Below are 50,768 nucleotides of genomic sequence, written 5' to 3'. Positions count from 1 at the left end.
ATCTGGTGTGGGGGGAAGTGGGGGAGGCGGGGGGTGTTAACTACCAAAGTAACGCTGGTTTGCGCTTGGCGGTCCTGCAACTGGTGTCGGCGGTGTGCCGCCCCTTCGGCGTTTCCGAGGCGGTGGTCGGAGTGCCGTTCACAGCGTGGCCAGGAACTCTCCGACTGCCTTCTCGAAGCCCCGCGGGTCCTTCAGCTGCACGAAGTGGTCGGTGTCGAGCTCGACCAGGGTGGTGCGGGGGCGGCTGGTCGTCATCTCGTGGGCGTGGGCGGCGGTGAGGACCTGGCTGGCGGTGCCGTGGATGACGAGGGCGGGGCAGGCGGAGGCGAGCCAGGCGGGGCGGTGGTCGCCGTGGACGAGGGTCTCGGAGTCGACGGTGTCCTGGGGGTGGAAGGGGAGCCGCCAGCCGTCCGGGTGGGGGCGCAGCGCCGGGGCGATCATCGGGCCGACGGGGCCGCAGGCGGCGGTGAGTTCGTCGCGGGTGGGGGCGGTGTAGGGGAAGCCGAGGACGAAGGCGAGCGGGCTGGTGCCGGTCTCGGGGAGATGGGCCGCGGTGTCGACGGAGACGAGGCCGGTGAACCGCTCGGGCTGTGCGGCGGCCAGGTGGTACGCGTTGACCGCGCCGAGCGAGTGGCCGACGAGGGCGACCCGGTCCAGGTCCAGGTGGTCGAGGAGGGCCAGCGCATCGGAGACGTAGCCCTCGCGGCGGTAGTCGGGGGCGCGGTCGGAGTCGCCGTGGCCGCGCTGGTCGAGGGCGACGACCCGCCACGCGGGGCCGAGGGCCTCGGCGAGGTGCGCGAAGGAGGCGCCTTCGGAGAGGTGGCCGTGCAGGGCGAGCAGGGGGCGGCCGGCGCTGTCGGGGGTGAAGTCCAGGTAGGAGAGCGTGCGGCCGTCGGTGGTGGTGAGTTCCTTGCGCATGGCGGGCTCCTTGGCTTGTCGGCCGGTTCGCCGGTCGGCTGCTCGGCGGCGATGGCCCGACTGTAGGCAGGGATTGGGCAAGCGCGCAATACAAACGTATAGATCGCTTGTCCAAAAGCTGCCCCGCGCCGCCGCGGCCGTACCATCCCCGCATGGGAAACCGCGAGAAACTGCTGGCCGGAGCCCGGCGCTGCCTGGAGGAGAAGGGGTACCTGCGCACCACCGTCCGCGACATCGCCACCGCCTCCGGCGTCTCCATGGCCGCCATCGGCTATCACTTCGGCTCCCGCGAGGCCCTGCTCAACCAGGCGCTCTTCGCGGCGATGGAGGAGTGGGGCGAGGAGTTCGGCGGGGCGGCCGGCGGCTTCGAGGAGCTGTGGGCCGGCAAGATCCGCTCGTTCGGGGAGCAGCGCTGGCTCTGGCTCGCGAGCGTCGAGGCGTTCGTGCACGCGCAGACCTCGCCCGAGCTGCTCGCGCTGCTCGCGGCCGGTCAGCGGGAGGGGCGTCGCGGGGCGGCCGCGCAGCTCAGGGGCGTGCGGGAGGAGGAGGTCGCCGAGGAGGACGTGCGGACGCTCGGCTCGGTCCACATGGCGCTGCTCAGCGGCGTCATGGTCCAGTGGCTGACCGATCCTCAGGCGGCGCCGGACCCAAGGGAGTTGGCGGTCGGGCTGCGCGCGCTGGCGGAGCGGATCGATCCGGATACCCGTCGGTAGGAAGTCGCTGCACGGCTATGGCAGGAGCACGTCAAGCGCTGCCATAGTGCGGCCATGGACCGACGACGCTTTCTCGCGGGCGCCGGCGCAGCCGGTGCCGCCCTGCTCCTGGGCGCCCCACCCGCGCACGCGACAGCCGTTCAGGACTGGATGGCCGCGCACGGCGACCCCACCCCGCTCCAGAGGCTCACGATCCCCGGCACCCACGACTCCGGCGCCCGCTACGGCGGCCTGTGGACCGAGTGCCAGAACACCACCATCGCCCAGCAGCTCGACAGCGGCATCCGCTTCCTGGACGTACGGTGCCGGGTGACCGGCGGCTCGTTCGCCATCCACCACGGGGCGTACTACCAGAACCTGATGTTCGGCGACGTCCTCGGCGCCTGCTGGGACTTCCTCGCCGCGCACCCCACCGAGACCGTCCTCATGCGGGTCAAGCAGGAGTACTCGACCGAGTCCGACGCCACCTTCCGCGCGATCTTCGACGACTACCTCGACAACCGCGGCTGGCGCCCGCTCTTCCGCATCGGCTCCGGCGTCCCGACCCTCGGCGAGTCCCGCGGCCGGGTCGTCCTGCTCGCCGACAACGCCGGACTGCCCGGGCTGCGCTGGGCCGACGGCGCCTACTTCGACGTCCAGGACGACTACCAGGCCGAGCCCTTCGCCAAGTGGCCCAGGATCCAGGCCCAGTTCCGCAAGGCGGCCGCCCAACCGGGCCCGTTCTACGTCAACTTCGTCTCCACCGCCGCCGGCCTCCCGCCCCGCTGGAACGCCGACCGCCTCAACCCCCAGGTCCACTCCCTCCTCGACAGCGCCGAGGCGACCACCTGGCGGGGCCTCGGCATCGTCCCGCTCGACTTCCCCAACACCAACGCGGGGCTCGTGGAGGCGCTCATCCGGCACAACTAGGCCCACGGCACGGGAACCGGGGCGGAGCTCAAGGCAGCAGCGGCTCCGCGCCCGCTTCGTCAGGCCGCCGCGTCCGGAGGCGGCGTCGGCGCGCCCGGGAGCGTGACCGTCGCCACCGTGCCGCCGCCCTCCGCCGGGGTCAGCGCCACCGTGCCGCCCGCCTGGCCGACCGTACGGGCGACGATCGACAGGCCGAGGCCCGAGCCCGGCAGGCTGCGGGCCGACGGGGAGCGCCAGAAGCGGTCGAAGACGTGCGGGAGTTCGTCGGCCGGGATGCCCGGGCCGTGGTCGCGCACGGTCAGCTCGCCGCGCATCAGCCGCACCTCGACCGTGCCGCGCGGCGGCGAGAACTTCACCGCGTTGTCCAGGACGTTGACCAGCGCCCGCTCCAGCGCGGCCGGCTCCGCCCGTACGTACCAGGGCGCCAGGTCCGTCTCGAAGGTCAGCTCGGGGCCGCGCAGCCGGGCCCGGTCCAGGGCCGAACGGAGGATGGTGTGCAGCGCCACGACCTCCAGCGGGCCGGGGGCGGCGGCCTCGGGGCGGGCGAGTTCCTGGAGGTCGCCGATCAGCGACGCCAGCTCCGTCATCTGGGCCTTGACCGAGGCCATCAGGGCCCGCCGGTCGTCCGGCGGCAGCGCCCGGCCCGTCTGCTCGCTCCGCGCGAGCAGCTCGATGTTGGTGCGCAGCGAGGTCAGCGGCGTGCGCAGCTCGTGGCCAGCGTCGGCGATCAGCCGGGCCTGCCGGTCCCGGGAGGTGGCGAGCGCCGCCGTCATCGCGTTGAAGGACCGGGACAGCCGGGCGATCTCGTCCTCGCCCTCCACCGGGATCCGCACGGTCAGGTCCTCGGTCGCCGCCACGTGCTCGACCGCGCCCGTCAGCCGGTCCACCGGCGCGAGACCGGTCCGCGCCACCCACAGGCCGGCCGCGCCCGCGCCGACGACCCCGATGCCGGAGACGAGGAGCAGCACCCAGGCCAGCGTGTTCATCGAGTTGTCGACCTCGGACAGCGGCCGGGCCAGCGACACCGCCATGCCGATCCGGCCCGGCTGGTCGTACGTGTAGACCCGCATCTCGCGGCCGTCGTCGTCCCTGGTCGTGTGCAGCGTGTCCGTGAGCAGTCCCTGCGCCACGGCCACGTCCGCGTCCTGCGCCGGGATCGGGGCCTTGCCGGAGGTGCAGACGGTGCCGTCGGCCAGGACGATCTGCACGGTGTACGGGGGCAGGGGCGGCACCCGGGTGTCGGTGCGGCAGCCGCCGAGCACCAGGTTCAGATACGTGTTGTCGACCTTGCTGCCGCGCAGGCTGGAGTCCAGCTCGCTCTCCAGCTGCGCCCGGGTCACGAACCAGCAGGCCAGCGACACCGCGGCCACCGCGACCGCCACCGCGAGCGCGGTCAGCAGCGCCAGCCGGGAGCGCAGCGGCCGGGACCGGAACCAGGCGACCGGGTGGGGCACGGTCACTCCGGGCCCCCGCCGGTGCCGCCCGGTCCGCCGGCCCCGCCCCGGAGTACGTAGCCGACGCCGCGCACCGTGTGGACGAGGCGCGGCTCGCCGCCCGCCTCCGTCTTGCGCCGCAGGTACATCACGTACACGTCCAGGGAGTTCGAGCTGGGCTCGAAGTCGAAGCCCCACACGGCCTTGAGGATCTGCTCGCGGGTGAGCACCTGCCGCGGGTGCGCCAGGAACATCTCCAGGAGCGTGAACTCGGTACGGGTCAGCTCCACCCGGCGCCCGCCCCGCGTCACCTCCCGGGTGGCCAGGTCCATCCGCAGGTCCTCGAACGCCATCACGTCACCGGCCCCGGCGTCGTCCGCAGGCTGCCGCTGCTGCGCCGCGTACGAGCTGCGCCGCAGCAGCGCCCGGATCCGCGCGAACAGCTCGTCGAGCTCGAACGGCTTCACGAGGTAGTCGTCCGCGCCCGCGTCGAGGCCGGTGACCCGGTCGCCGACGGTGTCGCGGGCGGTCAGCATCAGGATCGGCACGGTCGAGCCGGACGCGCGGATCCGGCGGGCGGCGGTGAGGCCGTCCATGCGGGGCATCTGCACGTCGAGGACGACGAGATCGGGGCCGTACGACTCCAGCTTGGCGAGCGCGTCGAGCCCGTCGACGGCGTCCTCCGTCCCGTACCCCTCGAAGGCGAGGGACCGTCGCAGGGCCTCGCGGACGGCGGGCTCGTCGTCGACGATGAGGATGCGCTCGTCATCATGCTGCTGGCCACTCATGCCACTCATGGGGTCAGCGTCCCACGTGTTCAGTTCGAGCCGCCCGCGCGCAGCTGGTCCAGGTCGGCCTTGAGGGTGTTCACCGGGATCGCGAATCCGAGCCCGACGCTCCCCGCCGAGCTGCTCGAACCGGCCGAGGAACTGGGCGAATACATGGCCGAATTGATCCCGATGATCTCGCCGTTCATATTGATCAGCGCGCCGCCGGAATTCCCGGGATTGAGGGAGGCGTCGGTCTGGATCGCCTTGTAGGTGGTCTTCGACGAGCCCGTGTCGCCGTTGAACTGCTGTCCGCCGAACTCGAACGGCCAGCCCTGCCGGGGGTCGTACCGCTGCCCCTGGCCGCCGCCGTCCTGGCCGCCGCCGTCCTCCTTCGCGACGGTCACGTCGCGGTTCAGCGCGGAGACGATGCCGCTCGTGACGGTGCCGGTCAGGCCCTCGGGCGAGCCGATGGCCACGACCTGGTCGCCGACCTGGATCTTGGACGAGTCGCCGAGGGTGGCGGCCTTCAGACCGGAGGCGCCCTCCAGCTTGATCAGCGCGAGGTCCTTGTCGGGGTCGGTGCCGACGACCCTGGCGTCGTACGTCTTGCCGTCGCTGAGCTGCACGGTGACGGAGGAGGCGCCGGCGACGACGTGGTTGTTGGTGACGATCTCGCCGTCGGAGGTGATGATCACGCCGGAGCCGGTGGACTTGCCCGCGTTCGAGCTCGCCGAGATCTCCACGATGGACGGCGAGACGGCCTGCGCGACCCCGGCGACCGTGCCCTTGGTGCCCGCCGACACGTTCGTACCGCTCACGCTGCTCGGCGCGGAGGCGGTCGGGGTGCCGTCGGACATCCAGCGCTCGACGAGCGTCGCCGTGCCGCCGCCGACGGCGGCCGCGGCGATGGCCACGGCCGCGAGCAGACCGACGCCGCGCTTGGCGCGGCGGCGGTGCGGTGCGGGGGCCGGGGGAGCCGCGGGCGGCAGATGCCCGCCCGCGGGCCAGACGGTGGTGCCGGGCTCCGGCTGGAACGGCTGTGCCGGGTCGTACGGGGGACGCGGCGGGTAGTACGGCTGCTGCTGCGGCTGGGGCTCCTGGTTGTCCGTCATGGCTATGACTCTCGGAGCCGTAGATGAGAACCGTCTGAGGACGGGGTGAGAAGCCCGACAGAAGCCTGTATGCCCGAAATAAAGACCTGGGTGCCGCGCTGCCGCGTCAGTGGGCGCAGCCGCAGGACCTGCGCACGATCAGCGCCGACGGGAACTGCTTCACCCGCTCGCGGCGCGAGCCCGCCACCCGCAGCGAGTCGTCGAGGACCAGGTCCACCGCCGCGCGCGCCATCGCCGGGCGGTCCGAGTACACCGTGGTCAGCGGCGGATCGGCGAGCGCCGCCTCCTTGACGTCGTCGAAGCCCGCCACCGCGAGCTCCGTCGGCACGTCGATGCGCAGCTCGCGGGCGGCCCGCAGCACGCCGAGCGCCTGGTCGTCCGTCGAGCAGAAGATGGCCGGCGGCCGGTCCGGGCCGGACAGGACCTCCAGCGCGACCTTGTAGGCGTCGTAGCGGTTGTACGGGGCCTGGAAGAGCCGGCCCTCGACCGAGCGGCCCGCCTCCAGCATGGCCCGCCGCCAGCCCTCCTCGTGGTCGGCGACCGGGTCGCCGACGGCCGGGGTGTTGGGGATGCCGCCCATGCAGGCCACGTACTCGTGGCCGTGCTCCAGGAGGTGCCGGGTGGCGAGCTGGGCGCCGCCGATGTCGTCCGTGACGACGGCGACGTCGTCGATCGCCTCGGGCCGCTCGTGCAGCAGCACCACGCGCGCGTCCCAGGCCTCGATCTCGCTCGCGGCCTGCTCGCTCATGCCCTGGCTGACCAGGATCAGTCCGGAGACCCGCATGCCGAGGAAGGCGCGCAGATAGTGGATCTCGCGCTCGGTGCGGTAGTCGGAGTTGCCGACCAGGACCATCTTTCCGCGCTCGGCGGCGGCCTGCTCGACCGCGTGCGCCATCTCGGCGAAGAAGGGCTGGCGGGCGTCCGGGACGACCATGCCTATGAGGTCGGTGCGGCGGGACGCCATGGCCTGGGCCACCCGGTCCGGCCGGTAGCCCAGTTCCTTGATCGCTGCGAGGACACGCTCGCGCGTGGCCGGGGCGACCGGCCGGGGTCCGTTGTTGATCACGTAACTCACGACCGCGGTGGAAGTACCCGCCAGTCGCGCCACGTCATCCCGCGTCACCTTGGCCACGCGCGGCAGTCTACGCGGGGTGACCTATCTACCGGCAGGTCGCCCTGTGGCATACGCCACGTTAACGGTCCTCCGCCGGAGTGAGCTCCCGCGCGTCGTCCTTGACGCGCGCCTCCGCCTTCGACCCCGAGGCGGACCCCGACCCGGAGGCCGAGCCGGACCCCGAGCCGGACCTCGCACCCGGCCCAGGACGGCTCTCGGCCCGGTCCGTCCGCTCCGACCGGTCCGGCTTCTCGGGCGTCACGAAGCGGTAGCCGACGTTGCGTACGGTGCCGATCAGCGACTCGTGCTCGACGCCGAGCTTCGCCCGCAGCCGCCGTACGTGCACGTCGACCGTTCGGGTGCCGCCGAAGTAGTCGTAGCCCCAGACCTCCTGGAGCAGCTGGGCCCGGGTGAAGACCCGGCCCGGGTGCTGGGCGAGGTACTTGAGCAGCTCGAACTCCTTGAAGGTCAGGTCCAGGACCCGGCCCTTCAGCTTCGCGCTGTAGGTGGCCTCGTCCACCGACAGGTCGCCGTTGCGGATCTCCATCGGGGAGTCGTCGACGGTGATCTGCTGCCGGCCCATCGCCAGGCGCAGCCGCGCCTCGACCTCGGCCGGCCCCGCGGTGTCGAGCAGCACGTCGTCGATGCCCCAGTCGGCGGTGACGGCCGCGAGCCCGCCCTCCGTCACGACCAGGATCAGCGGACAGCCGGGCCCCGTGGAGCGCAGCAGCTGGCAGAGCGAGCGGATCTGCGGCAGATCGCGCCGCCCGTCCACCAGGATCACGTCGGCGCCCGGGGTGTCCACCAGGGCCGGGCCCTCGGCGGGGGCCACGCGCACGTTGTGCAGCAGCAGGCCGAGCGCGGGCAGCACCTCGGCCGACGGCTGGAGGGCGTTGGTCAGGAGCAGCAGGGAACTCATCGCGCCCCTCCTGCCTGAATCGTCGGATCGTCCATGACGTCGGTTCCTCCTCGACCCTCGCGACCCGAGAGCTTTTGTTCACCTGTCCGTAACAACGGTCGGAAAACACAAAAGGACCCGGGGGCTGCGGTGCCCGGATCCTCTGCCAGCAGAATAGCGGACATGAGTTCCGAGGCAGAGGGGCGATTTCACATGGTGGATGTTTCTCAGATCACTTCCGGCCCTCTGGAGGACACCCGCCGCGCCGACCTGCCCACCGGTCCGCGTACGGATCTCCGTGCCGATCGGCCCACCGGTCTGCGTACGTACCTCCGTACCGATGACGGTGTCCGGATCGAGGCGGTTTACGAACCCTCCACCGCAAGTGTCACCGATACGGCCGTCGTCGTGGCGCACGGGTTCACCGGCTCGGTCGACCGCCCCGCGCTCCGCCGCGCCGTCGCCGCCTTCCGCACCCACGCCGACGTCGTCTCCTTCTCCTTCCGCGGCCACGGCCGCTCCGGCGGCCGCTCCACCGTCGGCGACCGCGAGGTCCTCGACCTGTCCGCAGCCGTCCGCTGGGCGCGCGAGCTCGGCCACCGGCGCGTGGTCACGGTCGGCTTCTCGATGGGCGGCTCGGTGGTGCTGCGGCACGCGGCGGTCGAGAAGGAGGCGGCCGCCCGCCCGGACGCGGTGGCCGCCGTGTCCGCCCCCGCCCGCTGGTACTACCGGGGCACGCCCCAGATGCGCCGCGTCCACTGGGTGATCACCAGGCCGCTCGGCCGGCTCGTCGGGCGCTACGGGCTCGGGACCAGGATCGACACCAGGGACTGGGATCCGGTGCCGCTCTCGCCGGTCGAGGCGGTGCCGCTGATCGCGCCGACGCCGCTGCTGATCGTGCACGGCGACCGCGACCCGTACTTCCCCGTCGACCACCCCCGGATGCTGGCCGCCGCGGCCGAGCGGGCCGGCACCCCGGCCGAGCTGTGGCTGGAGCGGGGCATGGGCCACGCGGAGAACGCGGCCGGCGACGAGCTGCTGAGCCGCCTCGGGAGCTGGCTGGCCCGGCCATAGCCCATCATGGGGGGCGGCGCGCACACGAACGAAGGGAGCGCCGTCATGGCAGCGGGAACCATCCGCTACTGGGCCGCGGCGAAGGCCGCCGCCGGAGTCGCCGAGGAGCCGTACGCGGCCGACACCCTCGCGGAGGCGCTCGACGCCGCCCGCGAGCGGCACCCCGGCGAGCTGGCGCGGGTCCTCCTGCGTTGTTCGTTCCTGATCGACGGCGACCCCGTCGGGACGCGCGCGCATGAGACGGTACGGCTGGCCGAGGGCGGCACGGTCGAGGTGCTCCCCCCGTTCGCAGGAGGGTGACGCAGGAGGGTGAACCGACACCATGAGCAGTGATCAGCAGTACCCGTACGACCCCCAGGCCGGGGCCCAGGCCGGTCAGTCCTTTGACCCCGAGGTCACCCAGACGTGGCAGGGCCAGACCTGGGACACGCAGTACCAGCCGACGGTGCGGCCGCAGGCGCCCGTCTCGTACGACAACGCGTATCCGGCACCGCAGGGCCAGTACGACTACGCGCAGCAGCCGGTGACCGGCGGCCACCCGCTGCCGCCCGAGGCGGCGTACGAGGCCCCGGCCGCGTACGAGCCCCCGGCCCCGGCCGCGGCCGCGTACGAGGCCCAGGCGGCCGCCCCGGCTGCCGTCGCCGCGCCCGCCCCGGCCGCGTACGAAGCCCCGGCTTCCGCCGGTGCGCCCGCCGCCGCCGAGTACTCCGCACCCACCACCTCCGGCACCGCCCGGGTCACCGACGCCCAGCGGGCCCGCGCCGAGGGCCGCTCGCCGATCATCGAGCCCGGCATGCAGCCGGCCGCGCTGACGGCCGTGCTCGGCTTGCTGCTCGCCGCCGGCGCGGCGCTCGGCTCGTACGCGCTGCTCGTCCCGCTGCTCCTGCTGCAGGCGGTCACCGCGGCCGGCTGGTTCCGGCTCAACGGAATGTGGCCGGCCCGGCAGGGCATCGCGCTCGCCTTCCTCGGCGGCGTCGTCGCGGACGCGGCGCTGCTGGCGGTCGGCCGGGAGAACGCGCCAGGGGCGATCATCGGGACGCTCGGCGTGTGGGTGCTGCTGACGCTGGTGCTGCAGCTGCGCAGCCACGCCGACCCGGACGAGCGGATGTACGGCCTGATGGCGACGGTCGTGTCCTCCGCGCTCGCGATCCTGGCCGCCGGACACCTCGGCGCCGACCCGGACGCGGTCGTCGTCGGCGCCGTGGCCGTGGCCGCCGCGGTCGTCGCCCGGGCGGTCCCGCTGCCCGGCCCCGTCTCGATCGTCGTGGCCCTGCTCGCCGCGGCGGGCGGTGGCATCGCGGCCGGCGGCTTCACCGACCTGGGCACCGGCGGGGCGCTGCTCGGCCTGGGCGCCGGGGTGTGCGCGCTGGTCGGCCTGCGGGTGGCGAGCTACGACTACCCGTCGCGGTTCGTGCACATGACGGCTGGTGTGGCGCTGCCGCTGACGGCCGCCGTGCCCGCCGTCTACCTGCTGGGCAGGGTGCTCGCGTAGGTCCGCGAAACGCCCCTGGGGAACCGACCGGCCCTCCGACACGTCGATCTTCGTGTCGGAGGGCCGGACCTTTTGCTGGTTGACGAGGAGGATGTGGGCGATGCGAGCGCTGCGGACGGTGCTGATCCTTGCCGTGGTGCTCGGCGGAATCCTCGTCGGCGTGGACCGGCTGGCCGCCGCCTACGCGGAGTCGGAGGCGGCCGACGGGGTGCGGCTCGGCAGCGTGCGGGCCGAGTCCACGGACGTCGACATCAAGGGCTTCCCGTTCCTCACCCAGGTGGCGGGCAAGCGGTTCGGCGAGGTCGACGTGGCGCTGACCGGCGTCCGGACCACCGCCGGTGGCCACCCGGTGCGCATCGGCGAGCTGACCGCCGCGCTGCACGACGTCACCCTGAACGACGACTACGCGATCGAGCGCGCCCGCACCGCGAGCGGCACGGCCCTGACCTCGTACCCGGACCTGGCCGCCGCCTCCGGCGAGGACGCGAAGGTCGCGTACGGCGGCGCCGGCAAGCTGAAGGTGACGGGCGGGGTGCGGTTCCTGGGGCAGGTCCTCACCCGCACGGTGACGTCCACGGTGACCCTGGTGGACGGCGACACCATCCGGGTGCGGGCGGACGAGGTGCCCGGCGAGGGCATCCCGGGCCTGGAGAAGCTGGTGCGGGCCCGCACGGACTTCGACTGGCGGGTCGAGGGGCTGCCGAAGGGCATGCGGCTGACGAAGGTGGAGCCGCGCGAGGACGGCCTCGCGGTGACGGTGGCGGGCGAGAACGTGGTCCTGACGGCGTCCTGACCAACGCCCTGACCGCGTCCCGACGGGGCCCTGACGGCGTCCCGACGGCGTCCCGATGGCCTCCCGATGGCGTCCTGGCGAGGTCCTGACGGCGTCCTGGCCGCGCCCGCGGAGCCTCAGAACCGCCGCCGAAGCCTTCTGATCACATTCTGAGACAGTCACGTCCGATCCGTAGAAACGATGGCCAAGCCCGCTGTCCGCGGGCCCTCCGGGGTGTTCCGTGCCCTTTTCGCGTCCCGAATGCCGGACGATCGCGTCTCAAAATACGACACGCCGGTGACACGGCCACCTGTCCGTCCCTACGATCGTGGTCATGAAGCGACAGGCGGATCTCACGAAGCGGCGGGCAGTAGACCTGTGCCGCATCGCCGCCATGCTCTGTCGCTCAGTCTGAGCGGGACGCACCTCGTCCCGTATTTCCTCAGGCCCTCCGACGTGATGTCGGGGCCACCCCTGCGCCGCCGTACGCCGTCGTCCGCACGCACCCGGCAACCGCCGCATGCACACCGACGCGTACCGGCACCGCACCACCCCGCACGACACCGCCGCACACTGCCCCGGAGGAGAAACAGCATGGCTCGCAGCGACGTCCTGGTCGACGCCGACTGGGTCGAGGCCAACCTCGACAACCCGCAGGTCGCCCTGGTCGAGGTCGACGAGGACACCTCGGCGTACGACAAGAACCACATCAAGAACGCGATCCGGATCGACTGGACGAAGGACCTCCAGGACCCGGTCCGCCGCGACTTCATCGACCAGGAGGGCTTCGAGAAGCTCCTCTCGGCCAAGGGCATCGCCAACGACACCACGGTCGTCCTCTACGGCGGCAACAACAACTGGTTCGCGTCGTACGCCTACTGGTACTTCAAGCTGTACGGCCACCAGGACGTCAAGCTGCTCGACGGCGGCCGCAAGAAGTGGGAGCTCGACTCCCGCGACCTGGTCGACGGCTCCGAGGTCCCGAACCGCCCGGCCACCGAGTACAAGGCCAAGGCCCAGGACACCTCGATCCGCGCCTTCCGCGACGACGTCGTGGCCGCGATCGGCAACCAGAACATCGTCGACGTGCGCTCGCCCGACGAGTTCTCCGGCAAGCTGCTCGCCCCGGCGCACCTCCCGCAGGAGCAGTCGCAGCGTCCGGGCCACGTCCCGTCCGCCCGCAACATCCCCTGGTCGAAGAACGCCAACGACGACGGCACCTTCAAGTCGGACGAGGAGCTCAAGGCCCTCTACGCCGACGAGCAGGTCGACCTGGCGAAGGACTCCATCGCCTACTGCCGCATCGGCGAGCGCTCCGCGCTCACCTGGTTCGTCCTGCACGAGCTGCTCGGTGTCGAGAACGTCAAGAACTACGACGGCTCGTGGACCGAGTACGGCTCCCTCGTGGGCGTGCCGATCGAGCTCGGCGCCAACAAGTAAGACCTCCCTCCCCTCTTCGACCGTAAGGATTCCTGACATGTGCGGAGCGCAGCCCGGCGGCCCCGACGCCTCGACGATCAAGCCCGGTGAGACCACGATCCAGGGCTACGTGACCAAGGACGGCGAGCCCGTCACCGGTTACGTCCGCCTCCTCGACTCCACCGGCGAGTTCACGGCCGAGGTCCCCACCTCCGCCACCGGCCAGTTCCGCTTCTACGCGGCCGAGGGCACCTGGACCGTCCGCGCCCTGGTCCCGGGCGGCACCGCCGACCGTCAGGTCGTGGCCCAGAAGGGTGGCCTCGCGGAGGTCGCCATCGCGGTGTGACACCACCGCACCACTGAACGGCCGTGGGGCCGTGCCTCCTGGGGGGTTGGACGCTTTCCGGGACTTGAGGCACGGCCCTTCGGTCTGCCCGCACGCCTGTCCGCGGCCGCCTTCCGGTCGTACTCTGAAGGTGTGTACGCACGGCGACGACGCGTCTACTTCTGGATGATGGGCGTCTGCCTGGTGCTTTTCGTGGGCGCCTGGGCCGTCGTGCGCCTCTTCTCGGTCCCTGCCGCCATCGCCATGTGTCTGGTCGCCATGCTCATCCCGCCGGTCGCGGCGATGGTCGCGAACCGGCGGGGGCCGGACGACCGCTGGTGGGACGATCCCAGCGGCGACAAGCAGTCCGACGAGTGGTGGGACGAGCTGGACGGCAAGAAGCGCGACCGGGACTCGTAGAACGGGGATGCCGGGAGTCGGGGAGTCAGGGAGTCAGTAGACGAGAGCCTGGGTCTCGTCCGCCATGGCCTCCTGGACGAAGACCTGCGCACCCGCGATGCGGACGCCCTTGAGCACGTCGTCCTCGGTGATCTCGCGGCGGGCGGCGCACTGGGTGCAGAGGGTGACGCGGCCGGCCGCGAGGATCGAGTCGATCAGGTCCGGCAGCGGTGCGGCGTGCGGGAGCTCGAACTCGGCCGCGCGGCCCGGCAGGGCGAACCAGGAGGACTCGCCGGTCAGCCAGAGCGAGACCTCGACGCCACTGGCGACGGCGACGGCGGCCACCGTGAAGGCCTGGGAGCAGCGTTCCGGGGCGTCGGCACCGGCGGTCACCTTGATCACGAGCTTCTTCGCCATATACCGAACTGTAATGCGGTCCGAGGCAACCCCATGCATCACTCACGGGTCAGTTGGGTGCGCGGTGATACGGAATCCGCGCTTCTAGTCTCGTGGGGGGACTGCTTTGGAAGCCTCAGAAGCGGTGAGATCCGCTCAAATCACCCCGGCGCCCGAGCCCGATCCGGCGCCGATACCTGCGCAGGTGCCGGTTCCGGCCCCGGCTTCGGTGCCGTCTCCGGTTCCTTCTCCGGTTCCTTCTCCGGTTCCTGATCCGGCTCCGCGTCGCCGGGTCGGCCGTGCGGTCGCGCTGATCGCCGTCGCCGCCGTGCTCGGCATCGTCGGCGGTACGGCGGTGGGCTACGGCATCCAGGCCGAGCGCGAGCCCACCCCGCTCCCGCCCCTCAACCAGCAGGGCCTCGCCTACCCGGCGAAGCCGCTCCCGAAGGGCAAGGAGCCGGAGCCGCTGTCGGCGGCGGAAGACCGCGGTCTGAAGACCGACGGGGACCTGAGCAAGCTGCTGCTGCCGAAGCCGGCGGGCGCCAGGAAGGCCGACTTCGTCCCCCAGGACGGCTGGCTGAGCCTCGCCTCGTACGCCTCGGACTTCGACGGGCCGGGCGGCGAGTTCCAGTACCTGCTGGACGGCGGCATCCGCCGGGTCGCCAGTGAGGGCTGGCGCACCGGCCAGTTCAAGTTCACCCAGATCAACCTGGTGCAGTTCCGTTCCGGCAGCTCCCAGGGCGCCGCCGACCACTCGGCCGACCAGCGCGGGTTCATGGAGGACGAGGCCGGTTACGGCCAGCCGGTCAAGGGCAGCGCCGAGGGGCGCACCTACGTGCTTCCGGTGAAGCACAAGGCGGGCTACCTCGACATCTACGAGGCCCGCGCGTACGTCCACCGTGGCGACGTCGCGATCGAGATCTTCGTGACGGACACCAAGAAGATCAGCCAGAAGGAGATCTCCTCGCTGGCCGAGCGGCAGCTGGAGCGCCTGTGAGCGAGGAAACCACCCCGAACGCCGGCCTCGACGCCGGCGCCGTCACCGACGCACCCGCGCCCGCGCCCGGAGACGTGCCCGCACCCGCACCCGCGTCGCGCAAGCCCCGCCGCCTGTTCCCGTACGTCCTCGGCGGCGTACTCGTGCTCGGCCTCGCCGCCGGCGGGACCTACACCGGCGTCACGGTCGCGGGTGCCGAGCGCCACTCGCCCACGGTCGGCTGGGTGGAACCGGCCCCGGACGCGACCGGTGACGCGGAGAGCAAGGACCCGGCCGCCGACTCGGTCGTGCACGGCAGGGCGTCGACGCCGCTGAGCAAGCTGCTGCTGCCGGTCCCCGAGGGATACGTGCTCGGCCCGGACGTCGACCGGTACGGCAACGACGGCGAACTCTCCGCACGCGACGCGGTCGCCCTGGTCAAGCAGCAGGGCAAGGGCCTCTCCGGCAAGAAGCGCCGCGACTTCGACAAGCGGATCGAGAAGCTCGGCATCCAGGGCATCGCCGTGCGCTCCTACGCCTCCGAGGACGACGACCTCGTGGTCGAGGTGCAGGTCGTGCACCTGAAGGACAAGCGGTTCGGCGCCGATCTGCGCAGGATGCAGACCGAGATCGCCGACATGCTCGGGTTCCCCAAGGGCCCGAAGATCGCGGACCACAAGAACGCGTCCTGCTTCGCGATGCCGAAGCCGAAGGACAAGGGCAACGGCAAGGGCAAGGGCGACGACGGCCTCGACGGCATGGTCTGCTCCGCGAACGAGTCCGGGTACTTCGTCTCGGTCAACGCCTCGGGCAGTCGGCCCTTCGACAAGTCCGCCGTCGCCGAGCTGGTGAAGAAGCAACTCGACCACATCAAGTCCCCGGGGGAGTACGTATGAGCGAGACCGAGCCGCAGACCGCCCCCGAGGCGCCGGAGACCGCCGAGCCGACAACGCCCCCGGAAGCCCCGGAGGCCGCTGAAACCCTTACCGCGGCCCCGGCCGCCGGCCCGGCGAAGCCCCGGGGGCGTGTGCTGCGCGCCGTCGCCCTCTGGACCGCCGCGCTCGTCGTCTGCGGCGGCCTCGGCGCCGGGACCGCCGCGGCGATCACGGCCATGGAGCGCACCGACGTGCCCGGGCTCGCGACCGCGAACGACGGCCGCTGGGAGTACCCGAAGCTGAGCCTCCCGGCGCTGCCGGAGGGCGCGCCGCGCCCCTTCACCGACGGCAACGAAGGCGAGATCCACTACGCCGACCTGCGCGCACTCGTGCTGCCGGCGCCGGCCGGGGCGACCGTGGACCCGAAGCGGGCCGGCGGCTGGGTGAGTGTCGACGACTATCTGTCCCTCTACCCGAAGGAGCGGCGCGATCTGCTGCGGCAGGCCATCGACGACTCCGCGCTGCGCCACGTCGCCGCCCGCGCCTGGACCATGCCGGACGGCACGAAGAGCGCCGTCTACCTGCTGCGGTTCAAGTCGGTCGGCTTCTCGGAGGCCTTCAAGGACGAGGCGCTGAGCGTCGGCTCGTCGGACACCCTGCCGCTGGACGGTACCGGGGTCGTCGAGAGCGACTCGCTCGGTACCGGCGTGCGGGTCGACGACACGGCGCTGTACACGGTTGCGGAGACCAAGCCGTACGGCCCCGAGCAGACCCGCTGGGCCTACATCCAGGCGGGCGACACGCTCGCGCTGGTCGTCCAGTCCCGCAAGGGAGAGGCCCTCGCCGTGCCGTTCCAGCAGACCGTGATTCTGCAGAACCAGCTGCTCGGCTGAGGACTCCCCGCCGCGAGACCCACCTCACCGAGAGGGCCGGGCCCCTCGCCCACTAAGCTGGGGTCCGGCCCGTTCCGCCTTCACCGCTCACCGAGGAGCATCAAGTGATCGTCTTCTTCGAAACTCTGCTGGCGCTCGTCTGTGTCGCGGTCCTCGCCTTCGCGGGTCTGACCGTGAAGAAGCTGTACCAGGGCCAGCGCTAACAACCGAACGAGAACAGATCGCCTGAGCTGCTCATGATCCAGATCCCGTCCGACCTCAATCCCGAGCTCGTCCCCCTCGCGTTCCTGCTGGGCACGTGGGAGGGCGCCGGTGTGTCCGACTTCCCCGGCGCCGAGAAGTGCAACTTCGGCCAGTCCGTGACGTTCAGCCACGACGGCCGCGACTTCATCGAGTACCACTCGCACTCGTGGGTCCTGGACGCCGACGGCAACAAGGTCCGCCCGCTGGAGAGCGAGAGCGGCTACTGGCGCATCGACAAGGACCGCAAGGTCGAGATCGTCATGGTCCGCGACCAGGGCATCGTCGAGGTCTGGTACGGCGAGCTCGCCGACCAGAAGCCGCAGATCGACATCGCGACGGACGCCGTCGCGCGCACCGCGGCCTCCGGCCCGTACAGCGGCGGCAAGCGCCTCTACGGCTACGTCAAGAGCGACCTCATGTGGGTCGGCGAGAAGGCCACCCCCGAGGTCCCGCTGCGCCCGTACATGTCGGCGCACCTGAAGAAGGTCGTCACCCCGGAGGAGGTCGCCGAGATGGCGCGCAACCTCCCCGACATGCCGGACGACGGCATCGCCTTCTTCAAGTAGTCAAGCCCCTCGGCGCTCCGGCCACGCCCTCCTACACTGGGGGGCGTGGTGAGCACCGACTGGAAGAGCGACCTGCGGCAGCGCGGCTACCGGCTGACGCCCCAGCGCCAGCTTGTCCTGGAGGCCGTCGACGCGCTGGAGCACGCGACTCCGGACGACATCCTCGTCGAGGTCCGCAAGACCGCCTCCGGCGTCAACATCTCCACCGTCTACCGGACCCTGGAGCTCCTGGAGGAGCTCGGTCTGGTCAGTCACGCCCATCTGGGGCACGGGGCGCCGACCTACCACCTCGCCGACCGGCACCACCATCTGCACCTGGTCTGCCGGGACTGCTCGGAGGTCATCGAGGCGGACGTGGAGATCGCGGCCGAGTTCACCGGCAAGCTCCGCGAGACCTTCGGCTTCGAGACCGACATGAAGCACTTCGCGATCTTCGGGCAGTGCCGGGACTGCGCACGGAAGCACGCGGCCGCGGAGTCGTAGCCGCGGAGTCGTACGCTTTCATCCATGAAGAGCCCACTGCTGTCCCTGCCCGGCGCCGTCCCCGCCGAAGGCCGTGACGAAGGCGTCGCCGCCCACTACGGCGACCTGTTCCGCGAGCAGCGGACCCTCGCCGACGGCACCGGTTTCGTGGACCTCTCGCACCGCGGTGTCATCGCCGTCACCGGCGCCGACCGGCTGAGCTGGCTGCACCTGCTGCTCACCCAGCACGTCAGCGCCCTCCCCGTCGGCCAGGCCACGGACGCGCTGATCCTCTCCGCGAACGGACACATCGAGCACGCGCTGTACCTCGTCGACGACGGCGAGACGGTGTGGGCGCACGTCGAGCCGGGCACCCAGGCCGAGCTCCTCGCGTACCTGGACTCGATGAAGTTCTTCTACCGGGTGGACGTCGCCGACCGCACCGACGACTTCGCCGTCGTCCACCTGCCGGCCGGCTCCATCGCCGCCGCGCCCGAGGGCGTGGTCGTACGGGAGACGGCGCACGGCCGCGACCTGTTCCTGCCGCGCGCGGACCTGGAGTCCTTCGCCGCCTCGCACGGCCCGGCCGCCGGCATCCTCGCGTACGAGGCGCTGCGCGTCGAGCAGCACCGGCCGCGGCTCGGCTTCGAGACCGACCACCGGACCATCCCGCACGAGATCGGCGTCATCGGCAGCGCCGTCCACCTCCAGAAGGGCTGCTACCGAGGCCAGGAGACGGTCGCCCGCGTCCACAACCTGGGCAAGCCGCCGCGCCGCCTGGTCTTCCTGCACCTGGACGGCAGCGAGGTGCACCTGCCGGCGCACGGCGACCCGGTCCGGCTCGCCGCCGACGGGGTGGAGGGCCGCCAGCTGGGCTTCGTCACGACCGCGGTGCGCCACCACGAGCTGGGCCCGATCGCCCTCGCGCTGGTGAAGCGGAACGTGCCGGTGGACGCCGAGCTGATCGCGGGCACGACGGCGGCCGCGCAGGAGACGATCGTCGAGCCGTAGGCGTACGCCTCCCTCTGACGCGTACGTCTGAGCCGTACGCCTGAGCCGTACCGCTGATCCGTACGCCTGAGCCGTGAACCGTCGGCTGTCAGACGTCCAGAAGCACCGTGAACGGGCCGTGATTCGTGAGCGAGACGCGCATGTCCGCTCCGAACCGGCCCGTCTCCACGCGCGCGCCGAGCGCCCGCAGCTGCGCGACCACCTCGTCGACCAGCGGTTCGGCGACCGGGCCGGGCGCGGCGGCGTTCCAGGTGGGGCGGCGGCCCTTGCGGGCGTCTCCGTAGAGCGTGAACTGAGAGATGACGAGCAGCGGCGCGTTCACGTCGGAGCAGGACTTCTCGCCCTCCAGCACTCGGACGGACCAGAGCTTTCTGGCCAATTGCGCGGCCTTCTCCGGCGTGTCGTCGTGGGTCACCCCGACCAGCACGCAAAGCCCCTCGCCGACGATCTCGCCGACGGTCTCCCCTGCGACGACGACGCTCGCGCCGTCGACCCTCTGCACCACTGCTCGCATACGGACCAACCTACAGACTGATACGGGCAGGGCCGAACGGGTGCAGACCGCCTGCGTCGGCCTGTGCGCGAGTGGCACCATGCCTCTCAGGCGGTGCGGCCGACCGCACCGGTCGAGGGGACGATTCTCATGACTGCACCTGGCACCGGGCCCACGCCGTCCGGTCCCGTACGCCTGACCCGCGGCTCCGGCCGTTCCGGCGGTTCCGGCGGTTTTGCCGACGGAGCTGTCGGGCGCCCGCCCGTGCAGCGGACGGCCGAGCCCGACCTGCCGGAGCGGCCGCAGCCCGAACTCGGCGCGCTGCGGCTGCCCGAGCTGCGGACGCTGCGCCGCGAGGCGCAGAGCGACGAGGCCGATCTGAGCTACGTACGGCGGATGCTCCAGGGCCGGATCGACATCCTGCGCGCCGAGCTGGCGCGCCGCACCGACCCGGCGCCCACGGGTGCCGAGGCGCCGGCGGGGGCCGGGCCGGAGACGCCGGTGCTCGACCGGCTCTCGGAGATCCTCGCGGACGCCCCGTCGCGGCACCGGACGTCGGTGCGGCACGTGACGCTGTCGACGCCGCGCGGCGAGGAGTACCGGCGGCTGGCGGCCGAGATGCTGTCGGAGGTCGAGCTGTCGGACCTGACGGCCCGTACGGACGAGGAGCTGCACGCGGCGATGGGACGGCTCGCGGGGTACGAGCAGCAGGTCTCCCGGCGCAGGCACCAGCTCCAGCGGACGGCGGACGACTGCAGCGCGGAGATCGCCCGCCGCTACCGGGAGGGCGAGGCACAGGTCGACGACCTGTTGGCGTAGCCGGCCGCGCGGGCAGATCGGCGCGGGGGCAGGTGGGCCGCGTGGGCAGGGCGGCGCGCGGACAGGGCGCCGCGGGCCGGTCGGCGCGGGACAGGCTGGCGGGGGCAGGCCGCCGAGGGCTGGTCGGCGCCGGGCAGGTGGTGCGCGGGCAGGTCGTGGAAACTCGCGTGCGCCCGGCTTTGCCGCCCGCATAGCCTCGAAGGATGAGCCTTGAGGTGCGAGCGATCGACCAGTCCGAGTTCCGGGAGTGGTTGCTGACCAAGCGGGTCGGTTTCCTCAACCCGCCGGTGATCAAGGACGAGGAGGTCGCCGACCGGCTGCCGCACACGGACCTGACCCGCACCTACGGCGCCTTCGACCGCGGCCGGATCGTCGCCACCTTCCACTCCTTCGACCAGAAGCTGTCCACGGTCGGCGGCGCCGACCTCGCCGCGAACGCGGTCAGCGCGGTCACCGTCTCCCCGACCCACCGCAGGCGCGGCCTGCTCAGCCGGATGATGGCCGGCGACCTGGCGAGGGCGAAGGAGCGCGGCGACGCGTGCGCGACGCTGATCGCGGCCGAGTACCCGATCTACGGGCGGTTCGGCTTCGGCGTCGCCAGCTGGGCCACCGAGTGGGTCGTCGACGTGACCCGTTCCGGACTGGACGGCCGCTGGTCCGGGCCGGGGGAGGCGGACGGCGGCGGGCGCATCGACTTCTCCGACGGCGCCGAGATCCGCAAGGAGGGCCCGGCGCTGCACCGGCGCTTCGCCGCGCAGTGCGCCGGGGTCACCGACCGCTCGGCGCGCGGCTGGGACATCGGCACCGGCAACTCGTACCACTTCGAGCCGTGGACCGAGCCGTTCTACGCCGTCTACCGGTCCGCCGCCGGCGAGATCGAGGGCTATGTCGCGTACACCGTCGACGACAAGTGGAGCGACCAGAAGCAGCCGGTCAACACGGCGAGCGTGCGCGACCTGGTCGCCGTCACGCCGGCCGCGGAGCGCGCGCTGTGGCGGTTCGTCTGCTCGGTCGACTGGATCACCCGTGTCCGCACCGGCTACCGCGCCCCCGACGACGTGCTGCCGCTGCTGCTGCCCGACCCGCGCGCCGCGCAGGTCGTCACCCACGCCGACATGCTGTGGCTGCGGATCCTGGACGTGCCGAAGGTGCTCGAACCGCGGACGTACGCGGCGGAGGGCAGCCTCGTCCTGGACGTGCGGGACGCGGCCGGCTTCGCGGGCGGGCGCTACCGGCTCGACGCGTCCCCGGAGGGCGGCTCGTGCACGCCGACGACGGCGGCGCCCGATCTGGTCCTGGACGTGGCCGAGTTGGCGACGCTGGTGCTGGGCGACGAGTCGGCGGTGCGGCTCGGGGCACTCGGCCGGGTGGAGGAGGCCGCGGCCGGGGCGGCGGCGCGGGCGGATCTGCTGCTGCGGACCTCGCGGCGGCCGTGGAGTATGGACATCTTCTGATCGAGAGCACGTGGAGGGTGCACACGTGGAGGGCGCCGGGAGCGGGCTGCGGGAGCTGAAGAAGGAGCGGACGCGGCAGACGCTGTCGGACACCGCCGTCGAGCTGTGCCTTTAGCGGGCTGCGACGCGGTCTCGGTCGCGGAGATCGCGGCGTGCCCGCCCTCGCCCGGATCGGTGCCGGACGATGCGGGCGCCCAGCGCGGCGGCCTGGGCGGCGACGAGCCGGTCGGCTCTCACGCGGCAGCTGTCAGCTCTTCCGGGGTGGCGGGGGCGGCCGGTGCGGGCTTCTCCGTGCGGAGGAGCAGGAAGGCGACGGTGAAGGCGGCGACGAGCAGTGCGGCTCCGACGGCGAAGGCGAGGTGGTAGCCGGAGGTGAGCGCCTCGGCGACGGGCCGGCCCGCAGCGGTGAGGGTCTCGGTGCGGGCGTTGGCCAGGGTGGAGAGGACGGCGACGCCGACGGCCATGCCGATCTGCTGGGTCGTGTTGAAGAGGCCCGAGGCGAGGCCCGCGTCCTCCTCGCTCGCCCCGGACATGCCGAGCCCGGTGAGCGCGGGCAGCGCGAGCCCGAACCCGGCGGCGAGGAGCATCACCGGCAGCAGGTCCACGGCGTACGAGGCGTGGACCGGCACGCGGGTCAGCAGGCCGAGCACGCCGAAGAGCAGGACGAGGCCGGTGAGGAGGACGTTCCGCTCGCCGAAGCGGGTGATGAGGCGGGCGGCGAGGCCGAGCGAGACGGTGCCGATGACGGCGGCGGCGGGCAGCATCGCGAGCCCGGTCTCGGCGGCGCCGTAGCCCTGGACCTTCTGGAGGTAGAGGGCGACGAGGATCTGGAAGGAGAAGAGGGCGGCGACCATCAGCATCTGCACGAGGTTGGCGCCGGCGACGGCGCGGGAGCGCAGGATCCGCAGCGGCATCAGGGGCTGGGCGGCGGTGGCCTGGCGGACGAGGAAGCCGGCGAGGAGGACGAGCGCGAGGGCGCCGAGGCCGAGGGTGTGGGCCGAAGCGGCCCCGTACTCCTCGATCTTGACGACGGCGTAGATCCCGGTGGTCAGGCCGGAGGTGACGAGCAGCGCGCCGACGACGTCGGCGGCGCCCCGCGCGGTCCTGGTGGGGTCCTCGGGGAGCGTGGGGAGCGCGAGGAGCAGGGCGGCGGCGCCGATGGGGAGGTTGATGAAGAAGATCCAGTTCCAGGCGAGGGCGTCGGTGAGCAGGCCGCCGGCGACCTGGCCGATGGACGCTCCGGCGGCGCCGGTGAAGCCGAACACGGCGAAGGCGCGGGCCCGGTCGCGGGGTTCGGGGAAGAGCGTGACGAGGATGCCGAGGCTGACGGCGGAGGCCATCGCGCTGCCGACGCCCTGGAGGAAGCGGGCGGCGATGAGGACGGCGGGGGTGGCGGCCGCGCCGGCCAGGACGGAGGCGGCGGTGAAGAGTCCGGTGCCGGCGAGGAACATCCGCTTGCGCCCGATGAGGTCGCCGAGGCGGCCGGAGAGGAGGAGCAGGGCGCCGAAGGCGATGAGGTAGGCGTTGACGACCCAGCTGAGGCCGCCGGGGGTGAATCCGAGGTCGGCCTGGATGGCGGGCATGGCGACGGTGACGATGCTGCCGTCGAGGACGGTCATGAGGAGGGAGGTGGCGAGGACGGCGAGGGCGGTCCAGCGGGAGGTGCGCATGGCGGGGTCTCCTGTCGGGTGTGGCGACAGGAAGAACGCTAACAGATAGTTTTGTTGTAGACCATCTATCTCGGAACGAGATCGGCTCTCAGCTCTTCTGGCGTGCCCGCCGCGCGGTGTGCGGACCCTCGACAGCGGTCTCCAGATGTCCCGTGACCAGCCGGTTCAGGGCGCGCACCAGGACCTCCCGCTCGTCCTCGGGCAGCGCCCCGAGCGCCGCCTGATGCACCTCGTCCACGATCCGCTGACTCCGCGCCGCGACCTTCGCGCCCTCCTCGGTCACCGCGATGATCCGCGCGCGCCGGTCCGCACTCGACGCCCGCCGCTCCGCGAGCCCGGCCTTCTCCAGTGCGTCGACGGTCACGACCATGGTCGTCTTGTCCATGTCCCCGATCTCCGCGAGCTGCGCCTGCGTCCGCTCCTCCTCCAGCGCGTGCACCAGCACGCAGTGCATCCGCGCCGTCAGCCCGATCTCGGCGAGCCGGGCGGCCATCTGGCTGCGCAGGACATGACTCGAGTGGTCGAGGAGGTAGGAGAGGTCGGGCTCGGTACGCGCGGGTGCCATGGCAGTCATACGGCCAGGGTAACGAGAACCGTTTTGTCGCGGATTATCGGCGAGCGCACGAGTGGGCGAGGTGCCAGGCTGGCCCCATGCGGCCCTTGCTCTTCCTCGACGTGGACGGCCCCCTGATCCCCTTCGGCGCCCCGACCCCGTACCCCTCCTACGGGCCCGTCCCGCCGCCGGACGCCCATCCGCTCCTCCGGCGCCTCGACCCGGCGTACGGCCCGCGCCTCGGCGCTCTCGGCTGCGAGCTCGTCTGGGCGACCACCTGGGGCTCCGACGCCAACGAGCTGCTCGCGCCGAGGCTCGGGCTGCAGCCGCTGCCGGTGGTGGACTGGCCGGACGACGACCTCGTGGACGTGGTCGCGGGGCTTCACTGGAAGACGCGGCTCTTTCCGCCTGGGCGGGCGGGCGGCCGTACGTCTGGCTGGACGACGAGATCACCGCCCCCGACCGCGCCTGGACGGCCGCCCACCACCCGGCGCCGGCTCTGCTGCGCCGGGTGGATCCCCGTAGGGGCCTCGGGGAGGCGGACTTGGCGGCCGTCGCGGCCTGGGTGGCCGGGCTCGGGGGCGGGGTCGGGGGTGCGGTCAGGAGCGGGGCTGGTTGAAGCGGAGCATGTTGCCCGCGGGGTCGCGGAACGCGCAGTCGCGGACGCCGTACGGCTGGTCCATGGGCTCCTGGAGGACCTCGCCGCCCGCCGCGCGGATGCGCTCGAAGGTGGCGTCGACGTCTTCCGTGCGGAAGATGACGCCGCGCAGCATGCCCTTGGCGAGGAGTTCGGCGGCGGCCTGGCGGTCGGCGGCCGGGGCGTTGGGGTCGGCGAGCGGCGGTTCGAGGACGATCTCGACGTCCGGCTGGGTGGGCGAGCCGACGGTGACCCAGCGCATGCCCTCGAAGGAGACGTCGTTGCGGACCTCGAGGCCGAGCGCGTCGCGGTAGAAGGCGAGCGCCTTGTCGTGGTCGTCGACGGCGATGAAGCACTGGGACAGGTTGATGGTGGTGGCGTTCGTGTTCATGGAACCGACGTTAGGAGCCCGCGGGGCTTTCCGCTTCTCCGTTCCTGACCGGTTCCGGATCGGGTTCCGGATCGGGCTCGGGGTCCGGGGCGGGCTGCCGTGGCGCCCGGGTGGGGCGCGTCAGGAACTTCGCCACGCACGCCGGGATCGGCTCGCCCGCCTCGTGGTTCCGCGCCCGGTACGCGCTCGGGCTCTCCCCGACCAGTTCCGTGAAGCGTGTGCTGAACGACCCGAGCGACGTACACCCGACCGCGAAGCACACCTCCGTCACGCTCAGGTCGCCACGCCGCAGCAGCGTCTTCGCCCGCTCGATCCGCCGGGTCATGAGGTAGCTGTACGGCGTCTCCCCGTACGCGGCCCGGAAGCTCCGCTGGAAGTGCCCGGCCGACATCAGCGCGGCCCGCGCCAGGGCCGGCACGTCGAGCGGCTCCGCGTAGTCGCGGTCGATCATGTCCCGCGCGCGGCGCAGTCTCACCAGGTCGTCGAGGGTCGGCGTCACGGTCCCACAGTACGTACCGCCGAGGCCCGTCAGGAATGGAGAAGCAGCCTCGGGCCGCCCCGCCTAGCCTGGCTGCTGCGAGCCACCACCGCCGAGGAGACACGATGAGCAAGCCGTCGATGAGCAAGCCGTCGCACGCCGCCGACAGCCACGACATGATCCGCGTGCACGGCGCGCGCGAGAACAACCTCAAGGACGTCAGCATCGAGCTCCCGAAGCGCCGGCTCACCGTCTTCACCGGCGTCTCCGGCTCCGGCAAGAGCTCCCTCGTCTTCGACACGATCGCGGCCGAGTCGCAGCGGCTGATCAACGAGACGTACAGCGCCTTCGTCCAGGGCTTCATGCCCTCCCTCGGCCGCCCCGACGTCGACGTCCTCGACGGTCTGACCACCGCGATCACCGTCGACCAGCAGCGGATGGGCGGCGACCCGCGCTCCACCGTCGGCACCGCCACCGACGCCAACGCCATGCTGCGGATCCTCTTCAGCCGCCTCGGCACGCCGCACATCGGCGGCCCGAAGGCGTTCTCCTTCAACGTCGCCTCCGTCAGCGGCGCCGGCGCGATCTCCGTCGAGAAGGGCGGCCGGACGGTGAAGGAGCGGCGCAGCTTCACCGTCACCGGCGGCATGTGCCCGCGCTGCGAGGGCCGTGGCGCGGTCTCCGACATCGACCTCACGGCGCTGTACGACGACACGAAGTCGCTCGCCGAGGGCGCGCTGACGATCCCCGGCTACAGCATGGACGGCTGGTTCGGCCGGATCTTCTCCGGCAGCGGCTTCTTCGAAATGGACAAGCCGATCCGCCGCTACACCAAGCGCGAGCTGAACGACCTCCTGCACCGCGAGCCGACCAAGATCAAGGTCGAGGGCATCAACCTCACCTACGAGGGCCTGATCCCCAAGCTCCAGAAGTCGATGCTGTCGAAGGACATCGACTCCCTCCAGCCGCACGTCCGCGCCTTCGTCGAGCGCGCGGTCACCTTCGCCACCTGCCCCGACTGCGACGGCACCCGCCTCAACGAGGGCGCCCGCTCGTCGAAGATCGGCGGGAAGAGCATCGCCGACGTGTGCGCGATGCAGATCAGCGACCTGGCGGAGTGGGTGCGCGGCGTCGAGGACCCGGCGGTGGCGCCGCTGCTCGCGACGCTCCAGCAGACGCTCGACTCGTTCGTGGAGATCGGCCTCGGCTATCTCGCGCTCGACCGCCCCTCGGGCACCCTCTCGGGCGGCGAGGCACAGCGCGTGAAGATGATCCGGCACCTCGGGTCGTCGCTCACCGACGTCACGTACGTCTTCGACGAGCCGACGACCGGGCTGCACCCGCACGACATCCAGCGCATGAACGGCCTGCTGCTGCGGCTGCGCGACAAGGGCAACACGGTCCTCGTCGTCGAGCACAAGCCGGAGACCATCGCGATCGCCGACCACGTGGTGGATCTCGGGCCCGGCGCGGGTACGGCGGGCGGCAGCGTCTGCTTCGAGGGCACGGTCGACGCGCTGCGGGGCAGCGACACGGTCACCGGCCGGCACTTCGGCGACCGGGCGACGATCAAGGACTCCGTACGGAAGCCGACCGGCGTCCTGGAGGTGCGCGGCGCGAGCGCGAACAACCTGCGCGACGTCGACGTCGACATCCCGCTCGGCGTCCTCGCCGTCGTCACCGGTGTCGCCGGTTCCGGCAAGAGCTCGCTGGTGCACGGCTCGATTCCCCGGGGCGCGGGCGTGGTGTCGGTCGACCAGGGCGCGATCCGCGGCTCGCGGCGCTCCAACCCGGCGACGTACACCGGGCTCCTCGACCCGATCCGCAAGGCGTTCGCCAAGGCCAACGGCGTGAAGCCGGCGCTGTTCAGCGCCAACTCGGAGGGCGCCTGCCCGACCTGCAACGGCGCCGGGGTCGTCTACACGGACCTGGCGATGATGGCCGGGGTGTCCACGGTGTGCGAGGAGTGCGAGGGGAGGCGCTTCCAGGCCTCGGTCCTCGAATACCGCTTCGGCGGCCGGAACATCGCCGAGGTGCTCGCCATGTCCGTCGAGGAGGCCGAGGCGTTCCTCGGCGCGGGTGAAGCCCGCACCCCGGCCGCCCACCGCATCGTGGAGCGCCTCGCCGACGTCGGCCTCGGCTACCTCAGCCTCGGCCAGCCGCTCACCACCCTCTCCGGCGGCGAGCGCCAGCGACTCAAGCTGGCCACCCACATGGGCGACAAGGGCGGCGTCTACGTCCTCGACGAGCCCACCGCCGGCCTCCACCTCGCCGACGTCGAACAGCTCCTCGGCCTCCTCGACCGGCTCGTCGACTCCGGCAAGTCCGTCATCGTCGTCGAGCACCACCAGGCCGTCATGGTCCACGCCGACTGGATCATCGACCTCGGCCCCGGCGCCGGTCACGACGGCGGCCGCATCGTCTTCGAGGGCACCCCGGCTGAACTGGTCGCGGCCCGCTCGACGCTGACGGGGCAGCACCTGGCGGAGTACGTGGGCGCCTGACGGCAGGGACGCGCGGCAGGATACGGGGATGGAGCTGACCGTCCCCGTCCTGACCGCCCCCACCGGCCTCACCCTGCGCCCCTGGCGCCTCGCGGACCCGGACCTCGCGCTGGTCCGCGAGGCGTCCGCCGACCCGTACATCCCCCTGATCACGACCGTGCCCCCGTCCTATTCCGAGGCCGAGGGCCGCGCCTTCGTCGAGCGCCAGTGGTCCCGCGCCGCGACGGGGGCCGGTTATCCCTTCGCCATCGAGCTCCCGGCCGTGGACGCCGGTCAGGCCGCCCGCCCGGTCGGCTTCATCGGGCTCTGGCTCAAGGACCTCGCCCAGGGCCGCGCCTCCCTCGGCTACTGGCTCAGCCCCGCCGCACGCGGCCACGCCATCGCCGGCACCGCTCTCGCCACGGTCGCGGAATGGGCCTTCCGGGACCTCGAAGTCCCCCGGCTCGAACTCTGCGTCGAACCCTGGAACACCGCCTCGGCCCGCACGGCGGAACGCGCCGGCTTCCGCCGTGAGGGGGTGCTGCGGGGCTGGCAGCAGGTGGGGGAGGAGCGGCGGGACATGGTGATGTACGGGCGGCTGCGCGGGGACGCGGGCCGGCCGGCGGAGGTTGAGGCGCGCGCGTAACAGAACTATTGCAAGCACCTGCTTGCAATAGTTAGCGGCAGCTGGCAGGGTCGAGACATGGCATCGCTCAACGTCGGCAATCTCGGTGAGTACCTCCGCGAGCAGCGGCGCACCGCGCAGCTGTCCCTGCGGCAGCTCGCCGAGGCCGCGGGGGTGTCGAATCCGTATCTGAGTCAGATCGAGCGGGGGCTGCGCAAGCCCAGCGCGGAGGTGCTGCAGCAGGTCGCGAAGGCCCTGCGGATCTCCGCCGAGACGCTGTACGTGCGCGCCGGGATCCTCGACGAGAAGGACCGGGACGAGCTGGAGACGCGCGCCGTCATCCTGGCCGATCCCTCGATCAACGAGCGGCAGAAGCAGGTGCTGCTCCAGATCTACGACTCCTTCCGCAAGGAGAACGCCGCCGAGAACACCGCCGGGCAGCCGGCGCAGCCCACCGACACGTAGCACTTCTGGGAGGACCACGACCATGGCCATCATCGACGAACTGCGTACCCCCCTCTACTTCGCCGCCGGCACCGCCGACCTCGCCGTGCAGCAGGCCAAGAAGGTGCCCGGGCTCATCGAGCAGCTCGCCGCCGAGGCGCCCGCGCGGATCGAGGCCGTGAAGAAGACGGACCCGAAGGCGGTGCAGGAGAAGGCGCAGGCGAAGTTCGCCGAGTTCGTGGGCGGCATCGACACCGACCTGAAGAAGCTGGGCGAGCAGGCCCAGGACCTGGCGCTGCGCGGGGTCGGCGTCGCCGCCGAGTACGCGGTGAAGGCGCGCGAGAAGTACGAGGAGCTCGCCGCGCACGGCGAGGAGGCCGTCAAGGCGTGGCGGGGCGAGGTCGCCGAGGAGATCACCGAGATCGCCGTCGTCGTCGAGCCGGACCCCGAGCCGAAGCCGGAGGCCAAGGCCGCGGAGGTGGCGGCTCCCAAGCCCGCCGCCCGCAAGACCACCACCCGCAAGACGCCCGCCAAGAAGACCGTTGCCGCCGAAAGCGGCGAGTAGTCCCCGGTCCGGGCACCAAACCGGGTGTCCGGAGCGTTGTACCGGGTACCTTGGCCGCGAGGCGCTCCACCCACTCACCTAGGCGGTGCACAGCATGTTGGCGAACGGCTTCGACTCGATCCTCTCCCTGGTGACCTTCCTGGTCTTCACCGGCTTCGCCGTCGCCGCGTTCGTCTTCGCCGCCATGGCCCGGGAGGACGCGTATCGTGCCGCCGACAAGCAGACCAAGAAGTTCTGGCTGATCCTGCTCGGGATCAACCTGCTCCTCAACGTGCTGCTGCCGATGCTGTTCCTGCAGATCGCCGGACTCATCGCCGCCATCGTCTTCATGGTGGACGTGCGGCCGGCCCTCCGTCAGGTCTCCGGAGGCGGCCGCCGCGGCGGCTCCAGCAGCGACGGACCGTACGGCCCCTACAACGGCGGCCGGTGATCCGGCCCGGTTACCACACAGGGCCCGGGGTCACTGACTCCGGCCCGGTCATCCGTGCAGGGCCCGGGCTCACTGACCTCGGCCCGGTCATCCGTGCAGGGCCCGGGGTCACTGACTCCGGGCCCTGTCCCGTACCAGGTCGCCTTCCCGGTCCCGTTCCAGCGCCAGCACCGCCACGTCGTCCGTCAGCTCCCCGCCGTTCAGCTCGCGCACCTCCGTCACGGCCGCGTCGAGCAGCTCCTCGCCGCGCAGTCCCGCCGCCAGCTGCCGGTTGATCATCTCGACCATTCCGTCCTGGCCGAGTCGCGGCGAGCCCGGGCCCGCCGAGCGGCCCTCGATCAGGCCGTCCGTGTACATCAGCAGGCTCCAGCTCGCCCCCAGCTCGACCTGTCGGCGCGGCCAGCGGGCGCGCGGCAGCAGGCCGAGGGCCGGGCCTCCCTCGTCGTAGGGCAGGAGCCGGGCCGGCAGTCCGTGCCGGGCGATCAGCGGCGCGGGGTGGCCGGCCAGGGAGAGCCCGGCCCGGCGCCCGTCGGGCGCGATGTCGACCGTGCAGAGCGTCGCGAAGATCTCCTCGCTCTCCCGCTCGTGCTCCAGGACCTGCTGGAGCGTGGAGAGCAGCTCGTCCCCGCACAGGCCCGCGAAGGTCAGCGCCCGCCAGGCGATCCGCAGTTCCACGCCGAGCGCGGCCTCGTCCGGGCCGTGGCCGCAGACGTCGCCGATCATGGCGTGGACGGTGCCGTCGGGGGTGCGGACGGTGTCGTAGAAGTCGCCGCCGAGCAGCGCGCGGGACCGGCCGGGCCGGTAGCGGGCGGCGAAGCGGAGCGCGGAGCCCTCCAGGAGCGGGGTCGGCAGGAGGCCGCGCTCCAGACGGGCGTTCTCCTGGGCGCGCAGCCGGGACTCGGTGAGCTTGACCTGCACGGCGTCGGCGCGCTTGCGCTCGACCGCGTACCGGATGGCCCGGCTGAGGAGCCGTCCGTCGAGCTCCTCGCGGAAGAGGTGGTCCTGCGCCCCGACCCGTACCGCCTCGGCCGCGAGTTCCGCGTCCGCGGAGGCGGCGAGGGCGAGGACGGCGTGGCGCGGCGCGAGCCGCAGGATGTGCCGGAGCGGCGCGAGCGGGTCGTCCTCCGCTCCACGGGGTGCGGGCAGGGCGAGGTCGACCAGGATGCAGTGCACGTCGTCGGTGAGCAGCCGCTCGGCCTCGGTGAGGTTGCGGGCGGTGCGGACGCGGAGCCGGGGGCCGGCCGCGTCGAGCATGTCGGGCACGGCGAGCGCGCCCGCCGGGTCGTCCTCGACGACGAGGAGCGTGAGGTCGGTGGCGGTGCCACCGGTGCCAGCGTTCGTGGTGGTGGTGCCGGGCGTTCCGGGTGCCGCGGGAGAATCGATTCTCTGGCGCGGTACGGGTACGGGCATCGGTCTGGTTTCCTTCCCTCCCCCCGAGGGCCGGGGACCGACCATAGCGGGCCCGTGCGCCGATGCGGAACGGCGATCACAGAGCGGACCGCCGGAACCCGTTGGCATATGCCGCGGATGGGGAGGTAGGCGCCCCTGTTCCGATGAGAAAGGTCACTCCGGGCGGACGACGCCCAGGATCTCCATCGTGCCCGCGCCCGTGAGCGTCACGTTCCGCCCGGGGCGCGGCGCGTGCACGATCGCCCCGTTCCCCACGTACATCCCGATATGACTGGCGTCCTTGTAGTAGACGATCAGGTCGCCGGGCCGCATGTCCTTGATGTCCACGTGCTTCAGCAGCCGCCACTGCTCCTGCGAGGTGCGCGGGATGGACAGGCCGGCGGCACCCCAGGCGGACTGGGTGAGTCCCGAGCAGTCGTACGAGGCCGGGCCCTCGGCCCCCCACACGTACGGCTTGCCGATCTGCGCGGTGGCGAACTCCACCGCCCGCCTGCCGGCCGGGGTGGCCTGCTCGTTCAGCTCCTTGAGGATGCCCGAGTCGAGCCACTTGGTCTGCGCCCGGTACTGCGCCTGCTGCTCCAGGGCGAGCAGCCGGGCCCGCTCCTCGGCGGCGAGCTGGGACTCCAGCTTCTTCGCCGCGTCGATCTTGTCGTTGATCTCCTTCTTCGCCTTGGCCTGCTTGACCCGGTTGGCCTCCAGCTTGGTCCAGTTGTCGCTGGCGTCCTTGGCGTAGGTGGTCAACTCGGACTGGGTCTGCGTCAGTTCGGCGAGCAGATCGGTGGTGGCCTTCTGCCCCTCCTTGAGCCGGCCCGCGTTGTCGAGGAAGAGCTGGGGGTCGTTGGTGAGGACGAGCTGGGCGCCGTCCGGCAGACCGCCGTTGCGGTACTGGGCGCGGGCCGTGGCGCCGGCCCGGGCCTTGAGGTCCGCGATCTTCTGCTGGCCGGCCACGATCATCCGGGCCAGCTGCACGATCTCGGCGGACTGCTCCTTGGTCTTCTCCTCGGCGAGGTTGTACGCGTCGGTGGCGACGGCGGCCTGCCGGTAGAGCTCGTCGATCTCCTCGCGGACCTCTTCGAGGGTCTTCTGCGGCTGCTTCGGCGGCGGGGGGAGCGGGGCGGCGGCGGCCTGCAGGGTGAGCGCCGGCGAGGCGAGCACCGTCAGGGCGCAGACCACGGTGAGCGTGGCGATGGCGTGGCGGCGTCGGTTCACTGGCTCCCCCTCAAGTGACCTGCATGAACTTAACTGATTTACCGTCAGTAACTTGGTCGTGACCTTGGCGATAGTGCCATGCGAAACCGGAAAACAACAGGGGAGAGCCGGGCCTGTCGGGTCACTCCCCCCTAGTGGTGACGTGCGTTGCTCCTGTTGCGTTCCCCCGAGTCGCGGGCGGTGCTCGCCACCCGTCCGGAATTCACCGGGAGTTCGGCGCCAGTGCCTCCCACCGCACCGTCACCTCGCCCTGCCGCCACCGCCGCGGACCGTCCGTCAGCGGCCAGTCGGCCGCCAGATCGCGTACGGAGCGGATCCAGCGCTGCCGGGCGCCGAGCGAGGCGAACGGGGCCGCCGCCGCCCACGCCCGGTCGAAGTCCCGCAGGAACGCGTGCACCGGCTCGCCCGGCACGTTCCGGTGGATCAGCGCCTTGGGCAGCCGCTCCGCCAGGTCGGAGGGCCGGTCGAGCGAGCCGAGCCGGGTCGCGAAGGTCACCGTCCGCGGCCCCGACCGGTCGAGCGCCACCCACACGTGCCGCCGGCCGATCTCGTCGCACGTCCCCTCGACGAGGAGGCCCTCGGGCGCGAGGCGGGCGCACAGGCGCTCCCAGACCGCGGCCACCTGCTCCTCGTCGTACTGCCGCAGCACGTTCGCGGCCCGGATCAGCGCGACCTCGCCGGGCACCGGCACCTCGAAGCCGCCGTGCCGGAACTCCAGGCCCTCGCGCTCGTACGGCTTCGCGGCGGCGACCCGGGCCGGCTCGATCTCGATGCCGTAGAGCAGCGTGCGGGGGTCGGCGGTGCGCAGCCGGGCGAGCAGCTCGACGGCGGTCCAGGGCGCGGCGCCGTAGCCGAGGTCGACGGCGACGGGCGGCGCGTCGGAGCGGCGCAGGGCCGGGCCGTGCACGGCGGCGATCCAGCGGTCCTGGCGGCGCAGCCGGTTGGGGTTGGTGGTCCCGCGGGTGACCGTGCCGACGGGGCGGGGCCCGGCCGTGCGGGGGGTGCGGGATGCCATGGAACGAGCGTAAAGGGTGCTGGTGGAGGGCCTGACCAGGTTCTGTCCAGGTCTCGTCCAGGTCCTGAGCAGGTCCTGCTCGGGCGCTGACCGCGCAACAAATTGGCAAAGCGGCGCCGGCGCCGGAAATGAAATCGGACCGGCCGGGTGTTGTCGCCGTTGCGGGGTGCCACGCGCCCTCGCTCGTCATGCCCGACAGTCGTCATGCCCGACAGCGGAAGGACCGCCGACGTGAGCCAGTACGTGTCCCGGTTCGCCGGCACCCTGGCGGCGCCGCCCCGGCTCCGGCTCCCCGGCCGGCACCGCGGCCCGCGCCGCGTGGCCATGCTCAGCGTGCACACCTCGCCCCTGCACCAGCCCGGCACGGGCGACGCGGGCGGCATGAACGTCTACATCGTGGAGCTGGCCAAGCGGCTCGCCGCGATCAACGTCGAGGTCGAGATCTTCACCCGGGCCAACGCCGGCGGCCTGCAACCGGTCGTCGAGCTCGCGCCCGGCGTGCTCGTCCGGCACGTGGACGCGGGGCCGTACGAGGGGCTGGCCAAGGAGGAGCTGCCGGCCCAGCTGTGCGCCTTCACGCACGGCGTGATGCAGGCGTGGGCGGGCCACCGCTCCGGCCACTACGACCTGGTGCACTCGCACTACTGGCTCTCCGGCCATGTCGGCTGGCTCGCCGCCGAGCGCTGGGGCGTCCCGCTCGTCCACACCATGCACACCATGGCCAAGGTGAAGAACGCGGCGCTCGCGGAGGGCGACACTCCCGAGCCCGCGGCCCGGGTGATCGGCGAGACGCAGATCGTCGCGGCGGCCGACCGGCTCATCGCCAACACGGCGGAGGAGGCCGACGAGCTGGCCCGCTTCTACGAGGCCGACCCGGCGAAGATCGCCGTCGTGCACCCCGGGGTCAACCTCGACCACTTCCGGCCGGCCGACGGCCGCGCCGCCGCCCGGGCCCGGCTCGGCCTGCCCCGGGACGCCTTCATCCCCGTCTTCGCCGGCCGCATCCAGCCGCTGAAGGCCCCGGACATCCTGCTGCGCGCCGCGGCCCTGCTGGTGGACCGCGATCCCTCGCTGCGCACGCGCATGGTGGTGCCGGTGGTCGGCGGCCCGAGCGGCAGCGGCCTCGCCAAGCCGGAGGGCCTGCAGAAGCTCGCCGCCAGGCTGGGCATCGCCGATCTCGTGCGCTTCCAGCCGCCGGTCGGCCAGGACCGGCTCGCGGACTGGTTCCGCGCCGCGAGCGTGCTGGTCGTCCCGTCGTACAGCGAGTCCTTCGGCCTGGTCGCCATCGAGGCGCAGGCGGCCGGCACCCCGGTCGTCGCGGCCGCGGTGGGCGGTCTGCCGGTGGCCGTACGGGACGACGTCACCGGCTTCCTCGTCCAGGGCCACGACCCGGTGGACTACGCCAGGGCGCTGGCCCGCTTCGTCGACGAGCCGGAGCTCTCGGCCCGGATGGGCGCGGCGGCGGCCCGGCACGCCGGCTCGTTCGGCTGGGACACGGCGGCGTCGGCGACGGCGGACGTCTACACGGCGGCGATGCACGACCACCGGCTGCGCGATCACCGGGAACAGCGGGAGCACCGCCGTCGCGTACGCTCCCTCCATGGCTGAGGTCGAGGCGGAGCAGGTCCGGCGGATCATCGAGGACACGTTCAAGGACGCGGAACTGGAATGGGAGTCCGCGGAGCCGGGCTCGTACGTGGTGAAACTCCCCGGTACCCGCAAGCTGTTCACGACGCTCTCGCTGCGCGTCGGGAAGCACTCCCTCTCCCTCAACGCCTTCGTCATCCGCCACCCCGACGAGAACGAGGCCGGCGTCCACCGCTGGCTGCTCGAACGCAACCTGAAGCTGTACGGGGTGGGTTACGCGATCGACGGCCTCGGCGACATCTACCTGGCCGGCAAGCTGCCGCTGGCCGCCGTCACCCCCGAGGAGCTGGACCGGCTCCTCGGGTCCGTCCTGGAGGCGGCGGACGGCGACTTCAACACCCTGCTCGAACTGGGCTTCGCGTCGGCGATCCGGCGGGAGTACGAGTGGCGGGTGTCGCGCGGCGAGTCGACCCGTAACCTCGACGCGTTCAGGAACCTGACGCGGAAGCCGGCGAACTGACGCCGGTCGCGTCCCCGGTGCCGCCGGCCGCGGTGACCGACTGATCGGCCGTCTCCGTGGCCGTCTCCGTGGCCTTCTCCGTGGTCTCCTCCACGGTCTTCTCCTCCGCGTCGGCCAGGGCGGCGCGCAGCCGGGTCTGGTAGCCCAGGGCGGCGACGGCGCCGATGACCGCGCAGGCGATCCACAGGACGTCCGGACCGGGCCCGTCGACGATCGCGCCGGCCAGGATCGGCGCGACGAAACCGGCCACCGCCCAGGACATGCCCATGACGCCCTGGTAGCGGCCGCGGGCGTGTTCGGGCGCGAGCCGGGCGGTCGCGGCGGCGTTGGTGGGGACGTGGATCATCTCGCCGATCGTCCAGACGACGACGGTCGCGGCGAAGGCGAGGGAGGAGCCGGCGAGCGCGGTGGCGCCGGTGCCGAGCGCGAAGAGCAGCGAGGAGACGGTGAGCAGCATCGCCGGGGAGCGCTTGTCGGTGAGCTTGTTGACGAGCAGCTGGAAGGCGACGATCACGACGCCGTTGACGGCGATGACGACACCGTACGCGGACGGGTCGAGGCCCTGGCCGGCCATGGTGAGCGGCAGGCCGATCCACGGGGCGGTGAAGACCAGGCAGACGAACAGGTTGAGCATCACCAGGGTGCGGAAGGGCGCGTCGCGCAGGACGGTGCCGATGCTGACCTTCTCCTGCTCCGCGCCGCCGCCGGCCTCGTCCTTCCCGGTCTCCGGGCGGGTCTCGGGCAGCCGGAGGAAGACGATCAGGGCGCACAGGACGGTGGCGACGGCGTCGATGACGAACAGGGTGCGGTAGCCGAGGACGGTCGCGACGCCGCCGCCGATGGCGGCGATGGCGAAGCCGAGGTTGAGGGCCCAGTAGTTGAGGGCGTAGGCGCGGCGGACGTCGTCGGCGGGGACGAGGTCGGCGATGGTGGCGTTGATGGAGGGCCGGACGCCCTGCATGGCGACGCCCATCAGGAGGACGACGGTCGCGATGCTCCAGGCGCTGGTGACGAGCGCGAGCAGCACGGTGCAGGTGGCGGCCGCCAGGTGCATGGTGACCATGGTGGGGCGGCGGCCCCAGCGGTCGGTGAGCATGCCGCCGAGCGGGGAGCCGGCGACGCCGCCGAGGCCGTGGAGGGCGACGACGAGTCCGGCGAACCAGGCGGAGTGGCCGAGCTCCTGCGTGAGGAAGAGGGAGAGGAAGGTCAGGACGAAGGCCCCGGTGCGGTTGACCAGGGTCGACAGCCACAGCCACCAGAAAGCGCCCGGAAGTCCGGAGACCGTCGAGCGCGCTGACCGTCTGAGTGAGTCGATGGACATGGCTGGGCGGCCCCCCTGGTGTGTGCTGGTGCGTGCCGGCGTGTGAACGTCCTGTGTAAGTCCCGCTTACCGTCCTCGTAACTTACGCATCTCATACGCCGGACGCCAGCGAATTGACGGTGCGCGTCAATCGTCGACCGTCGTCTAGGCTCGTACGCATGGCCGACGCACCGTACAAGCTGATCCTCCTCCGCCACGGCGAGAGCGAGTGGAACGCGAAGAACCTGTTCACCGGCTGGGTGGACGTCAACCTCACCGAGAAGGGCGAGAAGGAGGCGGTCCGCGGCGGTGAGCTGCTCAAGGACGCCGGCCTGCTGCCCGACGTGCTGCACACCTCGCTCCAGAAGCGCGCCATCCGCACGGCGCAGCTCGCCCTGGAGGCCGCCGACCGCCACTGGATCCCGGTCCACCGCAGCTGGCGCCTGAACGAGCGCCACTACGGCGCGCTGCAGGGCAAGGACAAGGCGCAGACGCTCGCCGAGTTCGGCGAGGAGCAGTTCATGCTGTGGCGCCGCTCGTACGACACCCCGCCGCCGGCGCTCGCCGACGACAACGAGTACTCGCAGGCCCACGACGCCCGCTACGCCACGATCCCGCCGGAGCTGCGCCCGCAGACCGAGTGCCTCAAGGACGTCGTCCAGCGGATGCTCCCGTACTGGTACGACGGCATCGTCCCGGACCTCCTGGCCGGCCGCACGGTCCTCGTCGCCGCCCACGGCAACAGCCTCCGCGCCCTCGTCAAGCACCTCGACGGCATCTCGGACGCCGACATCGCGGGCCTCAACATCCCGACCGGCATCCCGCTCGCCTACGAGCTGGACGAGAACTTCAAGCCGCTGAAGCCGGGCGGCACGTACCTCGACCCGGAGGCCGCGGCCGCCGCCATCGAGGCCGTGAAGAACCAGGGCAAGAAGTGACCCTGAGCCCCGCCTGAGCCGCGTCTCGGGAAAGCCCCCGGTCCGCCGCCGCCCGTGCGGCGGGCCGGGGGCTTCTTCGTGCTCCGGTGTCGGGACCGTCTCGGATGCGTGACAGAGAGTGGCTGGATATCGCGCACGGGGGTGGCGGGTTGCTACGTTCCGAGCCGGGATGCGGTCCGAGGGCGGCCGTCGCGGAAAGAGGGGGAGTCCCGATGAACGGTCTGCGGCTGAGATCTGTCGGTGTCGCGGTCGCGGCGGTCGCGCTGAGCGCCGCGGTGACCGGGTGTCAGAAGGGCGGGACCGCGAGCGGGGCGGGGTCGGTGGGGAAGCCGAGCGCTCCGGCGAGTTCGGCGCCCGCGGCGACGGAGGCGCCCGCCACGGAGGCGCCGGCCGCGAAGCCGACCGGCGCGCCCGCGCCGAAGCCGACCGTGAAGCCGGTGGCCAAGCTGCCCACCAAGCCGGCCGGGAAGCCGGCGGCGACGCCGACCACGTACCCGGTGAAGAAGCCCGGCGGCGACTGCGTCACCGCCGCGCCGAACCCGGACCATTACGACCCGGACGAGATCGCCCTCTACCGCATCGAAGAGCTTCCCGGAAGCACCGGCAAGGTCAACCTCGTCTTCCAGCACGGCGCCTGGGGCTGCGGCAGCCCGGACAGCGACGGCGCGCCGTTCGTCGTCAGCGGCGAGGAGGCCCGCTGGGCGATGGACCAGGCCGCGTACGTCACCGCGACCAACCCCATCATCGCGAGCACCGAGAACAAGCGGATCGGCGTGCAGGAGCTGATCGACTGGGTGAAGGCGAACCCGAACTCCGGTCTCGTCTTCCGGTACGACGTGGGCGGCGACGGCTCGATCGACAGCCTCCAGGAGGTCTTCACGCCCTGACGCCCGGGGCAGACGGGCGGGACGAGGGGCGCGCTCGGACATTGCGCCGGGCGGGTGACACAGAAACCTTCCGGCGAGCGCGTGCCGCATGCCGGGCGCACGGGGCGCGGTAGAGCTGCGGAGGACCGATGACCCCGGTCCTTCCCCACGCCGACGAAAGAGACCTTCCGTGCGCCTTCGGCACACCCTCGCCGCCGCTTGCGGCGCCCTCGCCCTCACGGCCGTCCTGGCCGCCCCCGCCCACGCCGCCACCGGCGACTTCTCCTACAAGGCGACCGACCTGGGCGGCGGGAACGTCGCCGTCACCCTGCACGAACCCGAGAGCGAGGTCTGCATCACCATCCCGGAGGCCGCCGACCCGGGCTCATCGGAGCCCGCCTTCGCCCCGCACAACGACACGAGCGACTACGCCATCGTCTTCACCGAGCCCGACTGCACCGGCGACTCCTGGCAGCTGCGCCCCCACGGCCGCCCCGCCACCGACGCCCTCAAGCTGCGCTCGGTCGTCTTCCTCACCCCGTGAGCCGTCGCCGCCCCGCCACCACCTGTCGCTGACCAGCCGTGACCCCGGGGGCGCCGTGTCCGCTCGGCGCCCCCGGATATTCGTACGCCAAGATCACCGCGTCTCGCCTAGCCTCGCCCCCATGAGCGATCCCCGCCTTGAGCCGATCACCCCCGAGAACGTCGACGCCGCCCTCGCCCTGCGCGTCCACCCCCACCAGGAGCAGAACGTCGCGCCCGTCGTCCGCTCGCTCGCCGAGGCGTACGCGTACGGGGAGACGGCCTGGCCGCGGCTGATCGTCGACGCGGACGAGATCGTCGGTTTCCTGATGGCGTTCGTGGACATCCAGTGGGACGCCGAGAAGGACCCGGCTGACCGGCGCAGCGGGCTGTGGCGGCTCAACATCGGCGCCGGGCACCAGGGCAAGGGGTACGGGCGGTTCGCCGTCGGGGCCGTGCGCGAGGAGCTGCGGCGGCGCGGGGCGCGGGAGATGTACGTGTCGTGGCACGCCGGGGAGGACGGGCCGGGGGAGTTCTACCGGGGGCTCGGCTTCCTGGAGACCGGTGAGCTCGCCGGGGACCAGATCGTCGGCGTCCTGGGGACGTGACGGCGCGGACCCCGCCCGGAGACCGGGAACAGGGCCCGCAGACGTACGTGACCTCGCTGACCGCTAGCAGCTGCAGCCGCCGCACTGGCACGGCCCGCCGGACTGGCAGCCGCAGCCGCAGCCCGAGCCGCACCCGCAGGCGCCGAGGACGGGCAGGAACTCCGGCTCGCGCGCGGGTTCCTGCTGGAGGTCGGTGATCGGAGCGGATTCGGGCATGGGGTCCCTCCCTGAGAAGGCGTACCTCGCCTCCCCTCCATTCCATGCCCGGGCCCGCCCACCGCACACGGCGCACCGACGGCGCACAGGTGTGCGACCGCCCGCGCCGTAAGCCTTACGCGCCCTCCGGTCGCGCGCCCGCTGCCTACGCGCCCTCGACCGGCGACTCCGCCGGCTGCAGCTCGTCCGCGTGCTCACCCGTCACCAGGTACACCACGCGCTTGGCCACCGACACCGCGTGGTCCGCGAACCGCTCGTAGTAGCGGCCGAGCAGCGTCACGTCCACGGCCGTCTCGATGCCGTGGCTCCAGCGGTCGTCCATCAGGTGCTGGAAGAGCGTCCGGTGCAGCAGGTCCATCTCGTCGTCGTCCTGCTCCAGCTGGAGCGCCAGGTCGACGTCCTTGGTGATGACGACCTCGGCCGCCTTCGCCATCAGGCGCTGCGCCAGCTGGCCCATCTGCAGGACGGTGGCGTGCAGGTCGTTCGGCACCGCGCGGTCCGGGAAGCGCAGCCGGGCCAGCTTGGCCACGTGCTGGGCCAGGTCGCCGGAGCGCTCCAGGTCGGCGCTCATCCGCAGCGAGGTCACCACGATCCGCAGGTCCGTCGCCACCGGCTGCTGCCGGGCGAGCAGCGCTATCGCCCGCGCCTCCAGGTCGTGCTGGAGGTCGTCGACCTTCTGGTCCGCGGCGATCACGCTCTCCGCGAGCTTCAGGTCGGCGTCCAGCATGGCCGTGGTGGCCCGGCCGATCGCGGACCCGACCAGGCGAGCCATCTCGACCAGGCCCTCGCCGATCGAGTCAAGTTCCTCGTGGTACGCGTCCCGCATGGGTGTCCCTTCTCTACGCGATGCTCTGGGATCCGGGTGGTGCTCGATGGTGTCGGACCCCCACGCTCCCACGGTGCGGCCCGTACGCGTACTGCTTCGGCCGGTCTCGTAAACCGGCCCTGTCCTCCAGGTGAACTCTGGGCGACGCACCCCGGGGCGCCGGACAGGCCAAATGAATCGGCACCGTCTCCCCGGTGAACTCTGAGCGACGACTGTTCGAGCAGCCACTCGGACGGCTGGGAGAGTGTCAGCCGACCCGCATAACCTGGTTGGCATGGACGTGAACGCGGCGGTCGCCGCATTGGCCGCTATCGCCGGCGTGTGCACCGGCGTGATCGCCATGCTGGCGTTCCGCTGGAGCGAGCGCGACCAGGCGAGACCCACCCGTACCTCCCTGCACACCGACGCCGTTCTTCCGCCCGGCGTCGACACCGTGCTGTCCGTGCTGCGCTCCTCCGCGGTCGTCCTCGACGAGAGCGACTCCGTGGTGAAGGCCAGCTCGGCGGCGTACGCGCTCGGCCTGGTCCGAGGCGGGAAGCTGGCCGTGGAGCCCATGCTCAACATGGCCCGCGACACCCGCCGTGACGGAGAGATACGACAGGTCGAGCTGGATCTGCCCCGGCGCGGCACCGGCCGCGGCGAGGCCCTCGCGGTCTCCGCCCGGGTCGCCCCGCTGGGGTCGCGGCTCGTGCTGCTGCTGGTCGAGGACCTCACCGAGGCCCGCCGCATCGAAGCCGTACGACGCGACTTCGTCGCCAACGTGAGCCATGAGCTGAAGACCCCGGTCGGCGCGCTCTCGCTGCTCTCCGAGGCGGTCATGGACGCGTCGGACGACCCCGAGGCGGTCACCCGGTTCGCGGGCCGGATGCAGATCGAGGCCACCCGCCTGACCAACCTCGTACAGGAGCTCATCGACCTGTCCCGGGTGCAGAACGACGATCCGCTGGAGGACTCCGAGCCGGTACGGGTGGACGAGCTGGTCGCCGAGGCGATCGACCGCTCCCGGCACACCGCGTCCACCAAGCAGATCACCATGGCCTCCGGGGGAACGGCCGACCTGTTCGTGTGGGGCAGCCGCGGCCAGCTCGCCGCCGCACTCGGCAACCTCGTCGAGAACGCGGTGAACTACTCGCCGGCCCGCACCCGCGTCGGCATCGCCGCGCGCCGCGTCGCGGCGCCCGGCGGCGACCTGATCGAGATAGCGGTGACCGACCAGGGCATCGGCATCTCGGAGAAGGACCGCGAGCGGGTCTTCGAGCGCTTCTACCGGGTCGACCCGGCCCGCTCCCGGGCCACGGGCGGTACGGGACTCGGCCTCGCCATCGTCAAGCACGTGGCCGCCTCGCACGGCGGGGAGGTCACGGTGTGGAGCACCGAGGGCCAGGGCTCGACCTTCACCCTGCGGCTGCCGGAGGCCGGTGCCGCGCGGAACCGCCGCGCGGACGCCGGTGGCCCGGACGACGCCGAGGACGCCGACGGCGCCCACGGCACGCCCCGCTCCGGCGGGTCCGCCGGTTCCCGCCGCGGAAAATTCGCCTCCGCTTCCCCCACCCCTGAACTCATGACCGAACCACTCCCCGCCCCGGAGGTCCTTCCGTGACCCGTGTGCTTGTCGTCGAGGATGAGGAATCCTTCAGCGACGCCCTGTCGTACATGCTCCGCAAGGAGGGCTTCGAGGTCGCCATCGCGGCGACCGGGCCCGACGGCCTCGACGAGTTCGAGCGCAACGGAGCGGACCTGGTCCTCCTCGACCTCATGCTGCCGGGCCTGCCCGGTACCGAGGTGTGCCGCCAGCTGCGCAGCCGCTCGAACGTGCCGGTCATCATGGTGACCGCGAAGGACAGCGAGATCGACAAGGTCGTCGGCCTGGAGATAGGAGCCGACGACTACGTGACGAAGCCCTTCTCCTCGCGGGAGCTGGTCGCCCGCATCCGCGCGGTCCTGCGCCGCCGCGGCGAGCCGGAGGAGGTCACCCCGGCCGCCCTGGAGGCCGGCCCGGTCCGCATGGACGTCGACCGCCACGTGGTCACCGTCGGCGGCGGCAAGGTCGACCTCCCGCTCAAGGAGTTCGACCTCCTGGAGATGCTGCTCCGCAACGCGGGCCGCGTCCTGACCCGCATGCAGCTCATCGACCGCGTCTGGGGCGCCGACTACGTCGGCGACACCAAGACCCTCGACGTCCACGTGAAGCGCCTCCGGGCGAAGATCGAGCCGGATCCTGGTGCGCCGCGGTATCTGGTGACGGTGCGTGGTCTGGGCTACAAGTTCGAGCCGTAGAGCGCGCGTGACGCAGAGCGCGTGTGACGCAGACCGCGCGTGACGCGGTACATGCGTGAAGGGCGCCCCCTCCGGAGAGGGGGCGCCCTTCACGTACGTACGAGGCTCAGTGACCGGCGGCCTGCGTCGAGCCGGTCGTCGGCGTCGCGGTGCCGGACGGCGTCGCGGTGCCGGACGGCGTGGCCGTGCCCGTCGGGCTGGCGGTGCCGGACGGCTTGGCCGAGGACGAGGTCGTGGGAACGGCGACCGGGGGCTTCGGGAGCTCGCTCGGGCCGTACTCCGTGAAGTAGCTCGTCGCCGGGACGACGTACGCGCTCAGGCTCACGTCGCCGGTCTTGCTCAGCTTGAAGACGACCTGCTGCGCGTTGCCGTTCCGGGCCTCGTGCAGGCCGCCCTCGATGACCGCGGACGCGTTGCCCTGGCCGCCGATGACGACGGAGCCGTGGGCGGGGACGACGATCGGGCCGTTGCCCTGGGCCGCCTTGAGCTTCACGGTGCCGACGGTGCCCGGCAGGGTGATCGAGTCGAGGGTCTGGCGGGTCTGGCCGTTGTTGAAGACGGTGGCGGAGACGACCGCCGGGCCGACGGCACCCGGGTCGGGCTGGGTGATGACGAAGGCGTTCTGGACCTTGACGTCGTCGACGGTGACGGCGGCGTTGTCCGGGCGGACCTGGAGCGTCTGCGCGTCATTGCCCGCACCACAGGCGGACAGGGCGGCGATCGAGATCACGACGGCGGTGGCGGCGATGGCGCCGCGTCGAAGGCTGCGGCTCACGGCGGCGGCAACTCCTAGGACGATCGGACAGGCTAAGGAACGGCTAAAGGTGTGTCAGCGGAGTCAGGTTACCGAGCCCCACTCTCCGTGCCGCACCCGACCCGCCCCTCTCCGTGCACCCGCTCCGTTCACCGCCGCGCCGGGAGGGCTCGCGGACGGTTCCCGGACCGGTCGGGAACTCGCCGTCATGGCCGGATCGCGCCGCTATCACCTTCCGTTCACATATCCGTCGTGATCAATTCGCACATTCCCCCGTCCGGCTCCGTCCCGGGGCATTCGAGAAACGCCGTCGGGGGCTCCGGTGATCAATTCGAGAATCCATCCGTACGAGTGATCGATCCTCGAACGGATCGCGTGAAGCAGGACACATCGAACCCGACAAACCGGTACATCCGACACCCTCCATCCCACTCCCGGGCACTGTAACGTGGGTGTTTCTCTGTGTCCGCGCAGCCGCTCCGACCTGCGAATACCGCCTTCCGGAAGCCCTCCGCAGCACGTTCGCGGCGCTGTTGTCAAGCCCCGAGATATGCCCTGACCTGCGAAAACGCCATTCAGAAGAAGCCGTATCCGTGTTACCCTGGATAGCCACGGAAGGGGTACCTGTCACATGACGTTCAAGGTTGGCGACACCGTGGTCTATCCCCATCACGGGGCCGCGCTGATCGAGGCCATCGAAACTCGCCAGATCAAAGGCGTGGACAAGACCTACTTGGTGCTCAAGGTCGCGCAAGGCGACCTGACGGTGCGTGTGCCGGCGGACAACGCGGAGTTCGTCGGAGTTCGCGACGTGGTCGGTCAGGACGGGCTGGACCGGGTCTTCGAGGTGCTGCGCGCGCCGTACGCAGAGGAGCCGACGAACTGGTCCCGTCGCTACAAGGCAAACCTGGAGAAGCTCGCCTCCGGCGATGTCATCAAGGTCGCCGAAGTGGTACGCGACCTGTGGCGTCGCGAGCGCGAGCGCGGACTCTCCGCCGGTGAGAAGCGCATGCTCGCCAAGGCCCGCCAGATCCTGGTGAGCGAGCTGGCCCTCGCGGAGAACACCAACGAGGACAAGGCCGAGGCGCTCCTCGACGAGGTGCTCGCGTCCTGACGCCCGAAGCAGTCTGACGCCTGGCGCAGCCGCCATGCCCAGCATCAATGCCGCGGTGCCCGCCGACGTGCTGTGAATCCCACGATTCCACAGTGCCGTCGCCGGGCACTGCGGCATGTTCGTCTCTCTTTCCCTCTCCCATCCCCTTGCGGCTCTCGCATGGCGACGCCCCGACCGTCGTCACGGAAAGGGCCCGGTCGAGGCGTCGCCATCAGCTTGGTGACGCCATACCCACGTCGCCCGCGGAAACAAACCTGCCGGAGTGCAACCGATGACAGACCAAGCGCGTCATAGTCGAACCGCCGTGGTGATTCCCGCGGCCGGCCGGGGCGTGCGCCTCGGTCCGGGCGCCCCCAAGGCGCTGCGCGCGCTGAACGGCACCCCCATGCTGATCCACGCCGTCCGGGCGATGGCCGCCTCCCGCGCCGTCTCCCTGGTCGTCGTGGTCGCCCCCGCCGACGGTGCCACCGAGGTCAAGAACCTCCTCGACGCCCATGCGCTGCCGGAGCGCACCGACTACGTGGTCGTGCCCGGTGGCGACACCCGCCAGGAGTCCGTCCACCTCGGCCTGAAGGCCGTGCCCGACGACGTCACCACCGTCCTCGTCCACGACGCGGCCCGCCCGCTCGTGCCGGTCGACACCGTCGACGCCGTGATCGAGGCGGTACGGGACGGGGCCGTCGCCGTCGTCCCCGCGCTGCCCGTCGCCGACACCGTCAAGGAGGTCGAGCCGGCCGAGCGGCCCGGCGCCCCCGAGCAGGTCGTCGCCACCCCGGTGCGGGCCCGGCTCCGCGCCGTGCAGACCCCGCAGGGCTTCGACCGCGAGACGCTGGTCAACGCCCACGCCACCGTCGCCCTCACCGGCGATGGCGCCACCGACGACGCAGGCATGGTCGAGAAGCTCGGCGCGCCCGTCGTGGTCGTGCCCGGCCACGAAGAGGCGTTCAAGGTGACCCGCCCCCTCGACCTCGTCCTCGCCGAGGCCGTACTCGCCCGCAGGAGGGCCAACGATGGCTTCTGAGCCCACCCCGCAGACCCCCGTCCTGCCCCGCACCGGGATCGGCACCGACGTCCACGCCTTCGAGAAGGGGCGCGAGCTGTGGTGCGCCGGGCTGCTGTGGGAGGGCGAGGAGTACGGACTGGCCGGGCACTCCGACGGTGACGTCGCCGCCCACGCCGCCTGCGACGCGCTCTTCTCCGCCGCCGGCATCGGCGACCTCGGCGCCCACTTCGGCACCTCCCGGCCCGAGTGGTCCGGCGCCTCCGGCGTCACCCTGCTCGCCGAGGCGGCCAGGATCGTCCGCGCCGAGGGGTACGAGATCGGCAACATCGCCGTCCAGGTCGTCGGCGTCCGCCCCAAGGTCGGCAAGCGCCGCGACGAGGCACAGAAGGCGCTGAGCGAGGCGGCCGGCGCGCCGGTCTCCGTCTCCGGCACCACCACCGACGGCCTCGGCCTCACCGGCCGCGCGGAGGGCCTGGCCGCTCTCGCGACGGCGCTCGTCTATCCCGTACAGCGCTAGAAGCACCGGACGACGGGAAAAAAGCGCCCCGTGATCCCGAAGGGGTCGCGGGGCACTGCCCCCCGCCCACTACCCTGGTGTGGTGACCATTCGCCTGTACGACACCAGCGCCCGGCAGATCCGTGACTTCACCCCGATCAAGCCGGGCTGCGTCTCGATCTACCTGTGTGGCGCGACCGTGCAGGCCGCCCCGCACATCGGGCACATCCGCTCGGGCCTGAACTTCGACATCATGCGCCGCTGGTTCGACTACCGCGGCTACGACGTCACGTTCATCCGGAACGTCACCGACATCGACGACAAGATCATCAAGAAGGGCGCCGAGCAGGGCCGCCCCTGGTGGTCGATCGGCTACGAGAACGAGCGCGCGTTCAACGACGGTTACCACGCGCTCGGCTGCCTGCCGCCCACGTACGAGCCCCGCGCCACCGGCCATGTCACCGAGATGGTCGAGATGATGCGCGGCCTCATCGAGCGCGGCCACGCCTACGAGGCCGACGGCAGCGTCTACTTCGACGTGCGCTCCTTCCCGGGCTACCTGGAGCTGTCCAACCAGGACATCGACGACCTGCGCCAGCCCTCCGAGGAGGGCATCACCGGCAAGCGCGACCCGCGCGACTTCGCCATGTGGAAGGCGACCAAGCCGGGCGAGCCCGACTGGGAGACGCCGTGGGGCCGCGGCCGTCCGGGCTGGCACCTGGAGTGCTCGGCGATGGCCCACAAGTACCTGGGCTCCGCCTTCGACATCCACGGCGGCGGTCTCGACCTGATCTTCCCGCACCACGAGAACGAGATCGCGCAGGCCAAGGCCTTCGGCGACGACTTCGCCCAGTACTGGGTGCACAACGCCTGGGTCACCATGAGCGGCGAGAAGATGTCGAAGTCGCTGGGCAACAGCGTCCTCGTCTCCGAGATGGTGAAGAACTGGCGCCCGATCGTCCTGCGCTACTACCTGGGCACCCCGCACTACCGGTCGATGATCGAGTACAGCGAGGAGTCCCTGCGCGAGGCCGAGGCCGCCTTCGGCCGCATCGAGGGCTTCGTGCAGCGCGCCACCGAGAAGGCCGGGGCGCCCGTCGCCCCCGCCGCCGAGGTGCCGCCGGCCTTCGCCGAGGCCATGGACGACGACCTGGGCGTGCCGCACGCGCTGGCGATCATCCACACCACGGTCCGCCAGGGCAACAGCGCACTGGCCGCCGACGACAAGGACGAGGCGATCGCCCGCCTCGCCGAGGTCCGCGCCATGCTCGGCGTCCTCGGTCTGGACCCGCTCGACCCGCACTGGGCCGAGGAGACCGACCGCGGCGAGGAGCTGCACGGCGTCGTCGACACCCTGGTCCGGCTCGTGCTCGACCAGCGCCAGTCGGCGCGCGAGCGCAAGGACTGGGCGACCGCCGACGCCATCCGAGACCAGCTGAACCAGTCCGGCCTCGCCATCGAGGACAGCCCCGACGGCCCCCGCTGGTCGATCGCCAACCGCTAGGAAACCGGCCACAGCGCCGACGAATGTGCCGTCCGGGGGCCCGGGCGGCACACTTCACTTACAGACTTTTGTACGAACGCAGGCAGAGGAAACAGATAGCCATGGCCGGGAACAGCCAGCGCAGGGGACGCCGGACGTCCAACAAGAAGGGCGCGACGATCGGCAGCGGTGGCCAGCGGCGCAAGGGCCTCGAAGGCAAGGGCCCGACGCCCAAGGCCGAGAACCGCAAGGGCCACAAGGCGTACCGCGTCTCCAACGCGATGGCCCGGAACGCGGCCAAGCGCAAGCCCGTCGCCCGCCGCGGCGGCAAGGGCCAGTCGGAGATGGTCGTCGGCCGCAACCCGGTCTTCGAGGCGCTGCGCGACGGCGTGCCCGCCACCACGCTCTACGTCCAGCAGTTCATCGACAACGACGAGCGCGTGCGCGAGGCCCTGAACCTCGCCACCGGCCGCGGCAACATCAACATCATGGAGGCGCCGCGCCCCGAGCTGGACCGGATGACGAACGGCCTCAACCACCAGGGCCTCGTCCTCCAGGTCCCGCCGTACGAGTACGCGCACCCCGAGGACCTCGCCGAGGCGGCCTACGACGACCACGAGGACCCGCTGATCGTCGCCCTCGACGGCGTCACCGACCCGCGCAACCTCGGCGCCGTCGTCCGTTCCGTCTCCGCGTTCGGCGGCCACGGCGTGGTCGTGCCCGAGCGGCGCGCGGCCGGCATGACCGCGGGCGCCTGGAAGACCTCGGCCGGCACCGCCGCCCGTACGCCGGTGGCCCGCGCCACCAACCTGACCCGCTGTCTGGAGCAGTACCAGAAGGCCGGTCTCACGGTCGTCGGCCTCTCGGCGGACGGCGACACCGAGGTGCACGAGCTGGAGGCGCTCTCCGGTCCGGTCGTCATCGTGGTCGGCTCCGAGGGCAAGGGCCTGTCCCGGCTGGTCGGCGAGACCTGCGACTTCCTCGTCCGCATCCCGATGCCGGGTGGCGCCGAGTCGCTGAACGCCGGTGTCGCGGCGGGCGTGGTGCTGTACGAGGCGGCCCGCCGCCGCATGCGCTGAGCCCGTGCACGCAGAGAAGGGCTGACCCGAAAGGGTTAACCGCCCCGGCCGTGATCTTGACGGGCCTCGGACATTTCGAGGCCGTCAAGGCAGTGTCCTAACCGCGCGTCACTCGGTTAGATGAGTGTGGACACCAGAACGCCCCGGCCGGGGTTCGACGATCAGCCCGCGCTGAGCATGGTCAAGGTGGATTCCGATCCCGCCCAGGTGATCGTGAACCACGCCAGCTTCCGTGTGCGGCTCGCGCCGGCCCACCAGCCGAAGTTCGCCGCGAACCCCCGTATCGCCGCGCTCGCCGGAGCCGCCGGGCTCGCCGCGGGCGCCGGCGCGGCCGCGGGCCGGCGCCGGCCCGTCGTATGGACCGGCAAGTCGGCCTCCGGCACGACCGGTCTGCTCCAGGCCGTGCGCACGGTCTCCGGTGGCGCGGTCTCCACGCTGGAGCCGACCACCCAGACCATCCCGCGCGTCACCGACACCATGCCCACCCCCGTGGTGCCGCCCCGCACCGCGCCGCCCAGCGCCCCGCTGCTGCCGCCGATGCGGCGCGCCGAGGGGGCGTACGACGACCTGTACGCCATCGAGCCCGACGCGTACGACGGCCCCGGCACCGGCCAGGGCGACCCGGACGCCGACCGGGCCGGCGCCCAGCGGCACGGCTCGGCGTGGACATCAGCCGCCGCGGCAGGAGTCCGGCACGCCTACTACCCGGGCCGCCGGATGAACCTCGGCGTGGTGCTCCTGCCCCTCCGGGTCTTCCTCGGCTTCATCTCCATCTACGCCGGCATGGGCAAGCTCTGCGACCCCGTCTACTTCGACGGTGGCGAGCGCGGCTCCATGGTCAAGTGGCTGCACTCGCTGCACCCGTGGCCCCTGGCCGAGCCGCTGCGCGACTTCGCCCTCCAGCACCCGGTCGGCGCCGGCCTGACCGTCGCCTTCCTCCAGGTCGTCGTCGGCGTCCTCACCGTCCTCGGCCTGTGGCAGCGGGTCGCGGCGGTCGTCGGCGCGCTGCTCTCGGCCGCGCTCATCCTCACCGTCAGCTGGAAGACCGTCCCGGTCTACGACTCGGCGGACATCATCTACCTGGCCGCGTGGTCGCCGCTGATCATCGCGGGCGCCCCGGTCTACTCGATCGACGGGCGCCTGGCCGGCGAGGCCTGGCGCACCCTGGGGCCGCGCTCCGAGCTGTGGGAGCTGCGCCGCCGGGTGCTGCGCCGCGGCACGGTCATCGCGGCCGTCGTCGTCGGCCTCACGCTGCTCGTCGGCTCGATGCTCGGCGGGGCCGTGCGGTCCACGACGATGGTCACCGTGCCCGGCCCGGACGAGGACCCGGTCAACCACCTGCCGGGTCAGCCGCTCCCCAAGGAGCGCGGCACGACCGGCGCCTCCCGCAAGGCGGCCACGAGCCCGAAGCCCTCGGCGACGACCGGCGCGAGCGGCGAGAAGGAGAAGACCGCGGAGGCGAAGCCGACGGAGTCGGCGCGCGAGACCACCCGCACCGAGCGGCGCAGCCCGTCGGCGACGACCACCCGCAGCCCCAGTCAGACGCGCACGACGGCGCCGTCCTCGTCCACCACGGACTCCACCTCGGGCGGCACCAGCGGTACGCCGACGAGCGGGAGCACCAGCGGCTCGACGGACGGCGGTTCGACGTCGGGCGGGGCGCGGAACCCGATCGGCGGCCTGCTGGGCTAGTCCCCGGGAACGGCGAAGGGCCCCGGGTGTCGACGGACACC

The 50,768-nt window shown here is 72.1% G+C and carries 56 protein-coding genes and 1 pseudogene; 37 read left to right on the top strand and 20 right to left on the bottom strand.

Annotation, left to right across the window (positions count from 1 at the left end):
- Nucleotides 1–138 precede the first annotated feature (138 nt).
- Nucleotides 139–918, bottom strand: coding sequence for an alpha/beta fold hydrolase (locus ACWEV0_RS23630; RefSeq protein ID WP_453151396.1), 780 nt, complete (start codon nt 916–918; stop codon nt 139–141).
- A 152-nt stretch (nt 919–1,070) separates the two neighbouring features.
- Here ACWEV0_RS23630 and ACWEV0_RS23625 point away from each other — a divergent pair, with 152 nt between their 5' ends.
- Entirely contained in the window at nt 1,071–1,631 is a 561-nt protein-coding gene (locus ACWEV0_RS23625; protein ID WP_453151395.1) for a TetR/AcrR family transcriptional regulator, read from the top strand.
- Between the two features lie 54 nt (nt 1,632–1,685).
- A complete protein-coding gene (locus ACWEV0_RS23620) occupies nt 1,686–2,540 on the top strand; it encodes a phosphatidylinositol-specific phospholipase C (RefSeq protein WP_453151394.1) in 855 nt (284 codons plus the stop codon).
- A gap of 59 nt (nt 2,541–2,599) precedes the next feature.
- On the opposite strand, the gene ACWEV0_RS23615 is transcribed toward ACWEV0_RS23620, so the two are convergent.
- The 5 genes from ACWEV0_RS23615 to ACWEV0_RS23595 form a co-directional block, all read right to left on the bottom strand.
- Nucleotides 2,600–3,994 carry a sensor histidine kinase gene (locus tag ACWEV0_RS23615; RefSeq protein ID WP_453151393.1) on the bottom strand — a complete coding sequence of 465 codons (1,395 nt, stop codon included), beginning with the start codon at nt 3,992–3,994 and terminating at the stop codon, nt 2,600–2,602.
- Between the two features lie 2 nt (nt 3,995–3,996).
- Nucleotides 3,997–4,761: a response regulator transcription factor gene (locus ACWEV0_RS23610; RefSeq protein WP_453151399.1), complete on the bottom strand. Its 765-nt coding sequence runs from the start codon at nt 4,759–4,761 to the stop codon at nt 3,997–3,999.
- Between the two features lie 29 nt (nt 4,762–4,790).
- On the bottom strand, nt 4,791–5,855 hold the full coding sequence (locus ACWEV0_RS23605) for a S1C family serine protease (protein ID WP_453151392.1): 1,065 nt from the start codon (nt 5,853–5,855) through the stop codon (nt 4,791–4,793).
- Between the two features lie 106 nt (nt 5,856–5,961).
- Nucleotides 5,962–6,987, bottom strand: coding sequence for a LacI family DNA-binding transcriptional regulator (locus ACWEV0_RS23600; protein ID WP_403799970.1), 1,026 nt, complete (start codon nt 6,985–6,987; stop codon nt 5,962–5,964).
- 61 nt (nt 6,988–7,048) lie between these two features.
- Nucleotides 7,049–7,888: a response regulator transcription factor gene (locus ACWEV0_RS23595; RefSeq protein ID WP_453151391.1), complete on the bottom strand. Its 840-nt coding sequence runs from the start codon at nt 7,886–7,888 to the stop codon at nt 7,049–7,051.
- 192 nt (nt 7,889–8,080) lie between these two features.
- Between ACWEV0_RS23595 and ACWEV0_RS23590 the strand changes: the two genes are divergently transcribed.
- From ACWEV0_RS23590 to ACWEV0_RS23560, 7 genes are all read left to right on the top strand, one after another.
- Entirely contained in the window at nt 8,081–8,941 is an 861-nt protein-coding gene (locus ACWEV0_RS23590; protein WP_453151390.1) for an alpha/beta hydrolase, read from the top strand.
- A gap of 45 nt (nt 8,942–8,986) precedes the next feature.
- Entirely contained in the window at nt 8,987–9,241 is a 255-nt protein-coding gene (locus ACWEV0_RS23585) for a MoaD/ThiS family protein (protein WP_403799962.1), read from the top strand.
- Nucleotides 9,242–9,263: 22 nt separating this feature from the next.
- Entirely contained in the window at nt 9,264–10,433 is a 1,170-nt protein-coding gene (locus ACWEV0_RS23580; RefSeq protein WP_453151388.1) for a hypothetical protein, read from the top strand.
- 100 nt (nt 10,434–10,533) lie between these two features.
- A complete protein-coding gene (locus tag ACWEV0_RS23575; protein WP_453151386.1) occupies nt 10,534–11,226 on the top strand; it encodes an LmeA family phospholipid-binding protein in 693 nt (230 codons plus the stop codon).
- Nucleotides 11,227–11,799: 573 nt separating this feature from the next.
- Nucleotides 11,800–12,645, top strand: a complete 846-nt coding sequence (locus tag ACWEV0_RS23570; protein ID WP_453151385.1) for a sulfurtransferase — start codon at nt 11,800–11,802, stop codon at nt 12,643–12,645.
- 37 nt (nt 12,646–12,682) lie between these two features.
- Nucleotides 12,683–12,970 carry a DUF1416 domain-containing protein gene (locus tag ACWEV0_RS23565; RefSeq protein WP_128977887.1) on the top strand — a complete coding sequence of 96 codons (288 nt, stop codon included), beginning with the start codon at nt 12,683–12,685 and terminating at the stop codon, nt 12,968–12,970.
- A gap of 96 nt (nt 12,971–13,066) precedes the next feature.
- Entirely contained in the window at nt 13,067–13,369 is a 303-nt protein-coding gene (locus tag ACWEV0_RS23560; protein WP_453151398.1) for a DUF3099 domain-containing protein, read from the top strand.
- A 33-nt stretch (nt 13,370–13,402) separates the two neighbouring features.
- Here ACWEV0_RS23560 and ACWEV0_RS23555 read toward each other — a convergent pair whose 3' ends face one another.
- The gene (locus ACWEV0_RS23555; RefSeq protein ID WP_451605292.1) at nt 13,403–13,765 is read right to left on the bottom strand and encodes a DsrE family protein; all 363 of its coding nucleotides are present in this window, start codon (nt 13,763–13,765) and stop codon (nt 13,403–13,405) included.
- A 307-nt stretch (nt 13,766–14,072) separates the two neighbouring features.
- Here ACWEV0_RS23555 and ACWEV0_RS23550 point away from each other — a divergent pair, with 307 nt between their 5' ends.
- From ACWEV0_RS23550 to ygfZ, 6 genes are all read left to right on the top strand, one after another.
- Entirely contained in the window at nt 14,073–14,741 is a 669-nt protein-coding gene (locus ACWEV0_RS23550) for a hypothetical protein (protein ID WP_453151384.1), read from the top strand.
- Nucleotides 14,738–15,616 (top strand): hypothetical protein, encoded by an 879-nt coding sequence (locus tag ACWEV0_RS23545; RefSeq protein ID WP_453151383.1) that lies wholly within the window; start codon nt 14,738–14,740, stop codon nt 15,614–15,616. The genes ACWEV0_RS23550 and ACWEV0_RS23545 overlap by 4 nt, the downstream gene beginning before the upstream one ends.
- Nucleotides 15,613–16,488 (top strand): hypothetical protein, encoded by an 876-nt coding sequence (locus tag ACWEV0_RS23540; protein ID WP_453151381.1) that lies wholly within the window; start codon nt 15,613–15,615, stop codon nt 16,486–16,488. Before ACWEV0_RS23545 ends, ACWEV0_RS23540 begins: the two co-directional genes overlap by 4 nt.
- A 236-nt stretch (nt 16,489–16,724) precedes the next feature.
- Nucleotides 16,725–17,297 carry an FABP family protein gene (locus ACWEV0_RS23535; protein WP_453151379.1) on the top strand — a complete coding sequence of 191 codons (573 nt, stop codon included), beginning with the start codon at nt 16,725–16,727 and terminating at the stop codon, nt 17,295–17,297.
- A 45-nt stretch (nt 17,298–17,342) separates the two neighbouring features.
- A complete protein-coding gene (locus ACWEV0_RS23530; protein ID WP_453151378.1) occupies nt 17,343–17,780 on the top strand; it encodes a Fur family transcriptional regulator in 438 nt (145 codons plus the stop codon).
- A gap of 24 nt (nt 17,781–17,804) precedes the next feature.
- The gene (ygfZ, locus tag ACWEV0_RS23525; RefSeq protein ID WP_453151377.1) at nt 17,805–18,770 is read left to right on the top strand and encodes a CAF17-like 4Fe-4S cluster assembly/insertion protein YgfZ; all 966 of its coding nucleotides are present in this window, start codon (nt 17,805–17,807) and stop codon (nt 18,768–18,770) included.
- An 88-nt stretch (nt 18,771–18,858) separates the two neighbouring features.
- Here ygfZ and dtd read toward each other — a convergent pair whose 3' ends face one another.
- The gene (dtd, locus tag ACWEV0_RS23520) at nt 18,859–19,284 is read right to left on the bottom strand and encodes a D-aminoacyl-tRNA deacylase (protein ID WP_451605299.1); all 426 of its coding nucleotides are present in this window, start codon (nt 19,282–19,284) and stop codon (nt 18,859–18,861) included.
- 129 nt (nt 19,285–19,413) lie between these two features.
- Between dtd and ACWEV0_RS23515 the strand changes: the two genes are divergently transcribed.
- Both ACWEV0_RS23515 and ACWEV0_RS23510 read left to right on the top strand, forming a co-directional pair.
- The gene (locus ACWEV0_RS23515; protein ID WP_453151376.1) at nt 19,414–20,082 is read left to right on the top strand and encodes an RsiG family protein; all 669 of its coding nucleotides are present in this window, start codon (nt 19,414–19,416) and stop codon (nt 20,080–20,082) included.
- 203 nt (nt 20,083–20,285) lie between these two features.
- The gene (locus ACWEV0_RS23510) at nt 20,286–21,536 is read left to right on the top strand and encodes a GNAT family N-acetyltransferase (protein WP_453151375.1); all 1,251 of its coding nucleotides are present in this window, start codon (nt 20,286–20,288) and stop codon (nt 21,534–21,536) included.
- 233 nt (nt 21,537–21,769) lie between these two features.
- Here the strand turns inward: ACWEV0_RS23510 and ACWEV0_RS23505 are convergent, their stop codons facing one another.
- Together ACWEV0_RS23505 and ACWEV0_RS23500 are read right to left on the bottom strand one after the other, a co-directional pair.
- A complete protein-coding gene (locus tag ACWEV0_RS23505; protein ID WP_453151374.1) occupies nt 21,770–23,206 on the bottom strand; it encodes an MFS transporter in 1,437 nt (478 codons plus the stop codon).
- A gap of 88 nt (nt 23,207–23,294) precedes the next feature.
- Nucleotides 23,295–23,780: a MarR family winged helix-turn-helix transcriptional regulator gene (locus tag ACWEV0_RS23500; protein ID WP_453151373.1), complete on the bottom strand. Its 486-nt coding sequence runs from the start codon at nt 23,778–23,780 to the stop codon at nt 23,295–23,297.
- A gap of 77 nt (nt 23,781–23,857) precedes the next feature.
- Between ACWEV0_RS23500 and ACWEV0_RS23495 the strand changes: the two are divergent.
- Nucleotides 23,858–24,378, top strand: a pseudogene (locus ACWEV0_RS23495) (HAD domain-containing protein).
- Here the strand turns inward: ACWEV0_RS23495 and ACWEV0_RS23490 are convergent.
- Nucleotides 24,359–24,787 (bottom strand): VOC family protein, encoded by a 429-nt coding sequence (locus tag ACWEV0_RS23490; protein ID WP_453151372.1) that lies wholly within the window; start codon nt 24,785–24,787, stop codon nt 24,359–24,361. The pseudogene ACWEV0_RS23495 and the gene ACWEV0_RS23490 sit on opposite strands and share 20 nt — an antisense overlap.
- A gap of 10 nt (nt 24,788–24,797) precedes the next feature.
- A complete protein-coding gene (locus ACWEV0_RS23485; protein WP_453151397.1) occupies nt 24,798–25,238 on the bottom strand; it encodes a helix-turn-helix transcriptional regulator in 441 nt (146 codons plus the stop codon).
- Between the two features lie 152 nt (nt 25,239–25,390).
- Between ACWEV0_RS23485 and ACWEV0_RS23480 the strand changes: the two genes are divergently transcribed.
- The 5 genes from ACWEV0_RS23480 (at nt 25,391) to ACWEV0_RS23460 (ending at nt 29,812) form a co-directional block, all read left to right on the top strand.
- A complete protein-coding gene (locus ACWEV0_RS23480; protein WP_453151371.1) occupies nt 25,391–27,769 on the top strand; it encodes an ATP-binding cassette domain-containing protein in 2,379 nt (792 codons plus the stop codon).
- Nucleotides 27,770–27,797: 28 nt separating this feature from the next.
- The gene (locus ACWEV0_RS23475) at nt 27,798–28,394 is read left to right on the top strand and encodes a GNAT family N-acetyltransferase (protein WP_453151370.1); all 597 of its coding nucleotides are present in this window, start codon (nt 27,798–27,800) and stop codon (nt 28,392–28,394) included.
- A gap of 57 nt (nt 28,395–28,451) precedes the next feature.
- The gene (locus ACWEV0_RS23470; RefSeq protein WP_453151369.1) at nt 28,452–28,838 is read left to right on the top strand and encodes a helix-turn-helix domain-containing protein; all 387 of its coding nucleotides are present in this window, start codon (nt 28,452–28,454) and stop codon (nt 28,836–28,838) included.
- A gap of 22 nt (nt 28,839–28,860) precedes the next feature.
- Nucleotides 28,861–29,382 (top strand): hypothetical protein, encoded by a 522-nt coding sequence (locus ACWEV0_RS23465; RefSeq protein ID WP_453151368.1) that lies wholly within the window; start codon nt 28,861–28,863, stop codon nt 29,380–29,382.
- A gap of 94 nt (nt 29,383–29,476) precedes the next feature.
- Complete coding sequence (locus tag ACWEV0_RS23460) at nt 29,477–29,812, top strand: DUF2516 family protein (protein ID WP_453151367.1); 336 nt, start codon at nt 29,477–29,479, stop codon at nt 29,810–29,812.
- Between the two features lie 108 nt (nt 29,813–29,920).
- Here the strand turns inward: ACWEV0_RS23460 and ACWEV0_RS23455 are convergent, their stop codons facing one another.
- From ACWEV0_RS23455 to ACWEV0_RS23445, 3 genes are all read right to left on the bottom strand, one after another.
- Entirely contained in the window at nt 29,921–31,222 is a 1,302-nt protein-coding gene (locus tag ACWEV0_RS23455) for a PP2C family protein-serine/threonine phosphatase (protein ID WP_453151366.1), read from the bottom strand.
- A 153-nt stretch (nt 31,223–31,375) separates the two neighbouring features.
- Nucleotides 31,376–32,431 (bottom strand): NlpC/P60 family protein, encoded by a 1,056-nt coding sequence (locus ACWEV0_RS23450; RefSeq protein WP_453151365.1) that lies wholly within the window; start codon nt 32,429–32,431, stop codon nt 31,376–31,378.
- A 202-nt stretch (nt 32,432–32,633) separates the two neighbouring features.
- Nucleotides 32,634–33,446, bottom strand: a complete 813-nt coding sequence (locus tag ACWEV0_RS23445) for a class I SAM-dependent methyltransferase (protein WP_453151364.1) — start codon at nt 33,444–33,446, stop codon at nt 32,634–32,636.
- A gap of 231 nt (nt 33,447–33,677) precedes the next feature.
- On the opposite strand from ACWEV0_RS23445, the gene mshA reads away from it, so the two are divergent.
- Together mshA and ACWEV0_RS23435 are read left to right on the top strand one after the other, a co-directional pair.
- Nucleotides 33,678–35,054: a D-inositol-3-phosphate glycosyltransferase gene (mshA, locus tag ACWEV0_RS23440; protein ID WP_453151363.1), complete on the top strand. Its 1,377-nt coding sequence runs from the start codon at nt 33,678–33,680 to the stop codon at nt 35,052–35,054.
- The gene (locus tag ACWEV0_RS23435) at nt 35,047–35,553 is read left to right on the top strand and encodes a YbjN domain-containing protein (protein WP_453151362.1); all 507 of its coding nucleotides are present in this window, start codon (nt 35,047–35,049) and stop codon (nt 35,551–35,553) included. Before mshA ends, ACWEV0_RS23435 begins: the two co-directional genes overlap by 8 nt.
- On the opposite strand, the gene ACWEV0_RS23430 is transcribed toward ACWEV0_RS23435, so the two are convergent.
- Complete coding sequence (locus tag ACWEV0_RS23430; RefSeq protein WP_453151361.1) at nt 35,522–36,874, bottom strand: MDR family MFS transporter; 1,353 nt, start codon at nt 36,872–36,874, stop codon at nt 35,522–35,524. The genes ACWEV0_RS23435 and ACWEV0_RS23430 overlap by 32 nt on opposite strands.
- Nucleotides 36,875–37,032: 158 nt before the next feature.
- Between ACWEV0_RS23430 and ACWEV0_RS23425 the strand changes: the two genes are divergently transcribed.
- Nucleotides 37,033–37,791, top strand: a complete 759-nt coding sequence (locus ACWEV0_RS23425; RefSeq protein WP_403799880.1) for a phosphoglyceromutase — start codon at nt 37,033–37,035, stop codon at nt 37,789–37,791.
- Nucleotides 37,792–38,077: 286 nt separating this feature from the next.
- Here the strand turns inward: ACWEV0_RS23425 and ACWEV0_RS23420 are convergent, their stop codons facing one another.
- The gene (locus ACWEV0_RS23420; protein WP_453151360.1) at nt 38,078–38,236 is read right to left on the bottom strand and encodes a hypothetical protein; all 159 of its coding nucleotides are present in this window, start codon (nt 38,234–38,236) and stop codon (nt 38,078–38,080) included.
- On the opposite strand from ACWEV0_RS23420, the gene ACWEV0_RS23415 reads away from it, so the two are divergent.
- The 3 genes from ACWEV0_RS23415 to ACWEV0_RS23405 all read left to right on the top strand — a co-directional run bounded on the left by ACWEV0_RS23415 (nt 38,229) and on the right by ACWEV0_RS23405 (nt 39,787).
- Nucleotides 38,229–38,678, top strand: coding sequence for a hypothetical protein (locus ACWEV0_RS23415; protein WP_453151358.1), 450 nt, complete (start codon nt 38,229–38,231; stop codon nt 38,676–38,678). The two genes, ACWEV0_RS23420 and ACWEV0_RS23415, sit on opposite strands and share 8 nt — an antisense overlap.
- Before the next feature lie 169 nt (nt 38,679–38,847).
- On the top strand, nt 38,848–39,201 hold the full coding sequence (locus ACWEV0_RS23410; RefSeq protein WP_453151357.1) for a hypothetical protein: 354 nt from the start codon (nt 38,848–38,850) through the stop codon (nt 39,199–39,201).
- A 121-nt stretch (nt 39,202–39,322) separates the two neighbouring features.
- A complete protein-coding gene (locus tag ACWEV0_RS23405; protein WP_453151355.1) occupies nt 39,323–39,787 on the top strand; it encodes a GNAT family N-acetyltransferase in 465 nt (154 codons plus the stop codon).
- A 63-nt stretch (nt 39,788–39,850) separates the two neighbouring features.
- Here ACWEV0_RS23405 and ACWEV0_RS23400 read toward each other — a convergent pair whose 3' ends face one another.
- Together ACWEV0_RS23400 and phoU are read right to left on the bottom strand one after the other, a co-directional pair.
- Nucleotides 39,851–40,003: a hypothetical protein gene (locus ACWEV0_RS23400; RefSeq protein ID WP_453151354.1), complete on the bottom strand. Its 153-nt coding sequence runs from the start codon at nt 40,001–40,003 to the stop codon at nt 39,851–39,853.
- A 145-nt stretch (nt 40,004–40,148) separates the two neighbouring features.
- The gene (phoU, locus tag ACWEV0_RS23395) at nt 40,149–40,829 is read right to left on the bottom strand and encodes a phosphate signaling complex protein PhoU (protein ID WP_389205180.1); all 681 of its coding nucleotides are present in this window, start codon (nt 40,827–40,829) and stop codon (nt 40,149–40,151) included.
- Nucleotides 40,830–41,103: 274 nt separating this feature from the next.
- On the opposite strand from phoU, the gene ACWEV0_RS23390 reads away from it, so the two are divergent.
- Complete coding sequence (locus tag ACWEV0_RS23390; protein ID WP_453151353.1) at nt 41,104–42,429, top strand: sensor histidine kinase; 1,326 nt, start codon at nt 41,104–41,106, stop codon at nt 42,427–42,429.
- On the top strand, nt 42,426–43,106 hold the full coding sequence (locus ACWEV0_RS23385) for a response regulator (protein ID WP_403799863.1): 681 nt from the start codon (nt 42,426–42,428) through the stop codon (nt 43,104–43,106). The genes ACWEV0_RS23390 and ACWEV0_RS23385 overlap by 4 nt, the downstream gene beginning before the upstream one ends.
- 106 nt (nt 43,107–43,212) lie before the next feature.
- Here the strand turns inward: ACWEV0_RS23385 and ACWEV0_RS23380 are convergent, their stop codons facing one another.
- Complete coding sequence (locus ACWEV0_RS23380) at nt 43,213–43,881, bottom strand: DUF461 domain-containing protein (RefSeq protein WP_453151352.1); 669 nt, start codon at nt 43,879–43,881, stop codon at nt 43,213–43,215.
- 610 nt (nt 43,882–44,491) lie between these two features.
- On the opposite strand from ACWEV0_RS23380, the gene ACWEV0_RS23375 reads away from it, so the two are divergent.
- The 6 genes from ACWEV0_RS23375 to ACWEV0_RS23350 all read left to right on the top strand — a co-directional run bounded on the left by ACWEV0_RS23375 (nt 44,492) and on the right by ACWEV0_RS23350 (nt 50,727).
- On the top strand, nt 44,492–44,974 hold the full coding sequence (locus tag ACWEV0_RS23375) for a CarD family transcriptional regulator (RefSeq protein ID WP_003953493.1): 483 nt from the start codon (nt 44,492–44,494) through the stop codon (nt 44,972–44,974).
- Between the two features lie 271 nt (nt 44,975–45,245).
- Nucleotides 45,246–45,995, top strand: coding sequence for a 2-C-methyl-D-erythritol 4-phosphate cytidylyltransferase (gene ispD, locus ACWEV0_RS23370; protein WP_453151350.1), 750 nt, complete (start codon nt 45,246–45,248; stop codon nt 45,993–45,995).
- Nucleotides 45,985–46,494, top strand: coding sequence for a 2-C-methyl-D-erythritol 2,4-cyclodiphosphate synthase (gene ispF, locus ACWEV0_RS23365; protein ID WP_451605322.1), 510 nt, complete (start codon nt 45,985–45,987; stop codon nt 46,492–46,494). Before ispD ends, ispF begins: the two co-directional genes overlap by 11 nt.
- An 82-nt stretch (nt 46,495–46,576) precedes the next feature.
- Nucleotides 46,577–47,977, top strand: a complete 1,401-nt coding sequence (cysS, locus tag ACWEV0_RS23360) for a cysteine--tRNA ligase (RefSeq protein ID WP_451605323.1) — start codon at nt 46,577–46,579, stop codon at nt 47,975–47,977.
- A 101-nt stretch (nt 47,978–48,078) separates the two neighbouring features.
- Nucleotides 48,079–49,035, top strand: a complete 957-nt coding sequence (rlmB, locus tag ACWEV0_RS23355) for a 23S rRNA (guanosine(2251)-2'-O)-methyltransferase RlmB (protein ID WP_453151349.1) — start codon at nt 48,079–48,081, stop codon at nt 49,033–49,035.
- A gap of 120 nt (nt 49,036–49,155) precedes the next feature.
- Nucleotides 49,156–50,727 (top strand): DoxX family membrane protein, encoded by a 1,572-nt coding sequence (locus ACWEV0_RS23350; protein WP_453151348.1) that lies wholly within the window; start codon nt 49,156–49,158, stop codon nt 50,725–50,727.
- Nucleotides 50,728–50,768 lie beyond the last annotated feature (41 nt).

It is taken from the genome of Streptomyces sp. NPDC003943, assembly GCF_053605265.1.
Note: the sequence above shows the minus strand (reverse complement) of the source record. Positions and strands in the feature narration are given on the sequence as shown.

What these genes read in the sequence shown, in the direction of transcription:
- ACWEV0_RS23630 (WP_453151396.1), bottom strand. Translation starts at nt 918, where the DNA reads ATGCGCAAGGAACTCACCACCACCGACGGCCGCACGCTCTCCTACCTG.
- ACWEV0_RS23625 (WP_453151395.1), top strand. Translation starts at nt 1,071, where the DNA reads ATGGGAAACCGCGAGAAACTGCTGGCCGGAGCCCGGCGCTGCCTGGAG.
- ACWEV0_RS23620 (WP_453151394.1), top strand. Translation starts at nt 1,686, where the DNA reads ATGGACCGACGACGCTTTCTCGCGGGCGCCGGCGCAGCCGGTGCCGCC.
- ACWEV0_RS23610 (WP_453151399.1), bottom strand. Translation starts at nt 4,761, where the DNA reads ATGAGTGGCCAGCAGCATGATGACGAGCGCATCCTCATCGTCGACGAC.
- ACWEV0_RS23605 (WP_453151392.1), bottom strand. Translation starts at nt 5,855, where the DNA reads ATGACGGACAACCAGGAGCCCCAGCCGCAGCAGCAGCCGTACTACCCG.
- ACWEV0_RS23595 (WP_453151391.1), bottom strand. Translation starts at nt 7,888, where the DNA reads ATGAGTTCCCTGCTGCTCCTGACCAACGCCCTCCAGCCGTCGGCCGAG.
- ACWEV0_RS23590 (WP_453151390.1), top strand. Translation starts at nt 8,081, where the DNA reads ATGGTGGATGTTTCTCAGATCACTTCCGGCCCTCTGGAGGACACCCGC.
- ACWEV0_RS23585 (WP_403799962.1), top strand. Translation starts at nt 8,987, where the DNA reads ATGGCAGCGGGAACCATCCGCTACTGGGCCGCGGCGAAGGCCGCCGCC.
- ACWEV0_RS23580 (WP_453151388.1), top strand. Translation starts at nt 9,264, where the DNA reads ATGAGCAGTGATCAGCAGTACCCGTACGACCCCCAGGCCGGGGCCCAG.
- ACWEV0_RS23575 (WP_453151386.1), top strand. Translation starts at nt 10,534, where the DNA reads ATGCGAGCGCTGCGGACGGTGCTGATCCTTGCCGTGGTGCTCGGCGGA.
- ACWEV0_RS23570 (WP_453151385.1), top strand. Translation starts at nt 11,800, where the DNA reads ATGGCTCGCAGCGACGTCCTGGTCGACGCCGACTGGGTCGAGGCCAAC.
- ACWEV0_RS23565 (WP_128977887.1), top strand. Translation starts at nt 12,683, where the DNA reads ATGTGCGGAGCGCAGCCCGGCGGCCCCGACGCCTCGACGATCAAGCCC.
- ACWEV0_RS23555 (WP_451605292.1), bottom strand. Translation starts at nt 13,765, where the DNA reads ATGGCGAAGAAGCTCGTGATCAAGGTGACCGCCGGTGCCGACGCCCCG.
- ACWEV0_RS23540 (WP_453151381.1), top strand. Translation starts at nt 15,613, where the DNA reads ATGAGCGAGACCGAGCCGCAGACCGCCCCCGAGGCGCCGGAGACCGCC.
- ACWEV0_RS23535 (WP_453151379.1), top strand. Translation starts at nt 16,725, where the DNA reads ATGATCCAGATCCCGTCCGACCTCAATCCCGAGCTCGTCCCCCTCGCG.
- ygfZ (WP_453151377.1), top strand. Translation starts at nt 17,805, where the DNA reads ATGAAGAGCCCACTGCTGTCCCTGCCCGGCGCCGTCCCCGCCGAAGGC.
- dtd (WP_451605299.1), bottom strand. Translation starts at nt 19,284, where the DNA reads ATGCGAGCAGTGGTGCAGAGGGTCGACGGCGCGAGCGTCGTCGTCGCA.
- ACWEV0_RS23515 (WP_453151376.1), top strand. Translation starts at nt 19,414, where the DNA reads ATGACTGCACCTGGCACCGGGCCCACGCCGTCCGGTCCCGTACGCCTG.
- ACWEV0_RS23510 (WP_453151375.1), top strand. Translation starts at nt 20,286, where the DNA reads ATGAGCCTTGAGGTGCGAGCGATCGACCAGTCCGAGTTCCGGGAGTGG.
- ACWEV0_RS23505 (WP_453151374.1), bottom strand. Translation starts at nt 23,206, where the DNA reads ATGCGCACCTCCCGCTGGACCGCCCTCGCCGTCCTCGCCACCTCCCTC.
- ACWEV0_RS23500 (WP_453151373.1), bottom strand. Translation starts at nt 23,780, where the DNA reads ATGACTGCCATGGCACCCGCGCGTACCGAGCCCGACCTCTCCTACCTC.
- ACWEV0_RS23490 (WP_453151372.1), bottom strand. Translation starts at nt 24,787, where the DNA reads ATGAACACGAACGCCACCACCATCAACCTGTCCCAGTGCTTCATCGCC.
- ACWEV0_RS23485 (WP_453151397.1), bottom strand. Translation starts at nt 25,238, where the DNA reads ATGATCGACCGCGACTACGCGGAGCCGCTCGACGTGCCGGCCCTGGCG.
- ACWEV0_RS23480 (WP_453151371.1), top strand. Translation starts at nt 25,391, where the DNA reads ATGAGCAAGCCGTCGATGAGCAAGCCGTCGCACGCCGCCGACAGCCAC.
- ACWEV0_RS23475 (WP_453151370.1), top strand. Translation starts at nt 27,798, where the DNA reads ATGGAGCTGACCGTCCCCGTCCTGACCGCCCCCACCGGCCTCACCCTG.
- ACWEV0_RS23470 (WP_453151369.1), top strand. Translation starts at nt 28,452, where the DNA reads ATGGCATCGCTCAACGTCGGCAATCTCGGTGAGTACCTCCGCGAGCAG.
- ACWEV0_RS23465 (WP_453151368.1), top strand. Translation starts at nt 28,861, where the DNA reads ATGGCCATCATCGACGAACTGCGTACCCCCCTCTACTTCGCCGCCGGC.
- ACWEV0_RS23460 (WP_453151367.1), top strand. Translation starts at nt 29,477, where the DNA reads ATGTTGGCGAACGGCTTCGACTCGATCCTCTCCCTGGTGACCTTCCTG.
- ACWEV0_RS23455 (WP_453151366.1), bottom strand. Translation starts at nt 31,222, where the DNA reads ATGCCCGTACCCGTACCGCGCCAGAGAATCGATTCTCCCGCGGCACCC.
- ACWEV0_RS23445 (WP_453151364.1), bottom strand. Translation starts at nt 33,446, where the DNA reads ATGGCATCCCGCACCCCCCGCACGGCCGGGCCCCGCCCCGTCGGCACG.
- ACWEV0_RS23435 (WP_453151362.1), top strand. Translation starts at nt 35,047, where the DNA reads ATGGCTGAGGTCGAGGCGGAGCAGGTCCGGCGGATCATCGAGGACACG.
- ACWEV0_RS23430 (WP_453151361.1), bottom strand. Translation starts at nt 36,874, where the DNA reads ATGTCCATCGACTCACTCAGACGGTCAGCGCGCTCGACGGTCTCCGGA.
- ACWEV0_RS23425 (WP_403799880.1), top strand. Translation starts at nt 37,033, where the DNA reads ATGGCCGACGCACCGTACAAGCTGATCCTCCTCCGCCACGGCGAGAGC.
- ACWEV0_RS23405 (WP_453151355.1), top strand. Translation starts at nt 39,323, where the DNA reads ATGAGCGATCCCCGCCTTGAGCCGATCACCCCCGAGAACGTCGACGCC.
- ACWEV0_RS23400 (WP_453151354.1), bottom strand. Translation starts at nt 40,003, where the DNA reads ATGCCCGAATCCGCTCCGATCACCGACCTCCAGCAGGAACCCGCGCGC.
- phoU (WP_389205180.1), bottom strand. Translation starts at nt 40,829, where the DNA reads ATGCGGGACGCGTACCACGAGGAACTTGACTCGATCGGCGAGGGCCTG.
- ACWEV0_RS23390 (WP_453151353.1), top strand. Translation starts at nt 41,104, where the DNA reads ATGGACGTGAACGCGGCGGTCGCCGCATTGGCCGCTATCGCCGGCGTG.
- ACWEV0_RS23375 (WP_003953493.1), top strand. Translation starts at nt 44,492, where the DNA reads ATGACGTTCAAGGTTGGCGACACCGTGGTCTATCCCCATCACGGGGCC.
- ispD (WP_453151350.1), top strand. Translation starts at nt 45,246, where the DNA reads ATGACAGACCAAGCGCGTCATAGTCGAACCGCCGTGGTGATTCCCGCG.
- ispF (WP_451605322.1), top strand. Translation starts at nt 45,985, where the DNA reads ATGGCTTCTGAGCCCACCCCGCAGACCCCCGTCCTGCCCCGCACCGGG.
- rlmB (WP_453151349.1), top strand. Translation starts at nt 48,079, where the DNA reads ATGGCCGGGAACAGCCAGCGCAGGGGACGCCGGACGTCCAACAAGAAG.
- ACWEV0_RS23350 (WP_453151348.1), top strand. Translation starts at nt 49,156, where the DNA reads ATGAGTGTGGACACCAGAACGCCCCGGCCGGGGTTCGACGATCAGCCC.